This window comes from Marinoscillum sp. (assembly GCF_040222955.1).
Taxonomy (GTDB): Bacteria; Bacteroidota; Bacteroidia; order Cytophagales; family Cyclobacteriaceae; genus Marinoscillum.
The window spans coordinates 1-57,153 of record NZ_JAVKCA010000013.1 but is presented as its reverse complement, the minus strand read 5'-3'; the positions used below and the strand labels follow the sequence as shown (position 1 = coordinate 57,153).

Annotated in this window: 61 protein-coding genes (1 of these 61 only partly in view); 29 read left to right on the top strand and 32 right to left on the bottom strand. The window is 45.5% G+C overall.

Translation table 11 applies throughout. The features are described 5' to 3' along the window. From RIH33_RS12630 to RIH33_RS12575, 12 genes are all read right to left on the bottom strand, one after another. Positions 1–806 carry the 5' end (the start) of an SLBB domain-containing protein gene (locus RIH33_RS12630; protein WP_406651152.1) on the bottom strand. 1,678 nt of this gene lie to the left of the window's left edge, so the window shows 806 of its 2,484 coding nt (coding positions 1–806); its start codon is at positions 804–806; the stop codon falls past the left edge of the window. A 71-nt stretch (positions 807–877) separates the two neighbouring features. Further along, a complete protein-coding gene (cysQ, locus tag RIH33_RS12625; RefSeq protein ID WP_406651151.1) occupies positions 878–1,651 on the bottom strand; it encodes a 3'(2'),5'-bisphosphate nucleotidase CysQ in 774 nt (257 codons plus the stop codon). 394 nt (positions 1,652–2,045) lie between these two features. After that, positions 2,046–3,335, bottom strand: a complete 1,290-nt coding sequence (gene cysN / locus RIH33_RS12620; RefSeq protein ID WP_406651150.1) for a sulfate adenylyltransferase subunit CysN — start codon at positions 3,333–3,335, stop codon at positions 2,046–2,048. A 1-nt stretch (position 3,336) separates the two neighbouring features. Next, positions 3,337–3,693, bottom strand: a complete 357-nt coding sequence (locus RIH33_RS12615; protein WP_406651149.1) for a four helix bundle protein — start codon at positions 3,691–3,693, stop codon at positions 3,337–3,339. A 55-nt stretch (positions 3,694–3,748) separates the two neighbouring features. Continuing rightward, the gene (gene cysD / locus RIH33_RS12610; protein WP_406651148.1) at positions 3,749–4,654 is read right to left on the bottom strand and encodes a sulfate adenylyltransferase subunit CysD; all 906 of its coding nucleotides are present in this window, start codon (positions 4,652–4,654) and stop codon (positions 3,749–3,751) included. Between the two features lie 3 nt (positions 4,655–4,657). Continuing rightward, positions 4,658–5,248, bottom strand: coding sequence for an adenylyl-sulfate kinase (gene cysC, locus RIH33_RS12605; RefSeq protein WP_406651294.1), 591 nt, complete (start codon positions 5,246–5,248; stop codon positions 4,658–4,660). A gap of 71 nt (positions 5,249–5,319) precedes the next feature. Continuing rightward, positions 5,320–6,573 carry a nucleotide sugar dehydrogenase gene (locus RIH33_RS12600; protein ID WP_406651147.1) on the bottom strand — a complete coding sequence of 418 codons (1,254 nt, stop codon included), beginning with the start codon at positions 6,571–6,573 and terminating at the stop codon, positions 5,320–5,322. 9 nt (positions 6,574–6,582) lie between these two features. Then, entirely contained in the window at positions 6,583–7,527 is a 945-nt protein-coding gene (locus tag RIH33_RS12595) for a UDP-glucuronic acid decarboxylase family protein (protein ID WP_406651146.1), read from the bottom strand. Between the two features lies 1 nt (position 7,528). Beyond that, the gene (gene rfbC / locus RIH33_RS12590) at positions 7,529–8,071 is read right to left on the bottom strand and encodes a dTDP-4-dehydrorhamnose 3,5-epimerase (protein ID WP_406651145.1); all 543 of its coding nucleotides are present in this window, start codon (positions 8,069–8,071) and stop codon (positions 7,529–7,531) included. Next, positions 8,062–8,928, bottom strand: coding sequence for a glucose-1-phosphate thymidylyltransferase RfbA (gene rfbA / locus RIH33_RS12585; RefSeq protein WP_406651144.1), 867 nt, complete (start codon positions 8,926–8,928; stop codon positions 8,062–8,064). The genes rfbC and rfbA overlap by 10 nt, the downstream gene beginning before the upstream one ends. Next, positions 8,925–9,971, bottom strand: a complete 1,047-nt coding sequence (gene rfbB, locus RIH33_RS12580) for a dTDP-glucose 4,6-dehydratase (protein WP_406651143.1) — start codon at positions 9,969–9,971, stop codon at positions 8,925–8,927. Before rfbB ends, rfbA begins: the two co-directional genes overlap by 4 nt. 9 nt (positions 9,972–9,980) lie before the next feature. Then, the gene (locus RIH33_RS12575) at positions 9,981–11,000 is read right to left on the bottom strand and encodes an NAD-dependent epimerase (RefSeq protein WP_406651142.1); all 1,020 of its coding nucleotides are present in this window, start codon (positions 10,998–11,000) and stop codon (positions 9,981–9,983) included. A gap of 88 nt (positions 11,001–11,088) precedes the next feature. Here RIH33_RS12575 and RIH33_RS12570 point away from each other — a divergent pair, with 88 nt between their 5' ends. The 14 genes from RIH33_RS12570 (at position 11,089) to rodA (ending at position 24,885) form a co-directional block, all read left to right on the top strand. Beyond that, the gene (locus RIH33_RS12570) at positions 11,089–11,742 is read left to right on the top strand and encodes a heme exporter protein CcmB (RefSeq protein ID WP_406651141.1); all 654 of its coding nucleotides are present in this window, start codon (positions 11,089–11,091) and stop codon (positions 11,740–11,742) included. Positions 11,743–11,756: 14 nt separating this feature from the next. Further along, positions 11,757–12,416, top strand: coding sequence for a cytochrome c biogenesis protein CcsA (ccsA, locus tag RIH33_RS12565; protein WP_406651292.1), 660 nt, complete (start codon positions 11,757–11,759; stop codon positions 12,414–12,416). Continuing rightward, positions 12,409–12,636, top strand: a complete 228-nt coding sequence (locus tag RIH33_RS12560; RefSeq protein WP_406651140.1) for a CcmD family protein — start codon at positions 12,409–12,411, stop codon at positions 12,634–12,636. Before ccsA ends, RIH33_RS12560 begins: the two co-directional genes overlap by 8 nt. Further along, positions 12,633–13,037 carry a cytochrome c maturation protein CcmE gene (locus RIH33_RS12555; RefSeq protein WP_406651139.1) on the top strand — a complete coding sequence of 135 codons (405 nt, stop codon included), beginning with the start codon at positions 12,633–12,635 and terminating at the stop codon, positions 13,035–13,037. The genes RIH33_RS12560 and RIH33_RS12555 overlap by 4 nt, the downstream gene beginning before the upstream one ends. Before the next feature lie 3 nt (positions 13,038–13,040). Beyond that, positions 13,041–15,560 (top strand): heme lyase CcmF/NrfE family subunit, encoded by a 2,520-nt coding sequence (locus tag RIH33_RS12550; protein ID WP_406651138.1) that lies wholly within the window; start codon positions 13,041–13,043, stop codon positions 15,558–15,560. Positions 15,561–15,571: 11 nt separating this feature from the next. Continuing rightward, complete coding sequence (locus RIH33_RS12545) at positions 15,572–16,351, top strand: Rossmann-like and DUF2520 domain-containing protein (protein ID WP_406651137.1); 780 nt, start codon at positions 15,572–15,574, stop codon at positions 16,349–16,351. Continuing rightward, positions 16,348–17,223 carry a geranylgeranylglycerol-phosphate geranylgeranyltransferase gene (locus tag RIH33_RS12540; protein WP_406651136.1) on the top strand — a complete coding sequence of 292 codons (876 nt, stop codon included), beginning with the start codon at positions 16,348–16,350 and terminating at the stop codon, positions 17,221–17,223. The genes RIH33_RS12545 and RIH33_RS12540 overlap by 4 nt, the downstream gene beginning before the upstream one ends. Continuing rightward, positions 17,214–17,795, top strand: a complete 582-nt coding sequence (locus tag RIH33_RS12535; protein WP_406651135.1) for a phosphoribosylglycinamide formyltransferase — start codon at positions 17,214–17,216, stop codon at positions 17,793–17,795. Before RIH33_RS12540 ends, RIH33_RS12535 begins: the two co-directional genes overlap by 10 nt. Before the next feature lie 34 nt (positions 17,796–17,829). Beyond that, positions 17,830–19,356: a bifunctional phosphoribosylaminoimidazolecarboxamide formyltransferase/IMP cyclohydrolase gene (purH, locus tag RIH33_RS12530; RefSeq protein ID WP_406651134.1), complete on the top strand. Its 1,527-nt coding sequence runs from the start codon at positions 17,830–17,832 to the stop codon at positions 19,354–19,356. 62 nt (positions 19,357–19,418) lie between these two features. Next, a complete protein-coding gene (locus RIH33_RS12525; RefSeq protein WP_159582744.1) occupies positions 19,419–20,447 on the top strand; it encodes a rod shape-determining protein in 1,029 nt (342 codons plus the stop codon). A gap of 7 nt (positions 20,448–20,454) precedes the next feature. Next, the gene (mreC, locus tag RIH33_RS12520; RefSeq protein ID WP_406651133.1) at positions 20,455–21,270 is read left to right on the top strand and encodes a rod shape-determining protein MreC; all 816 of its coding nucleotides are present in this window, start codon (positions 20,455–20,457) and stop codon (positions 21,268–21,270) included. Then, complete coding sequence (locus RIH33_RS12515) at positions 21,267–21,782, top strand: hypothetical protein (RefSeq protein ID WP_406651132.1); 516 nt, start codon at positions 21,267–21,269, stop codon at positions 21,780–21,782. Before mreC ends, RIH33_RS12515 begins: the two co-directional genes overlap by 4 nt. Then, positions 21,779–23,620 (top strand): penicillin-binding protein 2, encoded by a 1,842-nt coding sequence (gene mrdA / locus RIH33_RS12510; RefSeq protein WP_406651131.1) that lies wholly within the window; start codon positions 21,779–21,781, stop codon positions 23,618–23,620. The genes RIH33_RS12515 and mrdA overlap by 4 nt, the downstream gene beginning before the upstream one ends. Next, complete coding sequence (rodA, locus tag RIH33_RS12505) at positions 23,617–24,885, top strand: rod shape-determining protein RodA (protein ID WP_406651130.1); 1,269 nt, start codon at positions 23,617–23,619, stop codon at positions 24,883–24,885. Before mrdA ends, rodA begins: the two co-directional genes overlap by 4 nt. A 4-nt stretch (positions 24,886–24,889) precedes the next feature. Here rodA and RIH33_RS12500 read toward each other — a convergent pair whose 3' ends face one another. After that, positions 24,890–26,224 carry a hypothetical protein gene (locus RIH33_RS12500; RefSeq protein WP_406651129.1) on the bottom strand — a complete coding sequence of 445 codons (1,335 nt, stop codon included), beginning with the start codon at positions 26,222–26,224 and terminating at the stop codon, positions 24,890–24,892. A gap of 17 nt (positions 26,225–26,241) precedes the next feature. On the opposite strand from RIH33_RS12500, the gene RIH33_RS12495 reads away from it, so the two are divergent. From RIH33_RS12495 to chrA, 6 genes are read left to right on the top strand one after another with little or no spacing between them, the layout of a single operon-like run. Further along, positions 26,242–26,562: a 2Fe-2S iron-sulfur cluster-binding protein gene (locus RIH33_RS12495; RefSeq protein ID WP_406651128.1), complete on the top strand. Its 321-nt coding sequence runs from the start codon at positions 26,242–26,244 to the stop codon at positions 26,560–26,562. Then, positions 26,563–27,156, top strand: a complete 594-nt coding sequence (locus tag RIH33_RS12490) for a thymidine kinase (protein WP_406651127.1) — start codon at positions 26,563–26,565, stop codon at positions 27,154–27,156. Further along, complete coding sequence (locus RIH33_RS12485; protein WP_406651126.1) at positions 27,128–29,290, top strand: hypothetical protein; 2,163 nt, start codon at positions 27,128–27,130, stop codon at positions 29,288–29,290. The genes RIH33_RS12490 and RIH33_RS12485 overlap by 29 nt, the downstream gene beginning before the upstream one ends. Then, the gene (gene recO / locus RIH33_RS12480) at positions 29,290–29,979 is read left to right on the top strand and encodes a DNA repair protein RecO (RefSeq protein ID WP_406651125.1); all 690 of its coding nucleotides are present in this window, start codon (positions 29,290–29,292) and stop codon (positions 29,977–29,979) included. Before RIH33_RS12485 ends, recO begins: the two co-directional genes overlap by 1 nt. 41 nt (positions 29,980–30,020) lie before the next feature. Further along, positions 30,021–30,983, top strand: coding sequence for an isopenicillin N synthase family dioxygenase (locus RIH33_RS12475; RefSeq protein WP_406651124.1), 963 nt, complete (start codon positions 30,021–30,023; stop codon positions 30,981–30,983). Then, positions 30,983–32,164 carry a chromate efflux transporter gene (chrA, locus tag RIH33_RS12470; protein ID WP_406651123.1) on the top strand — a complete coding sequence of 394 codons (1,182 nt, stop codon included), beginning with the start codon at positions 30,983–30,985 and terminating at the stop codon, positions 32,162–32,164. Before RIH33_RS12475 ends, chrA begins: the two co-directional genes overlap by 1 nt. A 143-nt stretch (positions 32,165–32,307) precedes the next feature. Here the strand turns inward: chrA and RIH33_RS12465 are convergent, their stop codons facing one another. From RIH33_RS12465 to RIH33_RS12415, 11 genes are all read right to left on the bottom strand, one after another. Beyond that, positions 32,308–32,850: an OmpH family outer membrane protein gene (locus RIH33_RS12465; protein ID WP_406651122.1), complete on the bottom strand. Its 543-nt coding sequence runs from the start codon at positions 32,848–32,850 to the stop codon at positions 32,308–32,310. Positions 32,851–32,867: 17 nt separating this feature from the next. Further along, a complete protein-coding gene (locus tag RIH33_RS12460) occupies positions 32,868–33,404 on the bottom strand; it encodes an OmpH family outer membrane protein (RefSeq protein WP_406651121.1) in 537 nt (178 codons plus the stop codon). 4 nt (positions 33,405–33,408) lie between these two features. Continuing rightward, positions 33,409–36,051 carry an outer membrane protein assembly factor gene (locus tag RIH33_RS12455; protein WP_406651120.1) on the bottom strand — a complete coding sequence of 881 codons (2,643 nt, stop codon included), beginning with the start codon at positions 36,049–36,051 and terminating at the stop codon, positions 33,409–33,411. Then, a complete protein-coding gene (locus tag RIH33_RS12450; protein ID WP_406651119.1) occupies positions 36,051–36,791 on the bottom strand; it encodes an isoprenyl transferase in 741 nt (246 codons plus the stop codon). Before RIH33_RS12450 ends, RIH33_RS12455 begins: the two co-directional genes overlap by 1 nt. Positions 36,792–36,873: 82 nt before the next feature. Continuing rightward, entirely contained in the window at positions 36,874–37,581 is a 708-nt protein-coding gene (locus tag RIH33_RS12445; RefSeq protein WP_406651118.1) for a DUF6089 family protein, read from the bottom strand. A gap of 3 nt (positions 37,582–37,584) precedes the next feature. Then, positions 37,585–38,670, bottom strand: a complete 1,086-nt coding sequence (locus RIH33_RS12440; RefSeq protein ID WP_406651117.1) for a DUF6089 family protein — start codon at positions 38,668–38,670, stop codon at positions 37,585–37,587. 69 nt (positions 38,671–38,739) lie between these two features. Beyond that, positions 38,740–39,615 (bottom strand): NAD kinase, encoded by an 876-nt coding sequence (locus RIH33_RS12435; RefSeq protein ID WP_406651116.1) that lies wholly within the window; start codon positions 39,613–39,615, stop codon positions 38,740–38,742. 5 nt (positions 39,616–39,620) lie between these two features. Then, the gene (locus RIH33_RS12430; RefSeq protein ID WP_406651115.1) at positions 39,621–40,286 is read right to left on the bottom strand and encodes a cbs domain containing protein; all 666 of its coding nucleotides are present in this window, start codon (positions 40,284–40,286) and stop codon (positions 39,621–39,623) included. Further along, positions 40,283–41,041: an alpha/beta fold hydrolase gene (locus RIH33_RS12425; RefSeq protein ID WP_406651114.1), complete on the bottom strand. Its 759-nt coding sequence runs from the start codon at positions 41,039–41,041 to the stop codon at positions 40,283–40,285. Before RIH33_RS12425 ends, RIH33_RS12430 begins: the two co-directional genes overlap by 4 nt. A 23-nt stretch (positions 41,042–41,064) precedes the next feature. Next, positions 41,065–41,601: a CvpA family protein gene (locus RIH33_RS12420; RefSeq protein WP_406651113.1), complete on the bottom strand. Its 537-nt coding sequence runs from the start codon at positions 41,599–41,601 to the stop codon at positions 41,065–41,067. A 12-nt stretch (positions 41,602–41,613) separates the two neighbouring features. Further along, a complete protein-coding gene (locus tag RIH33_RS12415; RefSeq protein WP_406651112.1) occupies positions 41,614–42,063 on the bottom strand; it encodes a GatB/YqeY domain-containing protein in 450 nt (149 codons plus the stop codon). A gap of 47 nt (positions 42,064–42,110) precedes the next feature. On the opposite strand from RIH33_RS12415, the gene RIH33_RS12410 reads away from it, so the two are divergent. From RIH33_RS12410 to RIH33_RS12375, 8 genes are all read left to right on the top strand, one after another. Beyond that, a complete protein-coding gene (locus RIH33_RS12410; RefSeq protein WP_406651111.1) occupies positions 42,111–42,824 on the top strand; it encodes a pyridoxine 5'-phosphate synthase in 714 nt (237 codons plus the stop codon). Positions 42,825–42,840: 16 nt separating this feature from the next. Then, on the top strand, positions 42,841–43,605 hold the full coding sequence (locus tag RIH33_RS12405; protein ID WP_406651110.1) for an alpha/beta fold hydrolase: 765 nt from the start codon (positions 42,841–42,843) through the stop codon (positions 43,603–43,605). 7 nt (positions 43,606–43,612) lie between these two features. Then, the gene (locus RIH33_RS12400) at positions 43,613–44,326 is read left to right on the top strand and encodes an SAM-dependent methyltransferase (protein WP_406651109.1); all 714 of its coding nucleotides are present in this window, start codon (positions 43,613–43,615) and stop codon (positions 44,324–44,326) included. Between the two features lie 58 nt (positions 44,327–44,384). After that, on the top strand, positions 44,385–45,638 hold the full coding sequence (gene metK, locus RIH33_RS12395; protein WP_406651108.1) for a methionine adenosyltransferase: 1,254 nt from the start codon (positions 44,385–44,387) through the stop codon (positions 45,636–45,638). Between the two features lie 128 nt (positions 45,639–45,766). Further along, complete coding sequence (locus RIH33_RS12390; protein WP_406651107.1) at positions 45,767–46,276, top strand: hypothetical protein; 510 nt, start codon at positions 45,767–45,769, stop codon at positions 46,274–46,276. A 9-nt stretch (positions 46,277–46,285) separates the two neighbouring features. Continuing rightward, positions 46,286–46,822: an RNA polymerase sigma factor gene (locus RIH33_RS12385; protein WP_406651106.1), complete on the top strand. Its 537-nt coding sequence runs from the start codon at positions 46,286–46,288 to the stop codon at positions 46,820–46,822. Continuing rightward, entirely contained in the window at positions 46,819–47,559 is a 741-nt protein-coding gene (locus tag RIH33_RS12380) for a hypothetical protein (protein ID WP_406651105.1), read from the top strand. The genes RIH33_RS12385 and RIH33_RS12380 overlap by 4 nt, the downstream gene beginning before the upstream one ends. A gap of 44 nt (positions 47,560–47,603) precedes the next feature. Then, positions 47,604–48,350 carry a TerC family protein gene (locus tag RIH33_RS12375; RefSeq protein WP_406651104.1) on the top strand — a complete coding sequence of 249 codons (747 nt, stop codon included), beginning with the start codon at positions 47,604–47,606 and terminating at the stop codon, positions 48,348–48,350. On the opposite strand, the gene RIH33_RS12370 is transcribed toward RIH33_RS12375, so the two are convergent. The 7 genes from RIH33_RS12370 to RIH33_RS12340 all read right to left on the bottom strand — a co-directional run bounded on the left by RIH33_RS12370 (position 48,340) and on the right by RIH33_RS12340 (position 54,333). Then, positions 48,340–48,801: a heme-binding domain-containing protein gene (locus RIH33_RS12370; protein ID WP_406651103.1), complete on the bottom strand. Its 462-nt coding sequence runs from the start codon at positions 48,799–48,801 to the stop codon at positions 48,340–48,342. The two genes, RIH33_RS12375 and RIH33_RS12370, sit on opposite strands and share 11 nt — an antisense overlap. 79 nt (positions 48,802–48,880) lie before the next feature. Then, positions 48,881–49,531 (bottom strand): NADPH-dependent F420 reductase, encoded by a 651-nt coding sequence (locus RIH33_RS12365; RefSeq protein WP_406651102.1) that lies wholly within the window; start codon positions 49,529–49,531, stop codon positions 48,881–48,883. 45 nt (positions 49,532–49,576) lie between these two features. Next, positions 49,577–50,005 (bottom strand): MarR family winged helix-turn-helix transcriptional regulator, encoded by a 429-nt coding sequence (locus tag RIH33_RS12360; RefSeq protein WP_406651100.1) that lies wholly within the window; start codon positions 50,003–50,005, stop codon positions 49,577–49,579. A gap of 52 nt (positions 50,006–50,057) precedes the next feature. Continuing rightward, on the bottom strand, positions 50,058–51,248 hold the full coding sequence (locus tag RIH33_RS12355) for a sodium ion-translocating decarboxylase subunit beta (RefSeq protein WP_406651099.1): 1,191 nt from the start codon (positions 51,246–51,248) through the stop codon (positions 50,058–50,060). A gap of 2 nt (positions 51,249–51,250) precedes the next feature. Further along, entirely contained in the window at positions 51,251–53,104 is a 1,854-nt protein-coding gene (locus tag RIH33_RS12350; RefSeq protein ID WP_406651098.1) for a biotin/lipoyl-containing protein, read from the bottom strand. Positions 53,105–53,110: 6 nt separating this feature from the next. After that, the gene (locus RIH33_RS12345; RefSeq protein WP_406651097.1) at positions 53,111–53,347 is read right to left on the bottom strand and encodes a hypothetical protein; all 237 of its coding nucleotides are present in this window, start codon (positions 53,345–53,347) and stop codon (positions 53,111–53,113) included. Positions 53,348–53,889: 542 nt separating this feature from the next. After that, entirely contained in the window at positions 53,890–54,333 is a 444-nt protein-coding gene (locus RIH33_RS12340; protein WP_406651096.1) for a hypothetical protein, read from the bottom strand. Between the two features lie 211 nt (positions 54,334–54,544). Here RIH33_RS12340 and RIH33_RS12335 point away from each other — a divergent pair, with 211 nt between their 5' ends. After that, positions 54,545–54,916, top strand: coding sequence for a hypothetical protein (locus RIH33_RS12335; RefSeq protein ID WP_406651095.1), 372 nt, complete (start codon positions 54,545–54,547; stop codon positions 54,914–54,916). Position 54,917: 1 nt separating this feature from the next. Here RIH33_RS12335 and RIH33_RS12330 read toward each other — a convergent pair. After that, positions 54,918–57,153, bottom strand: a 2,236-nt coding sequence (locus RIH33_RS12330) for a hypothetical protein (protein ID WP_406658711.1), incomplete at its 5' end; no start/stop codon positions are given.

Here is a 57,153-nt window from a genome sequence, read left to right as displayed (position 1 = left end):
AAGGCTGTTCCGAAAGAGGACATTTGATAAGTTCCCGGCCTATCCACCTCACCAATCACATTGACGTTAATGGTCCTTGTCTGACCCAGGCTCACCTGGGCATGGGTATTATCACCCAGGGTACTATAAATAGCTTTCAACTTGGACAAGATCCTTGATTCGGCCCGCTCCATAGAAAGCCCATTCAGAAAAATAGGACCCAGACTTGGGATAATGATAGATCCCTCGGGAGATACCTCGAGCTGATAGGTCTGCTCCGAAGCGCCCCATACATCAATGATGATTTCATCCCCTGGACCAATCTGATACCCTTTTGGAGTGGCAATGCTCAAACTAGGCTCGAAGGTAAGGTCCTGATTCCTAAAGAATGAAAGTCCAAAAATCTTCAACTCTGAATCCTCTTTCAAAGTATCAAGTGGGAAAATAGAGGCGAATGGGTCAAATGTTGACGACCGGTTTTCATCGTTGGCCTGCCGGTTGTAATCAATCGTGGAAGTTCTTCCCCTGGATATTTCCTTGCTCCCACCTCCGGCACTTCCGGATTGAAGCTCTGCCATTCTTTGTCTAAGCTTGGCAAGCTGGGAAGATGACATTCCTCTTGCCCGGGCCAGTACCTCCAACTGCTGCTCAGAATAGCCACTGGCCTCCATCTGATCCATGAATTTATGAACCTGCTCATCGGTCAGATCATCCACATTGACATTTTGCAGATTCTGAATGCTTGAAGCATCTTGTGCCCGTGTATTCACAACTTGTGTAAGGGTAATGATGCAAATCAGAAGAACCCTGGTAATGACTTTACTCATTCTGTTTTCAAATTTCGGATGCAAAGGTAGTAAAACGATCGATGAATCTGATTGGTATGAAAAAAACCTGCTCACCTAGCTTTTTGACGTCCAGACACTAGAAAATACGGGTTCAACAAGTTTTCCTTATTATATAAAACAGGATCCCTGGTATCCTTGATGGTAACCATCCCCCCAGCCTCTTCCACGATAATCTGAGCAGCGGCAGTATCCCATTCCATGGTAGGTGCATATCGCGGATAAAGATCTGCCTCACCCTCAGCGATCATCAATAGCTTCAATGAACTGCCCCTGGAAACAATCTCAGGTTCATTCAGCTCGTCCAGATATGCCTGTGTCTCTTCATTCAGGTGCGACCTGGAAGCCACCACTTTGAGACCTCTGTCGGTTTGGCTGAACCGATTGGCGCCAATTCGCTCACCATTTTTAAAGGCGCCTTCCCCTGTAACCGCCCAAAAAAGATCATTCAACACTGGTGTGAAAACCACTCCCAGTATGGCCCGACGGTTATGAATCAGTGCAATGTTTACCGTGAACTCCCCATTCTTTTTGATAAACTCTTTCGTTCCATCCAATGGATCAATCATCCAAAAGTAATCCCACTTGCTCCTGACTTCATAGGGGATCGAATTCCCCTCTTCACTCAGAATGGGAATTCCAGTCTTTTCCAACTCCCTGACAATGGCCAGATGTGATGCCTTGTCTGCCAGGGTTAGCGGAGAATCATCCGATTTCGCTTCGATAGAAAAATCGCCCGAATCATAAATACGAAGGATTTCTATACTCGCTTTTTGAGCAGCCGTTTTGGCTATTTCTAAAAATTCCTGAAAATTCATATCATTCATTCCTATCGTTTAATCGTCAAACTCCATCTAAGGTGTTTGAAGCGTCCAGCCCCCTCCTTGGAGGGGTGGGGGTGGGTTTTGTATTATCCTTGATCCAGTATTTAATTGTCCTCAAAACGTTGTTTATGTTCTTCTTCACTTCTAAATCATCGAAACGCAAAAAATGAACACCCCGACTAAAATGAAGGCTGCTTCTGTCTCATGGCTATCCCCGTCTACCTCGATAGTAAGTTTTAAATCCTGACAATAAAATCTAAATTGATCTCTTTAGAATCTATCTACTCGTAAACCCACCCCTGGCCCCTCCCAAGAGGGAAATAGTCATATTCAATCTACCGGGAAGAAAACTCTACCAAGAAAGGGAAATCTAATCGCAGGCCCTGAGCGGTTAAAGCTAAATGATCATACCCGCTGCCACAGTCTCGTTGGTGGCATCGTCTACCAATATGATACTCCCGGTCTGTCTGTTTTTTCGGTATGAATCGGCCAGAACCGGCTTGGTGGTTCGCAACTGTACCCTACAAATATCATTCATCCCCACATTCAAATCCTCTTCATTCCGGTGAAGGGTATTGATATCCAGCTTATACCTCACCTCTTTGATCATGGCTTTCATGTCCGCAGTGGTATGACGAAGGGTATACTTGGTTCTTGGCATAGGACCTTTCTGATTCAACCAGCAAAGCATCACCTCCAAATCCTGTTTTGCCTCCGGCTGATTATTGCTTCTTACCAGCATGTCACCTCTACTCACATCCACATCATCCTCGAGTGTGATCGTCACCGACATAGGTGCATACGCCTCCTCTATCGGACCGTCATAGGTTTCGATCGTCTTAATTTTGGAGCTAAATCCGGATGGCAACACGGTTACCTCATCTCCTGGCTTGAAAATGCCGCCGGCTATGCGGCCAGCGTATCCTCTATAGTCATGATATTTGTCGGATTTTGGCCTGATCACGGTCTGCACCGGAAATCTGCAATCAATATGGTTATGGTCACTACCGATGTGCATGTGCTCCAAGGTATAAAGCAGCGTAGAGCCTTCAAACCACGGCATATTCTCGCTTCTATTGACCACATTGTCACCCTTCAGTGCGCTGATCGGTATAAACCTCACATCTTTCACATCCAGTTTAGATGCAAAATTCTCAAAGCTCTCCACAATGTTGTCATAAACTTCCTGGCTGTAATCCACCAGATCCATTTTATTGACACACACTACAAGGTGTGGAATCTGGAGTAATGATGCAATGATGGAGTGCCGGCAGGTTTGATCCACCACTCCATTTCTGGCATCTATAAGAATCAAAGCTACATTGGCCGTAGAAGCTCCGGTTACCATATTTCTGGTATACTGGATATGACCCGGTGTGTCCGCAATGATAAACTTCCGTTTCGGTGTAGCAAAATATCGATAAGCCACGTCGATGGTAATTCCCTGCTCACGCTCATCTTTTAGTCCATCGGTAAGTAAGGCTAAATCCGCTCCTTCGAGCCCCTTCCGCTCACTTGACTGACGTACCTGCTCCATCTGATCTTCAAAGATCGATTTGGAATCAAACAACAGTCTTCCAATAAGAGTGCTCTTTCCATCATCCACACTGCCAGCAGTAGTGAATCGAAGTAACTCCATGTCTAGATAGGCATTAGGTGTTTGGCTTTGGCCTTTTGCTTCTTTCATATTAAAATTTCTTAACTGATTTAATAAATGCGTTGATCTTCAGTTGTAACTGATTCAGCAGATCAATCAACTGCAGAGCATCCTCCTCTTTAATGTATTTTAAATCTAACGACAAAATAAGCTGCGTTTCTAATTCAAATGCCGACCCAATCGCAATTTCGAGAAATCGCACAAATTCCTTATTTGAGCTTCTACTACATCCTTCAGAAATATTCGAAGGGATAGAAACCGCAGCCCTTCTCATTTGTGAGGTAAACCCAAATTGTTCTTCAAGAGGCATCTGCTTTGTGACTTTATAAGTGTCCAAAGCAACTGACTTGGCTAAGATCCAAATCTCAAGATCTTTAAATTTCCTCATTACAAATTCCTTCTAACCAAAAGCCAAATACCTAAAGCCCCTTTCCCGGTACTCACTAAAAATACCCCTGACGTTTTCTGTCTTCCATGGCTGTCTCCGAGCGCTTGTCGTCTTCCCGATCTCCTCGTTCCGTATTTCGTGCTGCCGCTACTTCCTCCACAATCTTTTCCAGCGTATCTGCATCTGACTCCACTCCACCTGTAATGGTAATATCTCCTAATGTCCGGAACCTGATCACCTTTTCTACCACCTCTTCTTTAGGGTCAATCTGAATGAAATCCGATACCGGAAGCCAGGTATTGCTTCGTCTGATTACCTTTCGCTTATGAGCGAAATACAGTGAAGGAATGCCGATGTTCTCTGCCAAAATGTATTGCCAAACATCCATTTCCGTCCAGTTACTCAACGGAAACACCCTAAAGTGCTCACCATGGTGCTGCTTGCCATTGAAGATATTCCAAAGCTCAGGTCTCTGATTCTTAGGATCCCACTGGCCAAATTCATCTCTATGCGAAAAAAACCTTTCCTTGGCTCGTGCCTTCTCCTCGTCCCGTCTTGCCCCACCTATGGCCGCATCGAATTGATTTTCCTCAATGGTATCGAGCAAAGTCACCGTCTGAATAGCATTTCTAGTGGCATTTTTGCCCCGCTCCTCAGCTGCTCTGCCATCATTGATGGACTTTTGAACTGATCCTACCACGAGTTTTGCTCCGAGCGTCTCCACCAATTTGTCCCGAAAAGCTATGGTTTCCGGAAAATTGTGACCAGTATCGATGTGTACCAACGGAAATGGAATTTTTGCCGGATGAAAGGCCTTTCGGGCCAGGTGAGTGACCACAATGGAATCCTTACCTCCGGAAAACAAAATGGCCGGATTTTCGAATTGTGCAAAGACCTCTCTCAACACATAAATCGACTCTGCTTCTAATTCCTTAAGGTGCGTCAAATTATAGCTCTTCATTTGCTATTTTAATTTTGGTACTATTTGTTCGATCAATTCTTTTAGGGACTGCTCCACTGATTGTCCAGCCGTCTGAATGTGTACGTCTGGTTGCTCGGGAGTTTCAAATGGAGAGTCTATCCCCGTGAAATTAGGAATCTTACCTGCCCTGGCTTTGGCATACAGGCCTTTCACATCTCTTTGCTCACAAACCTCAAGAGGTGTATCCACAAACACCTCAATGAAATTTTCTGCACCTACCAGCTCCCTTGCCTGAGCACGATCTGTCCTAAATGGAGAGATGAAAGCCGTAAGTACTACAATTCCTGCTTCCACGAAAAGCTTCGATACCTCAGCAATCCTGCGAATGTTCTCAACTCTGCTAGAATCCGAAAAATCCAGGTCCTTATTCAATCCTGAGCGCACATTATCTCCATCCAAAATATAGGTGCCGTACCCCTGATTGAACAAATACACTTCAAATGCACTTGCCAGGGTGGACTTGCCTGAACCCGAAAGACCCGTAAACCAAATGAGTTTAGGTGCATAGCCGTTTTTCCGGACTCTGTCTTCCAGCTTGAGGGCGTGATCGTGTGGTATGATATTTTCCCGGATACTCAATGTCTTATCAAATGAAACTGATCATTTATTCAGTTTTTTACGGAATTGTTGCAAAAAACAAACCATTAAAGGCGCGAATCTACAAATTCCTTAGGTAAAAGCCCCTTTACATCAAAAATTACTGATACATTATTTCGTATCGATGACCAGTCCAATTCCAGAAACTGATCATGAGCGACTGCCAGTATAATCGCTTCATAGCTCGTGTAAGCTGGCTCACTCAGCATTTTTAAACCATATTCTGCTGACACTTCGGCATGATCCGCATTGGGATCAAATACATCCGTATCTACTCCAAAATCCACCAGCTCCCGATAGATATCAATAACACGAGAGTTTCGGATATCCGGGCAGTTTTCTTTAAACGTAATTCCCAAAATCAGAACCTTGGTCTGTTGGTTGAGCTTTTTCTTTTGGGAAAGCAATTTAATCGTTCGCTGCGCCACATAAGCTCCCATGTTGTCATTGATCTTTCTTCCAGCGAGAATTACCTGTGGATGATAACCTAGCTCCTCGGCTTTGTAGGTCAGGTAAAAGGGGTCTACTCCAATACAATGCCCTCCTACCAGTCCAGGTGCAAATTTCAAAAAATTCCACTTGGTGCCTGCAGCGTTCAAAACCTCCTGAGTGTCTATGCCTATTCGGTCAAAGATTAAACTCAACTCATTCACGAATGCTATGTTGATGTCGCGTTGTGAATTCTCTATCACCTTGGCAGCCTCAGCCACTTTAATAGATGAGGCTTTGTAAGTGCCAGCTGTGACGATGGATTTGTAAAAATCATCAACCCTTTCAGCCGTCTCGGAATCGCTCCCGCTGGTGACCTTAAGTATAGTGGTCAATCTGTGAACCTTATCTCCAGGATTGATCCGTTCTGGAGAGTAACCACAGAAAAAGTCCTGATTAAAGACCAGCCCACTCTTTTCCAACTCCGGCACACACACCTCCTCGGTGCAGCCGGGATATACGGTAGACTCATACACCACAATATCCCCCTTCTTCAACAAAGCGGAAATCATCCTTGAAGCACTTATTATGGGTCTCAGGTCTGGTTTCTTATGCTGATCTACCGGAGTAGGCACGGTGACGATGTAGAAATTGCAACCCGAAAGATCTGATGGATCTGATGAAAAAACGAGATGTTTTGAACCTAACAAATCCGCTTTGTCAACCTCCAGTGTCCTGTCAATACCTGCACCCAATTCTGATATTCTTGCGCCATTAATGTCGAATCCCAAGGTAGGGTACTTCTTCCCTGACTCCACTGCAAGTGGCAACCCAACGTATCCTAAACCTATGACCGCAACCTTGAATTCCATTCCTATAATTTAACCCAACACTTTCTTTTTAAAGTACTCTAATGTGGGTTTCAAGCCTTCCGACCTGGTGTACTTTGGTTCCCATCCTAATAGTTCTTTGGCCAGGGTAATATCAGGCTTACGCTGCTTCGGATCGTCCTTAGGAAGCGGGTTATAGCTAATCTTTGATTTACTTCCAGTGAGTCTGATAATCTCCTCACCAAACTCATTAATGGTGATCTCTTCAGGATTGCCAATGTTCACCGGACTGGCGTAATCGCTCTTTAACAGTCGATAAATGCCCTCCACTAAATCATCTACATAAGTAAATGACCTGGTTTGTGACCCATCCCCAAAAGCTGTCAGGTCTTCTCCTTTCAGAGCTTGTGAAATGAACGCCGGCAATACCCTGCCATCGTCCAGTCTCATTCTAGGACCGAAGGTGTTGAAGATTCTGACAATCCGCGTTTCCAATCCATGAAAGGTGTGGTAGGCCATGGTCAGAGCCTCCTGAAATCGTTTTGCTTCGTCGTAAACTCCTCTGGGGCCGACTGGATTCACGTTCCCCCAATAATCTTCGGTCTGAGGATGCACGAGCGGATCCCCATAAACTTCAGAGGTAGAAGCAATCAGCATCCGAGCTCCTTTGTCCTTAGCCAGACCCAAACAATTCAAAGTACCCAATGACCCCACTTTCATGGTCTGAATAGGCATTTTTAAATAATCAATAGGGCTGGCCGGAGAAGCAAAATGGAGGATGTACTCCAGGTCACCTGCCACATGTACAAACTTGGACACATCGTGATGATGAAACTCAAAATCCTTGTGTCCCATCAGGTGCTCAATATTAGAAATGTCGCCGGTAAGCAAATTATCCATGGCCACCACGGCGTAGCCTTCAGCGATAAAGCGGTCACACAAATGCGAACCCAAAAATCCTGCTCCTCCGGTAATTAATACTTTCTTTTTTGTCATCTTAATCAAATAGTTCAGCTTGTGACATCAGGGATTGATGTTGATCTTTTATGGAAATCTTTGGCGTTCCTTTTAGGCCCCAATCTATATTCAAAACAGGGTCATTATAGACGATGCCTCTTTCGTTCTCAGGTGAATAAAAATTATCCACCGCATAATAGAAAATGGTTTCATCCGCTAAGGTATAATAGCCATGGGCAAATCCTTTTGGGATGAGTAAAAAAGTATCCTGAGAATCAATCTCAATATTGAAATGCTTTCCAAATGTGGGTGAGGATTTTCTGATATCGACCACCACATCCCTTACAGCCCCGGAAATGACGCCCACCAGTTTGGTCTGCCCAAAAGGGGCTTTCTGGTAGTGCAGTCCACGCAAGACGTTCTTTTCAGATTTAGCAAAATTAATCTGTTTCACATCAAAATGAACACCTTTCTCTCCCAATGCCTTCTGGTTAAAGGATTCCAGAAAAAATCCTCGCTCATCCCCATAAACTCTGGTCTTGATGATGAAGCAATCCTTTAATGGTGTCTCTATTACTTCCATTTTGGCACCTGAAGTAAGTATTCCCCATATCCGCTTTTCAAGAGTGGCTCTGCCAGTGCTTCCAGCTGTTTCTGAGTGATAAATCCCATTTTATATGCTATTTCCTCTATACATCCTATTTTCAAACCCTGGCGCTCCTCTATCGCTCTCACAAATTCACCTGCCTGCATGAGCGATTTGAAGGTGCCTGTATCCAGCCATGCGGTCCCCCGATCCAGCTTCTCCACCCTTAATTTTCCAGCCTTTAGGTATTGATTGTTTACCTCAGTAATTTCAAGTTCACCCCTTGCGCTTGGTTTGATCCCTTTGGCTATCCTTACTACTTCATTGTCATAAAAATACAAGCCGGGTACCGCATAGTTTGATTTGGGGTCGGTTGGCTTTTCCTCAATGGAAAGCACATGCCCGTTCTTATCAAAGTCCACTACACCGTATCGCTGTGGGTCCATCACATGGTAGGCAAACACGATTCCTCCGGAAGGGTTGGCACATGCCTGTAATTTTTTAGAGAACCCTGAAGCATAAAATATATTATCTCCCAGGACGAGGGCCACAGTGTCATTACCTATAAATTCCTCACCAATGATAAATGCCTGGGCCAGTCCTTCAGGCTTCTCCTGAACAGCATAGGAAAAGGAGCAGCCAAGATTTTCTCCATCTCCGAGTAGCTCTTCAAAAACCGGTAAATCCCTGGGGGTAGAAATGATCAACACCTCCCTGATGCCGGCCAGCATGAGTACTGAAAGAGGGTAATATATCATTGGCTTATCATAAACAGGTAGTATCTGCTTACTAATGGCATGCGTCAAAGGATGCAGCCTCGTGCCTGAACCGCCCGCTAGTATAATTCCTTTCATGATTGGTAGTGTGCGTTATAATAATTTTGGTACTCTCCTGAAGTGACATCTGTCAGCCAATTCTGATTCTCCAAGTACCAGTCAATCGTTTTCTCCAATCCCTCTTCGAACTGGAGTGATGGCTCCCAGCCAAGTTCATTTTTCAGCTTGGAGGCATCGATGGCGTACCTCAAATCATGACCAGCCCTATCCGTCACAAAAGTGATGAGCTTCTCTGAAGTGCCAGGTGCATTTCCCAACTTCCTATCCATAATCTTACAGAGCAGTTTCACCAAATCAATATTGGTCCATTCATTGAAGCCTCCAATATTATAGGTTTCGCCCGTTTTCCCTTTGTGATAAATCACATCTATGGCACTGGCATGATCCTCCACGAATAACCAATCCCGGATATTTTCACCCTTTCCGTAGACCGGAATTGATTTTCCATGCTGAATATTATTGATGGTTAAAGGAATCAATTTCTCGGGAAAATGAAAGGACCCGTAATTATTGGAACAATTGGAGATGATAACAGGCAGCTGATAAGTATTGTGATATGCCCGCACGAAGTGATCCGACGCAGCCTTGGAGGCTGAATAAGGGGATTTGGGATCGTATGAAGTAGACTCTGTAAAATATCCCTCAGTCCCTAAAGACCCATAGACCTCATCAGTTGAAACGTGGTAAAAACGTCTGCCAGTCATGCCTTTCCAGCTGGCTTTTGCTGCGTTGAGCAGCGTTACGGTACCCATGACATTGGTTTCCACAAACGCCATGGGGTTGCTAATCGATCTGTCCACGTGAGATTCTGCTGCCAGATGAATGACTCCATAGAAATCATTACTTTCGAAAAGATTTTTCAGCAATACTGCATCACAAATATCTCCCTTAATAAAGGTGTAATTAGGTGCTGCTTCGATATCGCGAAGGTTTTCAAGATTCCCCGCGTATGTCAACTTATCCAGATTGAAAATATGGTACTCAGGGTACTTTTTCACGAATAACCGCACCACGTGAGATCCTATGAAGCCTGCTCCCCCTGTTATAAGCACTTTTTTCATTCCTACAATTTATAGATTATAGTACTCCCTGTACCAGTCCATGAAATTATTAATTCCTGTTTCGATGCTGGTGGCTGGCTTGTAATCCACGGCCTCTTCCAATGCAGAAACATCCGACACACTTGAAGGCACGTCGCCAGTCTGTAGGGGCAAAAAATTGATCTTAGCCTTCTTTCCAATTTTCTTTTCTATCGCCTCAATAAAATCCATCAACTTCACGGGTGAGTTATTTCCAATGTTGAAAATACGATAGGGCCCAAAACTCGTGCTTGGGTTCGGATCATTGGAATCCCAACCCGGGTCAGGAAGGCTTGGCTGTGGCAGCAATCGGCAAATGCCCTCCAGGATATCATCTACATAGGTAAAATCTCTCAGCATCTGCCCATGGTTATAGACGTCAATGGGCTCGTCTTTGAGCATTTTGGTGGCAAAAATAAACATCGCCATATCTGGTCGGCCCCAGGTACCATATGCTGAAAAAAAACGCAGACCGGTCGTTGGGATATTATAGTTGACCGAATAGGCATGGGCCATCAGCTCGTTGGTCTTTTTGGTGACGGCATATAAAGATACCGGGTGGTCAATATTCTGTTTCTCAGAGAAAGGCAGATTGGTGTTTGCTCCATACACTGAGCTGGAGGAAGCATAAATCAGGTGCTTAATCCCAAATTTCTTACAAGCCTCCAGTATATTCAAAAAGGCCGTGAGGTTATAATCGATGTAATCCTGTGGATGTGTCAACGAGTGCCTCACTCCTGCCTGAGCAGCCAGGTTCACGGCATATTGAAAGCCATGTGTCTCAAAGCACTCAAACACCCTGGCCTTATCCATCAGATTGAAGCGGTAAAAGGTAAAATTTTTAAATTCAGCCAGGATTTTTAGTCGGTCTTCCTTGAGTTGAAGGTCGTAATAGTCATTGACCATGTCTATACCTACTACCTCATAACCTTCGCTCAATAATCGTCGGGCTAAATGAAATCCTATAAAACCGGCGGTCCCGGTGACCAAAATGGGTGTATGCTTATCCAAAAGATTTTTTATGCAATGCTAAAATCATTGTGGGCTTTTTACAAGTAATCATGAGCATTGTAAGGTTTTTAACTCTTAATTTTGCCACATGCTCAAGCAACTGAGGTGGTTGATTTACAAAGATTTACAAATAGACTGGCGCTCAAAATACCCGCTGGCGGGTATTCTACTGTACATCACCTCCCTGATCATCACCAGCTACCTGTCCTTTACGGGCTTTATTGAGCCCAAAACCTGGAACGCGCTTTTCTGGCTGATTCTGCTTTTTATTTCTATCAATGCCGTGGCCAAAAGCTTCTCGCAGGAGGAAGACCGTACCCTTTACTATTTTCACCTCATCCGGCCAGAGCGCATCATTCTGGCCAAACTTATCTATTATAGCCTCTATCAATGGCTTCTCATCGGAGGCGCATTATTGGTCTACACCATTTTTCTGGGCTTTCCGGTGAAAGAAATGACGCCTTTTGTGGTCAACCTGCTCATTGGTTCTTTTGGTTTGTCCTCAGCATTTACCATGGTTTCCTCCATTGCCAGTAAAACCAACAACAATGCCGTGATGATGGCCATTTTGGGGTTCCCGGTCATCATACCCATCCTGATACTTGCCATTTCCAACTCCAAAACGATTGTTTTGGGCGGATCTTGGGCCGACATAAACGATAACTTGATTACACTCCTGAGTGTGAATGTTATTATCATTGCGCTCTCTTATATACTGTTTCCTTTTACCTGGAAATCCTAGCTATGAATTATCTTTTGAAGACGAACTGGTGGAAGTGGCTGGCAATAATTTTACTGGCCTATGTGGTGGTAGGTGGCTTCCTTTTCACGGTTCCAAGGCTCCCAATTCTCAACGAGACTATACGAGTACTACACTTCCACGTACCCATGTGGTTTGGCATGCTTTTTTTATTTCTCGCCTCCGTAATTCACTCCATCAGGTACTTATCCAATGGCAACCAGAAGCACGACATTATCAGTAGCCAACTGGCTACTGTCGGCATTCTCTTTGGGGTACTGGGAATGATCACAGGTATGTTCTGGGCTACATTCACCTGGGGCGAACCCTGGAGCAGTGACCCCAAACAAAATGCCTCGGCCATAGGGCTGCTGATCTATTTCGCTTATTTCATTTTGCGGGGATCTCTTCAGGATGAACAGCAAAAAGCACGTATTTCTGCCGTATATAACATTTTTGCTTTTGCGGCACTCATTCCGCTGCTATTTATCCTGCCAAGGATGACCGATAGCCTGCACCCAGGTAATGGAGGCAATCCAGGCTTCAATGCGTATGACCTGGACAGTAACCTCAGAATGGTATTTTATCCGGCAGTCATAGGCTGGACGCTGCTCGGTTTTTGGGTGGCAACTATCAAAATCCGATATGCGTTTTTAATCCAAAAAACAGATGATTAACCTCATGCACTTACTACCGAACTTATTGAACAGCCTGGGGGTTGTTTTGAGCACCATCCTTTTACAGATCCCTATGGCGGACACTTTCCGAAGTGAAGGAAAAATATATGTGGTACTGGCTGTGGTACTGATCATATTGGGTGGATTGTTTTATTACCTGCTGAGGATCGAGAGAAAGTTGAAAAAATTGGAAGACGAGATCAATAAAAATAACCCATGAAAAAGAGTCACATTTTCGGAATCATCATCATTGCCATTGCCATAGTGGTCATCATGACCACTGCGGGTGACGCCAGTGCCTATGTTACCTTCGAAGACGCAAAAGAATTGGCCGAGAAGGGAAACAACAACAAAATCCATGTAGTGGGCAAACTCAAAAAGACTCCTGATGGTGCTGTTGTAGGTGTTGAAAGCAGCCCGGATATGCTTTCGTTCAAATTTGAAATGCTGGACGAAAACAACGTCTCTCAGGTCGTGTACTATCCTAATCCTATGCCCACTGACTTTCTGCGGTCAGAGCAGGTAGTGGTGGTGGGAGCCTACCAAAACGGAAAATTTGTGGCGGACAAAATATTACTTAAATGCCCTTCTAAATATCAGGAAGAAGGCGTCAATGTATAACCTATGATTCATTACTTCCCGGGCAACTTGGGCCATCTTCTGGTGATATTGGCGTTCGTCTCTGCCATCGTTGCCACCTACGCTTTTGCCAAAAACATCAATGACAATGAGCAGAAATGGGCCCGGTTTGCCAAAGGTGCCTACTACCTGCATGCCGCTGCCATATTAAGCATCGTGATCACCCTTTTCGTGATGATCTCAGGCCATATGTTTGAGTATCACTATGTCTACAACTATACCTCGAAATTCCTGCCTCCGTACTATCAGGTTTCCAGCTTTTGGAATGGCCAGGAAGGTTCTTTTCTGCTGTGGATGTTTTGGAACGCCGTGCTGGGTCTCATCCTTATTCATACCAACAAGTCATGGAGACCGTCACTCATGGCAGTATTTACCTTCACCCAGGTATTTCTGGTTTCCATGATCATGGGCGTAGTGATCTTCGATGTGAAGATCGGGAGCTCACCATTCATCCTGCTCAGGGATGTGGTGAACGATGCTATATTTCAGCTTCAACCTGACTTTATCCCTGAAGATGGAAGAGGTTTGAACCCATTGCTTCAAAATTATTGGATGGTCATTCATCCACCTACCTTATTTCTTGGCTTTGCCACCACGGTTATCCCCTTTGCCTATGCCATCGCAGGGTTGATCACTGGCAAATACAAAGAATGGATCCGGCCTGCTCTCCCATGGGCGCAGTTCTCAGCGGCGGTACTTGGAGTTGGAATTTTGATGGGGGCCTACTGGGCATACGAGACCCTTAACTTTGGCGGCTACTGGAACTGGGATCCAGTGGAAAATGCCATCTATGTTCCCTGGCTGATCATGGTAGCAGGCATTCACACCATGATTGCTTTTAAGAAAAGCGATGCGGCTCTTAAAGCTTCCATTATCTTGATTTTGTCCACCTATGTGCTCATCGTTTATTCCACCTTTCTGACAAGGAGCGGAGTACTCGGAAACGCCTCGGTACACTCTTTTACAGACCTTGGACTTTCAGGACAGTTACTTATTTACCTCTTTGTCTTCACCGGGTTATCCATCTTTCTGGCCGCAAGAGCCTGGAAGAAAATTCCGGAAAGCAAAGAAGAAACTTCAGCTTACTCACGCGAGTTTTGGATATTCATGGGCGCTACAGTCCTGTCCCTAATGGCTTTTCAAGTCATCATTCCCACCTCCATCCCGGTCTGGAATGAAATCGTGGAGGCTTTCGGGGGCACGTCTAATATGGCTCCCCCGGCAGATCAGGTCGGCTTTTATACCCAATTTCAGCTTTACTTTGCCATCATCCTGGCCGTACTTTCTGGTACCGGTCAGTTTTTCTGGTGGAAAAAGGTCGATGGCAAAAAACTCAGGCAAGAACTCACTGTTCCGGTGATGCTTTCTCTGATAGTGACTGCTTTGATTTTTATTCTGGCCAAAGTACAGAACATCTGGTATCTGCTGCTGCTCACTGCCTCTGTCTATTCCATTTTCGCCAATGGAAAGATTTTAATCTCCGTGGCCAGATCCAACATTAAACTTTCGGGCGGATCCATTGCCCACATCGGGGTGGCTATGATGCTGATAGGCATTCTGTTTAGCTCTGGTTATTCCAAAATACTTTCGAAAAACAATACCGGTCTGCTTTGGAGTAAAGAGTTTCCAGATGAGGTGAACCAGAACAACCTTCTTTTATTCCTCAACGAACCACGACAAATGGCAGGCTACTCCCTCAATTATAAGGGATTAAGAAAACTGACCAAAAATGCTGGCTACGTGGACATCAATGACATAGAGGGGGCCATCAGCCCACTGCAGCTGGTGATGGGCAATGAGAGCAGAACCAGCACCGATGTGCTCCTCAAAAAAGGAGATACCATCGCCATTATCAATCCTGAAAACAGCTACTTCGAAATTGAATACAGCAAATTGGATGGCAGCAGGTTCACGCTTTTCCCACGGGTGCAGATCAATGAAACCATGGACATGATCGTATATTCCCCGGACATCAGCCGTACGCTAAAAGCCGATCTTTATACCCATGTGAGAACCTTCCCCGACCCTGAGCAAACAGTAGAGTGGAGTGAAATTGAGGAGATCACTGTTACCCCCGGGGATCAGTTTTTCATCAATGACTATGTGGCCCGATTCATCGACATGGTGCCGGTATCACGCGTAGAAGGGGTTGAAATGGGCCCCTCAGATGTCGCTGTAAAAGCCATCATCGAAATAGAAGGAGAGCAAAAAACGTATACCGCCGAGCCTGTTTACATCATTAAAGACAAGATGGCAGGACGTATACCCGATGTGATTAGCGATCTCGCATCCAGAATCACCATACAGTCCATCAAGCCTGAAGAAAACAGTTTTGTTTTTGGCCTCAGTACCACTCAAAAAGACTGGATCATCATAGAGGCAGTGGAAAAGCCCTGGATCAATATCCTTTGGTCGGGTACATTGTTACTCGTCATCGGTTTTGGGATCGCCATCAACAGGCGCTACACCGAGTTTAAAAAGATGCGTGACAAAGGAATGGAGTAATTTGCAGTGTCATGCCGTTTAAAATTGCAATTCTAGGGACCGGAAATGTAGGTTATCATTTGGCCAGAAGGCTAAAAGAAGTTGATCATATGCCAGCTATGATCATAGGCCGGGATGCTGAGAAGGTCCGCTTGATGGTGAATGATTTAGCCCTCAGCTCAGAACATTCCTCACAGACCAGCTTCATTGAAATTCCATTTGACTTTGTGCTCCTGGCAGTACCGGATAGGGCCATTGAACAGGTAGTCAGACAATACCAGTTTCACAAAAAGAGCATCATTGTCCACACATCAGGGGCGCAGCCCCTGAACCTACTGACGGAGGTGGATCATTGCGGAGTCCTCTACCCTTTTCAAACATTTACCAAAAACAAACCGGTGGATTTTGAGCAAATTCCGCTACTCGTTGAAGGTAATAGCAAGTTTTCCCTTGCAAAAATTCTTGAACTGGCCACCTTGTTCGGGCACGATATTCACCAGGTCAATTCGGAAAAAAGGCTTAAAATTCACCTGGCTGCCGTTTTTGCCAGTAATTTCACCAATTACCTTTACTCAATCGCGGATGATATTTTGAAAGACACCGGTCTTCAGCTCAGTGATCTCAACCATCTGATGCAGGAAACCGCAGAAAAAGCTATCGAATTAAATCCAAGAATGGCACAAACCGGACCAGCCATACGACACGATGAAGCCGTTATTCAAAAACATTTGAATCTGCTGGAAAGCCATCCAGACTTCAAATCCATCTACACAATAATCAGTGAGCAGATTGGTTTACTAAACAAAAAATGAAAAGACTGATTCGATACGATTTTGTAGGGTTTCTTATTGCGAGTCGCATCCCTAACCTGATCGTGATCGGCGCCACTCAGTACCTCACTGCTTTCTTTCTGGTAAGTGACTATCCCAATAAATTACAGCAGATCACTGGACTTGGTTTTTTTGGCATGGTCGTCAGCACCGTGATGATAGCCGCCGGTGGTTATATCATCAACGACTACTATGACCAGAAAATAGACATGATCAATCGGCCACAAAAGGTGGTCGTCGGAACCATGTTTAGAAGACGCCTGGCTATGCTGGCCCATTTTCTTCTAACCATTGGGGGCATAGGTCTGGGCTTTTATCTGGATATAAAAATCGGCGTTCTCCATATCGTTTCTTCCTTTTTCCTGTGGTATTACTCCAATTACCTGCGCCGAATTACTCTGATTGGTAACGTGATTATCGCCATGCTCACAGGGCTTACGCTCCTTATAGTGACCGTGTATCTGGAGCGCAACGAAGTGCTGGTTTACATCTATTCACTTTTCGCCATGGCAATTATTCTGATACGGGAGGTGCTCAAAGACATAGAAGATGTAAAAGGAGATGCCACCTTTGGTTGCCAAAGTATTCCGGTCATCTTTGGTATTCGCGGCGCAAAACTCTTCATCTACCTGGTCTGCCTGGGCAGCGCTGGGCTCCTTGTCTCCTTTCTCATCACTACAGACATCTGGTTGGTCAGGTATTACTTTTTAGGACTGGTTCCTATTTTTCTGTGGTTCATCTACCGACTGGTGATGGCAGATCGTCAGAAAGAATTCAATTCACTGGTTAGATTTACCAATCTCATTATCTTATCTGGACTGGTAAGCATGATACTCATAAAAACATGGATTTGAACATTGCCATTTTTGCGTCTGGTAGCGGAACCAACGCCGAACAGTTGGTCAAACACTTTAGTCAGGTGGAAGGAATCAGCACCTCCATTATACTGTCCAACAAGCCGGATGCCTTCGTATTGGAACGGGCCAGAAAACTGGGAATTCCGACTTCAACATTCTCCAAATCAGAATTTACAGCGCCCACATTCCTGAGCGTATTGGAAAGCCATAGGATTGATTATATCATACTGGCAGGCTTCCTTTGGAAAATTCCAGCCTACCTGATCCAGGCTTTTGAAAATAGGATCATCAACATTCACCCTTCCCTCTTACCGAAATATGGCGGAAAGGGAATGTATGGGAGCTACGTCCATGAAGCAGTCATTGCTCAGGGTGAGAAAACTTCAGGAATTACCATCCACCTGGTCAACGAGAAATATGATGATGGCCGCATCCTTTTTCAGGCCAGTTGTGACCTCTCGCCTGAGGATACTCCCGATACACTTGCTTCCAAGATTCACACTTTGGAGCATCAGTATTTTCCGCAAATAGTGGAGGATTACATCAGGGATTACACCTTAAAAACATGATAAATCTTTAGCTTTGCAGCTTATTTTCAGATAGATGAGCGAAGTAAAGATCAAATCAGCACTAATTTCAGTTTTTTATAAGGATGGATTGGCTCCAATTGTTGAAAAACTCAACGAATTGGGGGTAAAACTCTACTCCACAGGAGGCACTCAAAAATTCATTGAGGACATGAATGTGGCAGTTACTCCGGTGGAAGACATCACCGAATACCCATCGATCTTTGGTGGCAGGGTGAAAACTTTACATCCGAAAATATTCGGAGGGATTCTGCACCGCAGAGACCATGAGGGTGATCAGAAAGAAAAAGAGCAATTTGAAATACCCGCCATCGATCTGGTGATTGTGGACCTTTATCCTTTTGAGGAAACCGTGGCCAGCGGGGCCAGTGAAGCAGATATTATTGAAAAAATAGATATTGGCGGGATTGCACTCATCAGAGGAGCAGCCAAAAACTTCCAGGATGTGCTGATCGTCAGCTCCCGCAACTACTATAGTGACCTCCTGGGTCTGCTGAATAACAAAAATGGAAATACTGACCTGGCGGACAGAAAACTGTTTGCTACAAGGGCATTTGATACCTCCTCGCATTACGATTCAGCTATTTTCACCTACATGAACCGAGACCATTCGGTTCCTTCATTCAAGGTGAGTGGCGCCAATGGCAAAGTCCTGAGGTACGGTGAAAACCCTCACCAGCAGGGGGTGTTTTATGCAGAGTCTGAATCCTATTTTGATCAGATTCATGGCAAGGAGATCTCTTATAACAACCTCGTAGATATAGAAGCCGCCATACAGCTCATTGGCGAATTTGGAGATGAGACGGCATTCGCGATACTGAAACATAACAACGCTTGTGGGGTGGCTACGGGCAGTGATGTAAAGACTGCTTATCTGAAAGCATTCGCCGCAGATACCATTTCTGCGTTTGGTGGTGTGCTTATTTGCAATCAGGAAATCACCAAAGAGGCCGCCGAAGAAATGCACAGCCTTTTCTTTGAAATCCTTATCGCCCCGGCGTTCAGTGATGAGGCACTCACCGTATTACAACAAAAGAAAAACAGAATCCTTTTGGTCCAGAAGAAAAGCTGGAACAGGGAAAAGATCCATAAGAGCATGCTCAACGGCACCTTGGTTCAGGACTATGACAACATTACTGACAGTGAAGAGCATTTGAAAGTGGTGACCAAAGTGGCTCCATCTGCTGAGGATGTGAAGAGTCTGTTATTTGCTTCAAAAATCTGTAAACAGTCCAAATCCAACACCATCATACTGGCCAAAGACGGACAACTTTACGCGAGTGGAGTGGGTCAGACTTCCCGTGTAGATGCACTGGAGCAGGCTATTGCCAAGGCCCAAAAGTTCGGTTTTGACCTCCAGGGGGCTGTCATGGCCTCAGATGCTTTCTTCCCATTTCCAGATTGCGTGGAAATTGCCGATAAGGCAGGGATAAAGGCGGTGATCCAGCCTGGAGGCTCAGTGAAAGATCAGCTTTCTATCGACTATTGCGATCAAAATGGCATGTCTATGGTCTTTACAGGAACCCGTCATTTTAAACATTAGTAAAACAGTACAATACATATTAAATTCGTAGCTTTCCCTACCAATAATACAGCGAGCAGAACATGGGTTTTTTTGATTTCTTCAACAGTGACATAGCGATAGACTTAGGCACAGCCAATACCTTAATCATTAGCAAGGACAAAATTGTGGTGGATGAGCCTTCTATCATTGCCATCGACAAAAACAGCAATAAAGTTTTAGCTATAGGTCGTGAGGCGATGCAGATGCATGAGAAAACCCACGAAAACATTAAGACCATTCGCCCTCTCAAGGATGGTGTGATCGCCGACTTCCATGCCGCCGAGCACATGATCAGAGGCATGATCAAAATGATCGACAATGGGAACAAAAAGTGGTTGCCCTCTTCTCACAGGATGGTCATCTGTATCCCCTCAGGAATCACCGAGGTGGAAAAGCGAGCGGTACGTGACTCTGCGGAGCATGCTGGTGCCAAAGAAGTCTACATGATCCATGAGCCTATAGCAGCAGCCATTGGTATCGGCATCAACATAGAGCAGCCCATCGGCTCCATGATTGTAGATATCGGGGGTGGTACCACAGAGATTGCCGTTATCGCGTTGAGCGGCATTGTTTGTGACCAGTCCATTCGTGTGGCGGGTGACTCGTTCAACAAAGATATTTTGGACTACATGAGACGTCAGCACAACCTGCTCATCGGGGAACGTACTGCTGAGCGTGTGAAAATAGAAGTAGGGTCAGCCCTTACTGAGCTGGACGACGGACCAGAGGATTATGAAATCAGAGGTCGGGATTTGATGACTGGTATTCCAAAAGTGATCAAGATTTCCTATTCGGAAATTGCCTTCGCTATTGACAAGTCGGTCTCTAAAATTGAAGAAGCCGTACTCAAAGCGCTGGAGATTTCTCCGCCTGAACTGTCTGCGGACATCTACGACAATGGCATCTACCTGACCGGAGGTGGCGCATTGCTCAGAGGCCTTGACAAGCGGCTCTCCATGAAAACCAAACTACCAATTCATATCGCTGAAGATCCATTGAGAGCAGTGGTAAGGGGCACCGGACTGGCGCTGAAAAACCTGAACCAGTTCAAGCCTGTTTTAATGACGTAATTTCTGAATGCAAAATTTACTCTACTTCCTCTATCGGTTTAGAACCTTTGGGTTATTTCTGCTATTGGAAGGTATATGTGCCTGGCTGATTATCGCTTATAATAATCAGCCAAATGCAGCATTCCTTAACTCATCTAACAGGCTCGTGGCCGGGATCAACACCCTCACCAGCAACACAGGGGACTACTTTCAGCTGAAAAAGATCAATGATCAGCTTATAGCGGAAAATTTGCTTTTGCGTGAGCAACTCGCCAATGTGAGTCTTGGTCTGGTTCAAATCGATTCCTCCGCCCGCAAGTATAATTTGTTCAAAGCCAAAGTCATCAACAACACCTTCCAACGGTCCATGAATTACCTTACACTGGATGTGGGATCGAAAGATCAGGTGCTCCCTGGTATGGGCGTCGTGGGTGGCGAAGGGATCGTAGGTCAGGTAAAATCCGTCTCCGCTAACTTCGCTACGGTAACCTCATTGCTCCATAGAAATCTGATGGTTTCCAGTTCTGTCAAGCGCACTCATACCCTGTGCACAGTTCAGTGGGATGGCGTAAGCCCTCTGGAAGCCTCTCTGAAATATATCCCCAGGCACATTCCGATCAACGTTGGGGATACGATTGTCTCCTCGGGCTACAATGCCGTATTCCCGGAAAACATACCCATTGGAACGATCAGCGAGTATCAGCTGGAGGAAAATGATGTGTTCTATGAGGCCAAAATCAAACTGGCTGTAGATTTCAGCTCGCTGGAATATGTGTACCTGATCCAAAATGTGCACAAGACCGAGCAGGATAGTCTGGAAACTGAAACCCAAGTGATCCAATGATTCGAGTCAACATACAACAGCAGGTTTTGCACTTTATCGTATTTCTACTGATACAAATCCCCTTTTTGTATAAGCTCATTCTGTTCAACAGCGCTTTTGGATTTTTCTACATTGGGTTTATTCTCTTTCTGCCCTATGCACTGAACCGGAGCCTCACTATGGTGATCGCCTTTCTGACAGGGCTCATCATTGATGTCTTTTCCAACACCCCGGGCATACATGCCTCTGCATGTATTCTGGTAGCTTTCATGAAAGATAGCTGGTTTAACATGATGATGGGTACCTCCGATGATGATGTATACCTGGACTGGAATGAATTAAAAATCTGGGGATCGATCAAATACCTCCTCCCGCTTATTTTCATCCATCACACCATCATTTTTGCCGTAGAAAATGGTGGATTTAATTCTTTTGGATTTTTGTTCAGTAAAATAATATACAGCTCCCTGTATAGTTTCATCATTGTATTTGGGCTCAGCTTTTTGATGGCCCCGAAAGCAAGAAGAATATGAATACCAGAGCAATCGTCATACAAGGCTTTATTTTGTTGGTAGCGCTCATCTTTTCTATCCGTTTGTTTTCCATACAGGTGATAGATGATGAATACAAACTAGCGGCTGAAAACAATATTGTTCAGAAAATAGTGGACTATCCTTTCCGGGGATTGATGTATGATCGGTTCGGGGAATTGATGGTTTATAATACGCCCGTGTATGACCTCATGATAGTGCCAAAGGAAGTAAACCTGAGCGATTCCTCTGCTTTGATAAAGCTTTTAGAAATCGACCACCAGACCTTCCTGACCAGATATCAAAAGGCTCGAAAATACTCACCAATCCTCGCTTCCAAATTTATGGAGCAGATACCCAATGACTTCTTTGCCAAAATACAGGATCGGCTGGTTGCATTTGATGGCTTCTATGTCCTGCCCCGTACGGTGCGTGGGTATCAGCACGATATGCTTTCCAATACGCTGGGCTATGTGGGTGAGATCAACAGGAGTCAGATTATCAGAGATACCAGCAACTACTACAAGTCGGGGGATTACATTGGTATTTCCGGGGTAGAAAAGCAGTATGAAGAAAAACTTCGTGGCAAGCGCGGCCTGAGATACAAAATCGTCAACGTGCAGGGCGTAGAAAAGGGAAAGTTTAGAGACGGAGCCTTCGATACGGTATCTATCCCGGGCAAGAGCATACATCTCACCATCAATACCGAACTGCAGGAGTATGCCGAAAAATTGCTGAAAGGTAAGGTGGCAGGCCTGGTCGCGATAGATCCCAGAACCGGCGAAATACTGGCGATGGTTTCCACACCGTCTTATGACCCTGCCCTGCTCAGCGGCAGGGATTTGGGCAAAAATTTCCAGAAGATCAGGGAGGATTCTCTCACTCCCCTATTCAATCGGCCATTGCAGGCCATGTATCCTCCCGGGTCGATGTTCAAAACCCTCCAGGCACTCATCGCTATGGAAGAAGGAGTGGTCCGGCCGAGAGAGCAGATTTACTGTGAAGGAAATCTGATAGGAGACCTTGCCCCTATTGGAAGTTATGATGTGGTCAAGGCCATCACCTATTCGTCCAACAACTACTTCTACAAGGTCTTCAAAAGAGTGATCGAGCAAGGCGAACATGAAAGCCGGTACATCGATTCACGCATAGGGCTGGAAAAATGGAATGGTTATGTGGATCAATTTGGCCTGGGGCGGAAACTGGGTGTGGACATCCCCAATGAGCAAGCCGGACTGGTCCCCAATATTCAATACTACGATCGATACATAGGCACCAACCGCTGGGCCTTTAGCAATATCTATTCACTCAGCATTGGGCAGGGGGAGCTGCTGGTAACCCCACTTCAAATGGCCAATCTGGGGGCCATTTTAGCCAACAAAGGATTCTATTATACCCCGCACATCGTAAAGTCAGTGGAAGGAGAACCTGCAGTGGAGATCAGGAAAAACAGCATTGACATTAAGCCGGAATATTTTGGCGTGGTACTGGATGGAATGGAAAAAGTCATAGAGGAAGGCTCAGGAAGGCGAGCCTATATTCCGGACCTACCCATCTGTGGAAAAACCAGCACCGTAGAAAACCCACACGGGATGGACCACTCAGGTTTTATGGGATTCGCTCCAAAGGATGATCCACAGATAGCCATAGCTGTCTACGTGGAAAATGCCGGCTGGGGGGGCAGAGCTGCAGGCAGCACTGCCAGTCTGGTCATAGAAAAGTACATCAAAGGAGAAATCTCCAGACCCTGGGTAGAGGAGTTTGTTCTGAAAGGAGACTTTCTGGACGAAAAGCAGAAGAAGACATTAAAGGAAATGAATATGGCCAGGCTGAACCAATGAGAAACGATCAACTCATCAATAAGCTCGACTGGCAGGTCATTCTGATTTACCTGATTCTGGTATTCAGTGGCTGGCTAAACATCTATGCGGCAGACTATGATCCGGATGTGAACAATGGCATTCTGAATTTTAGCATGAGCTCCGGGAAGCAGCTCATCTGGATAGGCTCCTCTTTCCTGCTGATCGCTTTGATCATGCTTCTGGATTTTCGGTTCTACGATTCCTTCGCCTACATCATTTACGGAATTCTGATTTTTCTTCTCATAGTGGTCTTAATCTTCGGTCAGGAAGTGGCCGGATCCAAATCCTGGTTTGAGTTGGGGGCATTCAAGTTTCAGCCCGCAGAATTCACCAAGTTTGCCGCTGCCCTCGGACTGGCCAAGTACCTGAGCAAATCCACTCGCAAATCCTCTGACCTGAAAGTGCAGAGCACCGGGTTTCTTTTCATTGGGCTACCCATGATCCTTATCATCTTACAAGGTGACCTGGGAAGTGCCATGGTTTTCGGGAGCCTCATTTTGGTGATGTTCAGAGAAGGAATGCATCCGCTGATTCTTATTCTTGGATTGGGGGTAATTATCCTTTTCCTACTCACCCTGTTGGTCAGTCAGACTGTACTGCTCATCGGCATAGTGGTGCTCACGCTGCTAGCCCTGGGGCTCGTGGCCAAGTCCCCTCCTAAAATTGCCATTGTCCTGATTGCCGGGCTTCTCACTGCCGGATTTATCAGAAGTGTGGATTTTATACTCACTGATGTACTCAAACCTCACCAGCAAAAACGAGTGATGTCCCTGATCAACCCTAATGCTGACCCTTTGGGAGTGGGTTGGAATGTGACACAATCTAAAATTGCCATAGGATCCGGGGGGCTAACCGGAAAAGGTTATTTAGAGGGGACTCAGACCAAATTTGACTTTGTGCCAGAGCAAACCACAGATTTCATTTTCTGTACCATAGGTGAAGAGCAAGGCTGGATTGGCAGCTTTTTGCTGGTCGCTCTGTTCAGCACACTCTTTGTCCGTCTGATATACCTGGCCGAACGACAAAAATCCTCCTTTGCACGGATCTATGGCTATGGTGTGGCCTCCATACTTTTCTTTCACTTTGCGGTGAACATTGCCATGACCATAGGGCTGTTCCCGGTGATAGGGATTCCACTACCCTTTTTCAGCTATGGGGGTTCGTCCCTTTGGGGATTTTCAATGCTGCTTTTCTCCTTTCTGAAATTGGATGCTCACAGGATGCAAGTCCTTCAGCGATGGTGATGAATTATCTGAATTTCCTAAAGACCACTTTGAGAAGCTCCTTGACCTCTTCACTATTCATGTCCCAGGCACGCTCCTTGGCGTAAGTTTGCACCAGCAACTCCACTGCGTCATCAAATGATTCGCAGGCTTCTATAGCGGCAATGGCCTCGGTAAAAGCCTCACGACTACCATCAAACAGCTCCTTGGTAAACATGTATCGATGATTTACGGAGATGCCTTCCATGATGGTTTGCACCTTCTTTTGCTCCAGCTGATCGGCCAGGGTATTGCTCTTCTTGCTAAAAGTGTCATTAATGGTTTCACCAGCCTCCGAAAACTGCTCATTCACAGATTCATCTGGAGCAATTTCCTCACCTGGTGTTTCCTCCGGCCAATCTTCTGCTCCCGATGAGTGTTCAGCCGTTTCCTCGGTATATTCCGCCTCGTCAGATTCTTCTTCATCCACGTTCAACGGCTCCTCGTCCGCTTCCGCCTCTTCTTCCATTTCATCAGGTACTGACTCCTCCTCTGCCTGTGCAGGTTCAAAACTCAGCTCTTCATCATCATCATCGGCTTCCTGTTCTTCAAGCGTTTCAGGCTCCGGTTCCCCATCTTCATATGCCTCTTCGTCAGAGTAAAATTCCACATCCTCTTCTTCATCCGGTTCTTCCTCCATCAGGTCCTCCTCCACTCTCGGAATGTCCTCCTCTTCACTGTCTTCCACATTGGCGAAAGAGTCTTCATCCATGAACAACTCCTCCTCCGATATGGGCACCACTCCGGAAAGCAGGGTCAACTCGTGGTTCACTACCTCTGCTGTATCCAACTCATCAAAATATGTTTCGGCGTTATCCAGAAACTCATCCAGTGATACTTCATTGTTCTCCTCGAAGAAGGACTGAACGTCCTCCTTGTGCAGTCTGAGGTACTTGAGAATGGGCTTGGTAAGCTTCTCATTCACCTGAGGCACATCCAGTGCATCGAACTCCATGATGAGATAACTACCCGGATCCGCAGCAATCAGGAGCGTGTCAGCCACCGCCTCCTCCAACATGCCCACCAGGTGGTCTTGTCCCATCTCAATGTGCTGAGAAAGCGTGTTCATAAACTGAACCATCGCCTTTCTTACCTCCGTGTTTTTATAGTTAAAAAACGGGCTTTCCAGACGCTTCATTTCCTCTTGCCACTTGCGAAAGAGGATTTTTAGAACGAAAAAATTAACCTGCTTGGAAGGGGTTAGACTAAGTATTTGCTTACCGGAAATTTTCTCATTTTGCTGAAAAAAATCAGAGGTGATTTTTTCGGAAAACTCTTCACTATATTCCTTTATAAACTCATCGTTTAGTTTCCTTTGCATAAGAATGGAAGATTGAAATGCCTGAAGTCACAATAAAAAACCTCAATAGTAAAACTATTCATTGCAAGTCTAAAACGGAAAAACTTCTGGATATTTTACTGACCGAAACGGACTGGATGCATGCCTGTGGCAAAAAAGGGAAATGCACCACCTGCACCACCGAAATTCTGGCCGGACAAGAAGCGCTGAGTGGGTATACCGAAGCTGAAAGGAGATTTATTAACTTAGGGAGATTAAAAGAAGGTGACCGCCTGGCGTGCCAGGCGGAAGTACATGGAAATGTAACCGTAAAGGCACCTGGCGCATATAAACTTCCACACATTGATTATTCTGAATAGATGTTTGTAGAACCCAATATTGGAGGCAGATCCATTGGCAAAGCTGGCTGGGTAGAAGTGATCTGTGGATCCATGTTCTCGGGAAAAACCGAAGAACTCATCCGCAGGCTCAACAGGGTCCTGATCGCTCAGCAAAATGTGGAGATTTTTAAGCCCACCATTGACAAGAGGTATTCCAAAAAAAAGGTAGTCTCTCACAATGAAAATGCGATCCACTCCACCCCGGTGAATTTTGCTCATGACATACTCCTGCGTGCGGGACATTGTGACGTAGTGGGCATTGATGAAGCCCAGTTTTTTGATCATGAGATCATTTCGGTCTCCAACGAGCTGGCCAATCAGGGCAAAAGGGTCATCATAGCAGGGCTGGACATGGACTTTATGGGGAAGCCTTTCTCCCCAATGGATCAGTTGATGGCCACAGCCGAGTACATTACCAAAGTACATGCCATCTGTATGGAATGTGGAAATATCGCTTCTTACTCCTACCGACGGACTAAATCAAAGCAAACTGTCGTTCTAGGTGAAAAAGATGTCTATGAGGCTTTATGCAGAAAGTGTTTTTATGAAAAAATGGATAACAAGCCTCGTTAGTATCTGGTCTATTACACTGACCACCTGTTTCGCTCAGAATGTCCCGATCGATACCTGGCGTACGCACTTCAGCTATAACAACGCTCAGATATTGGAGGCCGGCAACGGAAAAATCTTTTGTGCCGTGGAGAACGGGCTTTTTTACATTGATCTCACTACCGGAGCCATCAATACCCTCTCTAAGACCGATGGGCTATCCGATGCGGGGATCACCTCACTGCGCTACAGTGAAGACTTCAAGACACTGGTGATTGGCTATGAGTCGGGGCTGGTAGATCTGCATCACAACGGGAAAGTCACAACCATTCGTGAAATTAAGAATGCCACATTGGTGGGTAGCAAAAGGATCAACCATATCATTACACATGGAAAGCTCGCCTATGTGGGTACGAGCTTCGGGATCATTGTGATCTCATTAGAAAGACAGGAAATAGTAGACAATCATCGTTCTATTGGGCCCAATGCCACGGATGTCATAGTCACAGAAATGATGGTATTTAATGAACGACTATTCGCTATAACCAACGCGGGAGTTCTGAGCGCGTCCCTACAGACCAATCTTTCCACTTACATCAGCTGGATACTGGAAGCAGACAGCGCGGACTACAGACACCTGGCTGCGACTGGGGAAGGCCTGTTTGTGATTAAAAACGACACGCTTATTGCCCAACGAACGGGTAATCAATGGACAGATGCCAGCTGGGCAAGTGCAGAAACGATCGTAGACCTGAAGGGGGATAACGAAATGCTTTATCTGCTGACCTCCGGGGCCATTCAACAATACGAAAGCACTGGCCCAGCCCTTCTACAGTCTATTCCGGACCTTCAGGCCAATACCTTCCTGCCGTTGAATGGCTTTTGGATTGGGGACCAACAGTTTGGGCTTATTGATCCTGCCGGACAGTCCATTGTGCCCAATGGCCCTTTAAGTGATCACATCACGCATATCCGGTATTCAGATCAACATTGTTATGCCTTTTACGGCCCTCACCCCGAAGGTTATGATGGACAAACCGACTCATTGGGCTACAGTTCCTTTGACAACACTTCCTGGAGCACCGAAACCATCAATGGATTTTATAACATCACGGATGTAGCATTCTTTGGAAATACCCATTATTTCTCCTCCTCAGGATACGGTCTATACAATCGAACCACTGGTTTTCCCGTGGCTGGCCTTTCGAAGAATCTGGAAGGATACGACCCGCTGATTCCTCAACTCACCATTTCATCAGATTTACTTTATGTCCCCTCATACGAAAGCGAGCATCCACTTTACACCCTGGATGAAGATGGCGAACTCAATTCTTATACCCTCTCCTTTATCGGCACCTCTTTCCCGCTCGCCATCAATCTCTCCCAGCGGGGCATTCTCTGGATCACCAGAAGTATCAATGATGGCGGAGGCATCATCGCCTTAAACCTCAATAATCAAGATTTTCGGGAGATAACTACCTCAGATAAAATTCCCTCCAATCAGATCAACGGTGTGGCCATGGACCTAAGTGATGAGGCCTGGATAGCCACAGTCAGTGGTCCGGCCATTTTCACCGAGGCGTCCTTCATTTTTGATGACCTCAATGCCCTGATTCCTATTTACGATAATGCAGAGGTGTTTGAAGATGAAAGTGTGACGGCCGTTGCGGTAGATGGGGGTAACAGAATCTGGATGAGCACCCGGGAAGGCCTTTGGGTCTTTGATAACAGTATGAGCCGACTCGAGGCTCATTTCACCATTGACAATTCACCCCTCCCTTCCAACACGGTTTTAAAGATGGCCTACAATTCAAAAAACGGGGAGATGTTTATCCTTACGGAAAAAGGGCTCGTTTCCTATCGAAGCGGGTCATCTGCGGGTGGAAACACGAACCAATCCGTTGCTGTCTTCCCCAATCCCGTGAGGCCGGGATATGAAGGAAAAGTAGGCATTACAGGCCTCGTACGCGACGCCTCGGTGAAAATCACAGATGTCAACGGCAAACTCATTCGTGAGGTAGAAGCAAAGGGAGGTACCGCCTCCTGGGACCTGCTGGACTACAATGGTCAAAGGGTCAGATCAGGAGTATACATCCTATTGAACGCTTCACAGGATGGTTCTGAAACACACATTGGCAAAATAGCAGTGGTAAACTGATGGTCACAAAAACCAGGGGTATAGTCATCAAATACCTGAAGTATCAGGAATCCAGCATCATCGTTCAGATTTTTACTGAGCACTACGGACTCATGTCCTTCATGGTCAATGGTATCAGAAGCCCCAGGTCCAAGCGGAGTATTGGCTATTTTCAAGCCTTTTCCCTCCTGGAGTTAGTCGCATACATCAAACCCAACCGATCCATTCAGAGACTCTCAGAATATAAGTATTACGCCACGGCACACCATATTCAGCAGGACATCCGTAAAGGAACAATTGTGCTTTTCCTCTCAGAAATCCTGAGCAAACTACTCACCCATGAGCAGGGTGAATCCCATGAAAGACTATTCGCCTTCCTATCCAATGCCATTATCACTTTCGACAGCCTTCAATCCGAAATAGAAAATTTTCACCTTCACTTTTTACTGAAAATGCTACCCTTTGTGGGTCTCGACGTGGAGGATGGTACTGCCCTTGTCCATAGTATGGAGCTGGAGATGATCGAGGAAGACCATAATCTTATTACCTTTATATCAAGCATCATCAGTTCGGATTACACCGAGCCGGTGCAGGGATCAGGCGCATTACGGTTCAAGGCCCTGGAACTCATTTTGAATTATTACGAGCATCATACCACACAGCTTGGCGAGATCAAATCTTTAAAAGTGTTGCACCAAGTGTTCAGATAATTGTACAAATGATTTTATTTTTGAGCTAACCCAATACCTCTATGAATAACACTCTCTACAGTGAAGTCCCTTCACTAGACCTTGCAGATTTTACCTCTGGGGATGCTGCTGCCAAAAGCAAATTTGTGAACGATCTGGGGCATGCCTATCAAAACATAGGGTTTGTAGCCATCAAGAACCACGGACTATCAGATGAACTCACCCAGCAGCTCTATGCTTCGGTACAGAAGTTCTTCATGCTGCCAGATGAGGTGAAGCTGAGGTATGAAAAGAAAGAACTGGCTGGTCAGCGGGGCTATATCAGCAAAGGCCGGGAAAAAGCCAAAGGCCGAAACACCGGAGATTTGAAAGAGTTTTACCATGTAGGCCAGCCTACACAGAACAAGTTGGATGAATACCCCGAAAACATCTGGCCAGAAGAAGTTCCGGAATTTGAAGCACTAACACTCCAGGCTTTCAACACCTTGCAGGAAGCCGGCATACAAATGCTTAGAGCCATCGCCCTCCATTTGGGGTTGGATGAAATGTACTTTGACGACAAAGTCCGCCAGGGAAACAGCATTCTCCGTCAGATACATTACTTCCCGATAGAGAACCCTGATGAAATCCCCGCAGATGCGGTACGAGCTGCCGAACATGGAGATATCAACCTGATCACGCTACTCATGGGTGCCAGCGCTGATGGCCTTCAGGTACTTAGGAGAGATGGCACTTGGATTCCAATTACGGCCTTGCCGGATCAGATCGTGGTGAATGTAGGGGATATGCTGGATAGGCTTACCAATCACAAACTGAAATCAACCATACACAGGGTAGTGAACCCACCAAGAGAAAAAATGGGTACGTCCCGTTTCTCCATTCCCTTTTTCATGCATCCTATTTCTTCCATGGACCTCACCAGTCTCGAAAGCTGCATAGACGCTGATCACCCGAAACAATATGAAGATGTTACCGCCGGCGAATTTCTGGATGAAAGATTGAGAGAAATCGGATTGAAATCCTAATGTCAGTCAGACGGGTCAGATACCTCATATTTTTAAGGGATGTCCTGATCCTTAGTGTTACCTCATTTGGTGGCCCCACGGCGCACCTGGCCTTGATTATGGACATGATGGTCACCAAACGTGGCTACCTCTCAGAAACGGATCTGATGGAGCTCTATGCCCTGTGCCAGATTCTTCCGGGGCCCACCTCCACCCAAACCATTACGGCCATTGGATTTAAGATTGGCGGGCCAAGTTTGGCCTACCTCACCTTGCTCATTTGGGCGCTACCGGCGCTCACCATCATGATTTCTATGGGTATTATGGTGAATGTCTTTCAGGAAATGGACATCTCACTATCGTTCCTTAAGTTCATACAACCCATAGCTGTGGGTATAGTGGCCTACTCTGCTTATCGCATATCCAGCAGCGTAGTGAGCACACGCACGGGCTTTTTCCTGATGATCATTTCCACCATGGCTTCCTATATTTTCAGAACGCCCTGGGCCTTTCCTATCATGCTGCTGATTGGTGGCTCCATCACGGCCTTCAAGTTCAAGCAGCAGCCACTGGAAGAGAAATCCACCATCAAAATCAACTGGTCTAACTTTATTCTTTGGATCTCTGTTCTGGTTTTTGCCGCTGTACTCGGTGGAGTTACACAGTATTTGCCCATCAGGCTATTTGAGAACTTCTATAGGAATGGCAGCCTTATTTTTGGTGGTGGCCAGGTACTGGTGCCCCTGCTTTACACGGAGTTTGTCGAATTCAAAGGCTGGCTCACCTCAGAGGAGTTTCTCTCTGGCTATGGGTTTGTACAAGCGCTCCCGGGGCCTGTATTTTCCTTTAGTGCCTATGTGGGTGCGGTGAGTATGAACAATACAGACATTCCGCAGCAGATACTGGGCGGAGTGATGGCCGCGGCAGGTGTATTCTTACCCGGCACATTTTTCATCTTTTTTGTGAGTCGGTTTTGGGAGGATTTGAAAAAATACCGAATGGTCAAAGCCTCTTTGGAGGGCATCAATGCAGTGAGCTCCGGAATGGTCATTGCAGCAGCCTTTTTCCTGTTTGAACCCATTGCCCCCACCACGCTCAACTACTCCCTGATGCTGGGCACCATGTGCCTGATGTTTTTCACTAAAATACCAACACCACTAATCATTCTGGTAGGCCTGATCACCGGGATTATTCTGAAATAGCGTACAATAACCATTTTGACGTGCTTGAAGGGTACCGGATCGCTCGAGGACCAATAAGGAAATCCAGTCTTTCAGAAGTTCCCAAACAAGAAAGGCCCGGCAAAACCCGGGCCTTTCCAGCTCAATTAATCTTCACAGAAAAATTACTTTCCTTCTACTGCCGGAGGCGTAATTCCCAACTTCTTCAAAATAAGATTTGATACATCATCCTGCTCTCTGGCATACAGCAACACATCAAATCCCGGAGATCCGGCACTGAAAATGTGCGTATAGCCATTCTCAACAGCTATTTGCTCGATCGCATTCCCAATTTTTTCATAAACCGGCTTCAGCAATTGATTACGTTTGTTGCCCATAGAGGTCTCAGCATCCTGAGAGAATTTCTGAATACTCTGCTGCAGACTCTGGATTTCCTCTTCCTTATCCGTACGGATAAGATCGTCCCAGGTAGCTGCATTGGCCTGATAGTCGCTCATCTTGGTTTGCAGGTTGTTGTACTTGGCTTGTATCTGATTCTGCAATTGCTTCTCATAGGCTTTCAGCTCAGCATCTATTTGCTTAGCTTCAGGCAACAGGCTGAGAACATAGTCTGCATTGGTGTAGCCAATCTTGAGATTTTCCTGCGCCGACACCTGTGCCGCACATGCCATCAACACCACAATTACACTTAAAATTTTTGCTTTCATAATAAAATTGTTATTTCCTAATTACTACTTTCCTGGTTTTCACCCAGACCCAGTTCCTCCAATACATAATCAGTATAGTCATGAATAGGGTCAGTATAAATCATGACTAAGTCACCCGACTTGTCAAAAACGATCTGCAATCTATTGTTTTTTGCAACACGTTCCACTGCTTCAAACACCTGATCTTGCACAGGCTTTACTAATTCCTTCTTTTTCAAAAAATAAAGACCATCAAAACCAAAAATCTGCTTCTGATATTCTTTCACTTCTTTCCACTCCCTGTCTATTTCCTGGCGGCGTTCTGCACTCATCTCAGCAGTTAAAAGGACCTCCTCTGCCTGCAAAGCCGCCTCCATTTCCTCCACCTTTTTGTACATCTCCTGAATCTCCGTCTCCCAGCCCCTGGCCAACTTCTCGATCTCCGCCTGGGCCTCCTTGTACTCCGGCATTCTGCTGAGCACATACTCAGTATCCACGTACCCAAATTTCTGTGCAAAAGTATCACTTATTGCGAACAAAAACAGGCAGAACACAAACAGGGCGCTTTTCTTCATAGTTTTATCTGATTTGTTGGCCGATAGAGAAGTGGAACTGTGGACCACTCACCTCCAGCGAACCTGGTGCCGGATCCAATCCATATCCCCAATCCAGACCCAATAAACCAAACGCCGGCATGAATATCCTCACACCAAGACCGGCAGACCTGTAAAGGTTATAAGGATTGAAATCATCAAGATTATTCCAGTTATTACCACCTTCAAAGAACGTGAGCACATAGATGGTAGCCGATGGGTTAAGCGATATGGGATATCGAAGCTCCATGACAAACTTGGTAAACATCGTACCTCCTTTAATTCCGCTAGCATCCGTAGGCGTGATTACATTGTTTTCGTAACCTCTCAGACCGATCACGTCTGTTCCCAAAAGGAAATTCTGACCGGTCAAACCATCTCCTCCTAACTGGAACCTCTCAAAAGGACCCACACCTACTTTATCCGTATAAGAACCCAGCATACCAAAGTGTGCACGGGGAGCTAGAACCAAATTCCCTGCCAACTTTAAATAATACTTGAAATCCATGTTCCATTTGTGATATTCCAAAAAGCTATAAAGGTCTTCAGAAGTGGCATTTTCATAGTCCAGCTTGCTCCATAGCGAGTATGGCGGAGTAAAGGAAGCACTCAGCGAAAGGGACGATCCTGTCCTTGGATACATGGGGTTATCCACTGAGTTTCTTGCCAGAGTGTTGTTGAATGTCAAACTATGTGAATCTCCGGAAAAGCCGTAAAAAGAAGTCAACGAACCTTCCAAGGTATATTTCTGATAAGAAAACGAATTGCTCACCGTGAAATAATCATCCGGCCAGGTGACTCTTCGCCCAAGGGATACTGTAGCACCGGACACCTGAAGTTTTCCAATAGTCTCATTCTCAAAATTCAGTGATCGCTGAGCAGAGTGGCTAAAATTCACTCCAAAGTTATTAGGCTTACGTCCACCCAGCCATGGCTCATTAAAACTCATCGAATAGCTCTGGTACCTTCTACCATTGGCCTGCATTCTTACCGAAAGCTTCTGTCCATCCCCCATTGGGAGCGGACGCCACTTTTCCAGGTGAGGGATGTTCTTCACCGAGAAGTTATTGAATGATAAGCCAAGGGTACCTACAAACCCAAAGGTTCCACCCCATCCACCTGATAGTTCCACCTGATCATTGGGTCGCTCCACAAGTTGCCATTCTATATCCACTGTTTCATCGGCAGGATTAGGCTTCGGCACAGGATTCACCTGCTCGGGATCGAAGTACCCAAGCTGAGACAGTTCCCGCTGGGTACGGATCAGCTCAGAGCGGCTAAATTTCTCACCCGGAAGGGTTCTGATCTCCCGTAGCACCACGTGATCATTGGTTTTATCATTTCCGCTGATGGTCACTTCATTGATAGTGGCCTGAGGTCCTTCATACAGTCTCATCTCCAGATCAATGGAGTCCTGACTCACACTTACCTCCACCGGATTTACCCTAAAAAAGAGATAACCATCATCCATATACAGGGAGCTAATATCAGCTCCTGTTGGATTATAATTAAGTTTTTTATTAACCAGCTCCAGGTCATAAACGTCTCCCTTTTCTATGCCCAAAACCCTATCCAAAAAGGCATCGTCGTAGATGTAATTACCCGACCAGATGATCTCTCTGAACCGGTACTTATTCCCCGGATTAATGTTGATGTCAACATTCAAATACTTGCGGTCAATGCTGTAGACCGAGTCGGTCACAATTTCCGCATCACGATATCCTTTGGAGTTATAAAAAGTGATCAGGCCCTTCTTGTCCTCTTCAAATTCGCTTCTGACAAATTTGGCGGACTTAAACACATTGACATTTACCTGCTCCCCTAAATATTCCTTGAGTTCGCGAGTGCTTGTTTCCTTTTTGTGGGTTAAAAAATAGAAGAGGTTTTTGGGATTCAAAACCATCAGGGTTTTCTCCAGGAGATCTACAGGAAGGCCAATTCTCGGCTTCTCTCCTGTATTTTTCAGCTTACTTCGGAGCTTTGCTGCGGTGAAATTATCATCCCCATAGAAATTAATGTTCTTAACCTTGACCTTTTGGTTCTTCTCAACAAGGATCACAATATTCACGCTATTCGCCAACAGCGTATCCTTTTGTTGCTTGATCTTCACTTCTGCGTTCAGGTAGCCCTTGCCTTCGAAGTACCTCTTCACCGAAAGCTCAGTGTTTTTGATCACCACATCTGTGAGGATTTTTCCCCTCACCAAATCTACTTTATCCTTGAGTTCAGCAATCTGACTCTTGTTCGCACCCTTAAATTCATACTTAGTCAGCCTTGGTCTTTCATTCAGCGTAATAATCAGCCAAATTTTGTCGCCCTCTATCTTTTCTGCTTCAATAGACACATTTCCAATGATCCCTTGCTTCCATAATTTCTTGATAGCTGCGGATATTTCGTCCCCCGGGATCTTGATTTTATCGCCTACACGTAGTCCGGACAGTGAGATCAGCGCATTGTTGTCCAAAAACTGAACACCCTGAACCCGGATATCAGCAATTTCGTATTCCCTCGGGCTGGAGTAATTGATGGTCACACCATCATTTGTAGGGGTGTTTTTCTGACCAAATCGAATCTGGCCATCGACACCAAACGATATTAAAACTGCTAGTATTAGTAAATATTTTTGCATTATCCGAGGTTGACCTGTTCACTTATCTTTCCAAAACGCCTTTCTCTTTTCTGATAGGACACTATTGCCTCATGAAGATGCTCTTTTCTGAAATCCGGCCAGAGGACGGGAGTAAAAAATAATTCTGTATAGGCCATTTGCCAAAGTAAGAAATTGCTAATTCTCATTTCACCACTTGTACGTATCAACAATTCCGGATCCGGAAAACCGTACGTAGAAAGGTGTCTTTCTATCTGTTCCTGATCTATTGCATTCGCTTCCAACACTCCTTTTTCCACCTCCAAAGCCAATCCCTTCATAGCATTCGTCAAGTCCCACTTACCACTATAGTTAAGCGCTAAAATCAGCTTCAATCCATCATTTTGGGAGGTTTTGTCAATTGCCTCCTGAAGCTTTTTCTGTGCCTTATCAGGTAATTGAGAAATGTCTCCAATCGAGTGAAGGCTCACATTATTCTTCATCAATGTTGGAACCTCATCATTAATGGTAGCCACCAGTAGTGTCATTAGCCCTTGCACCTCCTGCTTGGGTCGAGACCAGTTCTCAGTACTGAAAGCGTAAAGGGTGAGGCACCTCACTCCTAGCTCGGCGCAGCCTTCCGTAGCCTCCCGGACCGCTTTGATGGCATTTTTGTGGCCGAAAATTCTGGCCGCACCTTGTTGTTTTGCCCATCGCCCATTTCCATCCATGATAACGGCAATATGCTGAGGTAAATTGCCCTGATTAATTTGCTCCTTCATCCCCTGATTAGGCTAAAATGCGAAAGACCACAAAGTTGTGGTTTTTTTTACTAACGATGAATGATTAAACATTTTTTAACGCTTAATAGGCCCTTATACGGTTGAGGATAGATTTGTTTGGGATATAGGGGAAAGGGCAGGGAATCTTATAGAGCACATAGGTAAGACTGATCCCTGAATAAAAGTACCAATCCTTGTCATTGGGATTACCATACTGATAGTTTTTGATACTTTGATCCCCATCTGATATCCCATCGAGGTAGTCGAAAAAAGTCTTGCGTGCACCAAGTTCACCCGCCAGGGTAAGCCGCTTGCTTAGCATGTACTTGACCCCTCCACCCATTGGGAGTACAGGTTGTACACGCTGATAGTCTTCATATGCTGTAGAAGTATTGTTAAGCTTAACAAACCCCAGTCCGAAGAAAGCATAGGGCGACCATTTGTTTTTATACTTTTCGGATCGGTAGCTCATGAAATGGTATTCAAACACCCCACTTAACTCCAGAAAATTGTGCTTAAACTCATATTGGCGATTTTCTCCAAGCGCATCAACAGGTCGACGATCATTCCCGGAAATACTCCCGGCAGTAAAGGCAAATTTGAAGCTTACTATATCCGAAAAGTTGAGTCGATAGATTCCTGTTCCTGCCAGCTTGCTCTGATCCAGCCTCGGCACTCCATTCAGATCACCAGTATAGTGACTGACCCCCAAACCTCCTCCAAACTCTACAAACTGGGCAGAAAGAGAGAGGGGCAGTAAAAAAAGGAAAATGAGTTTGTATTTACCCAAGGGCTATCTGAATTTTGCTGATGAGCCTGTTTTGCCAACGATCCAGATAATTTTAAGAGTAGTCATAAACATCATGTCGTTATCCTTGGCGTTTCCTCTAATGGCATCTCCGGATGAAACCAGCCCACCACCAACATCTCCGGCGGCATAGTAGGTATTACCATCGGACATCGTGCCGCTGGCTATTTGAACTCCACTCCTATCAACACCACTCCATGCGGCTACAGGTTCTGCACTTCTATCGGACATGATCCTGGCAAGTGGATCGTCAAATTGATCAAAGGGAACGTAGTTGGTACTCACGTCATCTATATAGTCTGTAAACAAATATCTGTATCCCAATTCCAACCCAACATCAAATGGACCTGGCAACCTGAAAGTAGCCCCAAGAGCCAACGGAATCGAGAGTTGAAACGGACTGTATTGCTTAACGTCACTCCCATCCAATAATTGCCCTTCGGTACCCAATTTCCTTAGTTTCACCCACTCACCTGCATTAGGTGCGACTTCTGTGCCACCGGTCGTATAGTCCATATCAGGCACAAGGCCCTTCGGCTCATGATGAAATACCGCACCCCCTACGAAAAGGTATACATTGAAAGGCGGCCTTACGTTCGGGCCTCCATAGTTTGGAAGAAGGAAAATCTCGAAGCCCATTTGAAATTCCTTGATATCATTACGGAAGCTCAGATTTCTCAAATATCGAGGATACGACTGACCTTCAGCGGGATCCGATGTGATATCGTCTCCTTTAAGTCTTCCGTAGTTAAAACCAGCTCTCACTGCAGCATAAGGTGAAAACTTATGCCCCACATTTACTCCGAAACCCGGCTGAGTAAAGGAAACATCGGTACTGGCCGCCTTGTTCACGGGAGCCAGGTCACCATAATAGTTGAGTGCATTAATGTTGCCTGAAAGGAAACTATAGGGCCTGAATTTTCCCCCAACTGAACCTCCATGGTACTTAGAGATGGATTTATTCTTGTTTTTTCTCTTGCGGTATTTGTTCCTCCTTTGCGCCTCAGCGTCTATTGTCGCGAATAAAAACAGGAGAACCAAGCCGAGAGATAGTAAAATTTTGCCTTTCATTAGTCTTTTAGTAAGAGAACCCAAATTTAAAGATAATATTCCAAGTGGATTACTTCTAGAAATATTAAGTTAATTTCTCTTATCCAAGCCCCAGGTTAACTTATTTCTTAAAGTATCCAAAAAAGAACTCCCCTCCACCTTAATTAGTCGTGTGGTAAATGGCGCCTTTTTAATTCTGAATTCTATTTGATCATCGATGGATTCCGACCTGGAATCCAAAGAAACCTGATAGGACTGGTTGCTGGACTCCACCCGAAAGGCCAACTCGCTATCCTCTGAAATGATCAAAGGCCGCACATTCAAGTTGTGTGGGCTGACGGGTGTAATGATAAAATTGTGGGTATTGGGCATAATGACCGGACCCCCGCAACTCAGGGAATAACCTGTAGAACCTGTAGGGGTGGCAATCATCAATCCATCCGCCCAGTAGGTATTGAGAAATTCTCCATCCAAATAGCATTTCACCACAATCATGGAGGAAGTGTCTTTTCTTAAAATCGCAAATTCATTCAGCGCATAATTTTTACCGTCAAATAACGGCACATCTGTTTCCAAAGCCAGGAGGGAACGATCCTCATAAATAAACTGCCCTGCGAAGTAAGCTGTGAGCGCATCCCGAATATTTTCCCTTGAAATAACAGCAAGAAAACCCAGCCTCCCCAGATTGATTCCGAGTATGGGAAGCTGCGAAGATCCTACATGAGTGAGTGTATCGAGCAAGGTTCCGTCACCTCCCAAACTGAAAACAGCCTCAAACGTGTCCATATCTTTGCCCGGGATATAATGAGGGTAGTTCTTGAATATCTCCTTAGACTCAGGAATGGCGGACATTTCCGGGCTCACAAATATTTCCCGCCCGTTTGACTCGATGATCTTAACTATATCGCGAACGTAACTGGCAGAATCCGGGGATATTCTGCGCCCATGGATGGCAATTTTCCTCATGCCATCTATATTTTTAGGTACTTCATCAAAATATCGATCCGCTCCTTCTCTTCGTAGCTGGAGTCTCGCATGTTATAGGAATTTTCCACATAAAAGCCATGCTGCTCCAGTGAAGCCACAATATGGGTGATTTCTTCCTTATTGATTTTCAATGTGAGATTGAGTTCTCCAGGCTCTATGGAATGTGGACTAAGGTAACTACTCAAAATCTTCGCTTCGTTAGATTCTATGATCCGACTGATTTCCGCAAGGGAATAATCGTGCAACTTGAGCCGCAGACCCAGTATGGCACCGGGGGTGTTCACAGATGAGTTTTGGGCAAAGGCCTCTACCACATCTTCAATAGAAACCACTCCCAAATACTGATTGAGCTCGTCGATCACAGCTACTATCCTGAAGCCCTCCAATCCAGAGGTTTTGAGCACATCATAGTAGTGATTTCCGGCATGAACCACGCACTGCTGGCCTACGAGTGGATAATCTCCCACAGCCGGATACCTCAATTCGTCATTGAGTAACAGCTCTTCGTCAATCAAACCCAGAAAAAGGCCACTTTCCACCACCGGCAACTCTGATAAGCGCAACTCATCCATCCACTGTTTGGCCTTGGATATCTCATCCTGAGGCTTCAGTGGAGGAATCATATAGTTTATCAGGTCTTTGGCGATCATACGGCCACTTCTTTCATCAAAAATGTTTCTAAAATCTCATTAAACTCCTCCGGACGCTCCATCATCGGTGCATGACAGCACTTATCAATGAACCTGAGCGTTGTGTTTGGAATCAAGCGATCAAACTCATGACCCACATAAGGGGGTGTAATCGTGTCGTTCAGTCCCCATATCAACAAGGTGGGTACTTTTATGTTTGGAATATCATCGGCCATGTTATGGCGCTGAGCAGATTTGGCTATGGCCACAATGCGCAATGCCTTGGGAATACTCTTAGTCGTTTCAAACACCTCATCCACCAGCTCCTTAGTGGCGGTCTTTGGGTCATAAAAAGTATAGGCCACCCGCTCCTGAATGTATTCATAAGACCCTCTTTTCGGATAAGATCCTCCCATGGAATTCTCAAACAAACCGGAACTCCCGGTGAGGATCAGTGAATTTACCTTCTCCTGATTTTTCAGAGTGAAAATTAAACCGATGTGGCCTCCAAGCGAATTTCCTATAATATTGAGACCGCTTAAATTTTGCTTCTCCACAAAATCCTCCACAAACTTATTGAGGGTATCCAACCCTGCTTCTCGTACGGGCATGGTATATATAGGTAGCAGGGGGATGATCACTCTGTAGTTGGCAGAAAATCGCTGAACAACTCCATCCCAATTGCTCAAAGCCCCGAAAAGCCCATGCAGCAACAGCAAGACTTCACCTTCTCCCTCATCTATAAATCTAAAACCGTCTTGTTCTTTAATATGCATCTTGTATAAATAAACAAAAGAATTTACAAAAAGGTATAAACTGCCTTCCCTTTCTCGCCAATATTTTTCAAGGAATCAATCATGTCCTCCAAAAATGGAAGCACTTTCGAAATCCATTCGAAGGTTCTCGGGCCGATGCTCTCTATATACGGGAAAATCAGTGATCCGTCTGACTGTTCGGAAGGTAGATGTACACCTATGGAATCAAACACCCAAAAGAAAACACTCACGATAAATGCCCACTTGAAAATTCCGGCCAGGGCTCCAAGTATGTTATCAAAGAAACCCATGAAAGTAAGGTCCACAGCCTTCTTGATAATTTTTGCAGCCAGATTGATCAATAGCACAGCGATCAGAAAAAGAACGACAAAAACCCCCACCGTGAGCAGCTGATAATAGTCACTGGAATCAAAAAAACGATTGGCAACGGGTATGGTGAGTTCAATGGCCACAAACAATCCCACAAAAAAGGCGAAAAACGAGAAGATTTCAATGATAAAGCCCTTCATGTAGCCTTTGATGCCCCCAATAACGAACACCACCAGAAAAAAAATGTCCAAATAATTCACAGTTTAGCTCAATAACTTCTTGGTCAATATTGACACGGTCTTTCCGTCAGCCACACCGGCAAATTTTTTGGTGGCCACCCCCATCACCTTGCCCATATCCTGTGGCCCGGCTGCACCCACCTGAGCGATGATCTCCTTCAGACTCTGTTCAAGCTCCTCTTCGGTCATTTGCTTCGGCAAAAATTCTTCTATGACAGCCAGCTCACTTTCTTCTTTTGCAGCCAGATCCTCCCTGTTTTGTTCACGGTAAATGGCCAATGAGTCCTTTCGTTGTTTAGCGGCCTTCGTCAGCAGTTTCAACTCCACATCCTCCGAGATTCCATCACCACCACCTTTTTCTGATTCAGCCAAAAGGATAAGCGCTTTGATGGCTCGGAGAGGGGTCAGTCTTTCCTTGTCTTTATTCAACATGGCCTGCTTTATTTCGGCTTCTATTTTCGTTTTTAAACTCATAATCTATTTTTTATAAACAAATTTGCTTCGGATTCAGTGTAACAACTATGACCAAACTTAGCGTAAACATCAACAAAATTGCAACCCTTCGCAACGCTCGGGGGGGGAATAATCCTGACGTAATCCAGGTAGCTCTTGACTGTGAGCGCTTTGGCGCTCAGGGCATCACGGTACACCCTCGCCCGGATGAACGACACATCCGATATGATGACGTCATGCAACTCGCACGGGTTGTGAAAACGGAATTTAACATAGAAGGATATCCGGATGACAGGTATATGGAAATCATCAAAAAAGTTCGGCCCGCGCAAGCCACTCTGGTGCCAGACGGTCCGGATGTGCTCACTTCCAATGCCGGGTGGGATACGGTTCAGCATCAAAAGCAGCTTACTGAAATCATCCGTACCATACAAAGCTGGGGGGTGCGCACATCCGTATTTGTGGATCCTGATATAAAAATGGTGGCAGGTGCCAAAACAATAGGCGCTGACAGAATCGAACTATATACAGAACCTTATGCCGCAGAGTTTGCCCGCGACAAAGCCGGGGCAGTGGCTGGTTATGTAGTAGCAGCCCAGGAAGCCCAAAAGCTAGGGCTGGGATTGAATGCCGGACATGACCTGGATTTGGACAACCTGAAATATTTAAAAACAAACATTCCATACCTGGATGAAGTCTCCATAGGGCATGCACTGGTTTGTGATGCTTTATACTACGGGCTAGAAAACACCATTCAGATGTATCTGCGTCAGCTACAATGAGTTTATTGAATAACACATGAAACTAAACTACAGAAAATTAGGGTCTGGCTCCCCGCTCTTTGTCTTGCATGGAGTATTCGGTTCCTCAGATAACTGGCAAACCCTTGGGAAGGAGTTTGCCGAACACTTCACAGTCTATCTGATCGATCAAAGAAACCACGGCAACTCTTCACACAGCGGCGAAATGAATTATGAAGTGATGGCCTCAGATCTGCAGGAGCTGATGGACGGCGAAGGGCTTCAGACCATTTCCATTTTAGGACATTCGATGGGGGGTAAAACCGCCATGAATTTTGCGGTAACTTATCCCGATCGGGTGGAAAAATTGATTGTGGTGGACATTGCACCCATCTATTACCCTCCGCATCACCAGCAAATATTTGAAGGGTTTCACTCAATTGACCTTCAGCGTATTGAAAGTCGCAAGGAAGCTGATCAGCAAATGGCCGAAAAGGTAAAAGAGTTCGGAGTAAGGCAGTTTATCTTAAAGAACCTTACCCGCAATGATGATAACCAATTTGCCTGGAAAATTAACCTGGAGGCGATCGAACAAAACATCGAAACGTTGGGTAGGGGCCTTACTGATGGGCAAACTTTCAATAAAAAAACCCTCTTCATCGGAGGATCCAAAAGTGATTACATTCAGCAAAAAGATCATCAGACGATCCTGAAACATTTCCCTCAGGCAACTATAGAGATGGTCGGGGATGCCGGACATTGGGTGCACGCCGAAAAGCCCGAGGAATTAAAGGCATTGGTAGTAGAATTTCTTCAACAATAAAACATTCATGCAAAAAGGCTCCGTTTTTCTTATCCCCACCTACCTCTCCGATCATCATGAGGCTTCATTTCTGGCACCCCTGGTGCTGGACGTCATCAAAAACACCGACTATTTCCTGGTAGAGAACGTACGGACAGCACGCAGGTTTATCAGTAGCCTCAAGCTTGGTCTGGACATCAGCACCCTGGCATTTGAGGTATTGGATAAGAAATCAACCCCATCCGAAATCAGCCAATACATGGCTCCGGTAATCGCAGGAAAAGATGTTGGAGTCATCTCAGAAGCTGGTCTTCCGGGACTGGCCGATCCTGGCCAACTGGCTGTGACTTTTGCGCATCGAAACGGTCTGCGGGTCATTCCTCTTCCCGGGGCGTCATCTATTCAAACAGCAGTTACCAGTTCAGGATTCAGCGGTCAGCAGTTTACATTTCATGGTTATTTGCCCATCCAAAAAGCTGAGCGCCTGAAAGCCATAAAGGATCTGGAGCAGCAACTCAACTCCACCGGGTACACGCAGGTATTTATGGAAACACCTTTCCGCAACATGAGCCTGATATCCGATCTTGTAGACACCCTTTCACATCATGTCTATTTGAACATTGCAGCAGATATATTCGGACAACATGAATTTATCAAAACGCAAACCATCGCGGCGTGGAGAAAACAGAAAAAGGATTTGCATAAAATACCGTCTGTGTTCAGCATTGGTCATTTCTCATAAAACCTTCTGATAATTCGCTGAAAATCCTAAATTTGCTCCCTTTTAAGAAAATAGATTTATGTCATACCTATTTACCTCTGAGTCCGTGTCTGAAGGGCACCCGGACAAAATTGCCGATCAGATTTCTGATGCACTAGTTGATCACTTTTTGGCTTTTGACCCGCAATCCAAAGTAGCCTGCGAAACCCTGGTAACTACCGGACAGGTGGTACTGGCCGGAGAAGTAAAATCCAAAACTTATCTGGACGTACAGCAGCTCGCACGGGATGTGATTAGGAAAATAGGCTACACCAAGTCGGAATACATGTTTGAGGCCAACTCATGCGGCATTCTATCTTCTATTCACGAACAGTCACCAGATATCAATCAGGGCGTAGACAGGCAAGATCCTAAGCTACAGGGTGCTGGTGATCAGGGCATGATGTTCGGCTATGCCACTGATGAGACTGAAAATTACATGCCTTTGGCTCTGGACATCTCTCACCGCATTCTCAGAGAACTTGCCGCACTCAGGAGGTCCAATGATGAAATCACTTATCTGAGACCTGACGCCAAGTCGCAGGTGACTATAGAATATTCTGACGACAATCAGCCGGTAAAAATAGTGGCCATTGTAGTGTCCACACAGCATGATGATTTTGATGAAGAGGCCAAAATGCTGGAGAAAATCAAAAAAGATATTATCAGTATCCTCATCCCAAAGGTGAAGGCGCAGCTAAGCCCGGAACTTCAGAAGTTATTTACTGATGACATCAAATACCACATCAACCCTACCGGAAAATTTGTAATAGGCGGACCTCACGGTGACGCTGGACTCACTGGCCGCAAAATCATTGTAGATACTTATGGTGGTAAGGGTGCCCATGGAGGCGGAGCCTTCTCTGGCAAAGACCCTTCTAAAGTGGACAGATCGGCTGCCTACGCCACACGACACATTGCCAAAAATCTGGTAGCCGCTGGTGTTTGTAAAGAAGTATTGGTACAGGTTTCTTATGCTATTGGGGTGGTGGAGCCTATGGGAATTTTCATTGATACCTATGGTACTTCCAATGTAGACCTTACGGACGGAGAGATTGCCAGAAAAGTAGAGGAGATCTTTGACATGACGCCTTATGGAATAGAGACCCGACTGAAACTGAGAACTCCAATGTACCTGGATGCCGCTGCCTACGGCCACATGGGCAGAAAGTCGGAAACCGTAACCCGCAGTTTCACCAACGGCGAAGGAGAAACCAAGTCTATGACTTTCGAGACTTTTACCTGGGAAAAACTGGATTACATCAACCAGGTAAAAGGCGCATTTAACTTATAAAAAGCGTACACAGTGTGCCGCAAGGAATTTGAAAGGGTGACTGACTATCGGTCACCTTTTTTTATTTCAGAATGTCCCTTTTCTATGGCCGTGGCATTGTAGGGTTAAACAATTTAAAATTGAACCCTATGAGAACGATCTTATTCATTACCACCTTTGTTCTACTGTATGCCTGCACAGATAGTGACACCCCTGTCCCGGACGCTACACCCTCCGAACAGGAAGTGGACACCACTACTCAAAATGGCACTGAGGACCCTGAAGCTTCCACCTACTCCATTCAGGGTGATTGGACTACCCAAATGGAGAAACACACATTTTGTCAGATGCCTGCCAATGAGTGTAGCACAGAAGACTATTTTTCCAGCCAGCAATTCTTCATCGGAAGCATGAAGTGCACCCCGGACTCGGTCTTTTTCTACAATGAAAATGCCCCTGATAACCTCTACGGTAAATATTCCTACGAAATGCTGGATACAGCCACCTTCGCCATCGACTTGGGAGCCAACACTTTAATTTACGGCATATTTCAGGTCAATTGGTCTGATCCTGATCAGCTCTCCCTTACCAATGAGTTTTACAACGAGGACTCCACCTATTTTTTCTCCGATATTTACTTTTTCAACAGGGATCACTAACCTCCTGACATGACCAGGGAAGAAGAATTAGCGTTGATAGAAGCCAGTAAAAAGGAGCCGGGTGCTTTCCGGCCCCTTTACCAAAAATACTATGGCCAAATCCTTGGGTACGTGGCCAAAAAAATCGGCAACACTGCCCTGGCTGAAGAAATCACTTCAGACGTTTTCTTCAAAGCACTTACCAAAATTAACCTTTTCCGGCCCTCAGGACATTCCATCTCTCCATGGCTCTATAAAATAGCCCTGAATGAAATCAGGATGCATTTTAGGAAAACTAAAAAAGAGAATTTCCTATTTGACAGGAACACCTTAGTAGAACCTCTTCATCTTTTTGAAGTGCCAGGAGATCATGAAGTGCTTGAGCGGCTGGAAAAAATACTCCTCAAACAAAAGGAAAAAGACCTCACCCTGCTGGAACTCCGGTTTTATCAGGGGCTCAAATTTGAAGAAGTAGGGCAGGTATTGGGCATGACTCATGAAAATGCAAAAAAGAAGACGTACAGGTTGCTGGAAAAACTTAGAACAGAACTAATGGAGAAGGTATGAGCAATGACAGGAAAATAATATGGAACCCTGAAGAACCGGTATTTCTCTCCGATTCCTCCAGAGATTTTGACCGGCTGGTTCGTCGGGCGCAGCAGCGAAAGTTCACCGTAAAAGTCTGGCGCCAGGCCACCACCGCATCCATTATGGGAATAGGGGTGCTCACCGTGATCTTCTTTAATCAACCCGCAACGGAGCCCCCAATTCCGAATAATCATACAACACCTTTTTCGTCAGAGACTGGCCCTTTCGTGGCACCCATGAGCATAGTGAAAATCCCCGATAATGCCCCTCGAGCTTCTCATCCCGAAGTGGTGATGCCGGTCGCAAACGACAAGCCTGAAGGTGAACCGGTTCAGGAGAAAGAAAATGCTGCCTTCACACCCACGGAGTATACCCAAGCATACCCTGCCGTGGGAATAGACAGCTTATATGCTTTCTTCAATGCGGGTATTCATGAAATACTGAAAACAGGTAAGTATCCTGTAACAAGCGCCAAAACAACCGTTAATTTTATGATTGATCAGACCGGCAGGCCGGTTGAAATAAGTGTGAAAGCACTTGAACAACCGGCATTGGAACATAAAATCATTGAACTGGTAACAAGTATGCCACACTGGAAACCAGCCACCGCTAATGGAGAGCCGGTAGCTACATGGTTTGCCATCCCACTTGGTCTGGAGTATCAGACAGTTCAGGACTCAGCTGAAGCTGCATCCACCATCCGACCGGAAAATTAAAGCTTATTGTAGGTGGCCTTTTCCTGATTAATTATATTTCCCCCATGGAAATATTTCTTCAACCAGAAGCATGGATTGCCCTACTTACCCTTACCTTTTTGGAAGTGGTTCTGGGCATTGATAACATCATATTCATCTCCATCGTCACCAATAAGTTGCCCCAGGAAAAGCAAGGGAAAGCAAGATCACTAGGTTTGACCCTGGCTCTGGTGTTTCGTGTCGGGCTACTTTTAGGAATCACCTGGATCATTACCTTTACAGAGCCCTTGTTTACTGTATTCGATATAGAGATCTCGGGCAGAGATTTGATTTTGCTGGCTGGAGGGCTCTTTCTCCTCTTCAAGAGTACCCTGGAAATCCATCACAAAATGGAGGGTGAAGAAGGTCACGAAAGCGATAAAGCGGTACGGTCTTTTACGGGCACGATCGTTCAGATTATTCTGCTGGACATCATCTTTTCGTTTGATTCCATTCTCACCGCCATTGGGCTCACCGAAGAAATACTCCTCATGATCATCGCGGTGGTCATTTCTATAGGCATTATGATGATTTTTTCTAAGAAGATCAGTGACTTCATTGGCCAGCATCCCACATTGGAGATATTGGCACTATCGTTTCTGATCCTTATTGGCTTTATGCTGATGGTAGAAGCGCTCCACTATCACGTACCCAAAGGATATATTTACTTTGCGGTATTCTTTTCCCTGGTAGTGGAAATGCTCAACATGAAAATGCGCAAGAAAAGAAACCCGGTCAAACTGAGAAAGCGTATAACCGCGCCTAAAGAGTAATTTCTCCCATGCGCTCTTTAGCCCAACTTATCAATGCTTCTATTTGAGCATCCGTAAGGCGACCTTCCGGGTGAGTGACGTTGTAAATGGGCAGCGGCATTTCTCCCTCTTCCACCATTTCTATCACTTCTTCCAGTTTGTGGTGCTTCCTCTTCGCAGAGTATGTTGCCCACTCTGAAAAGTTCAGCTCATCTCTACCCTCGTTGGTGTCATGTATGACCAGCCATGAGACTGGTGCCACACTGGCATACCAGGGATATTTGGTTTCATTAGAATGGCAATCGTAACACGCCGCCTTCAGAATACCACTTACTTCCGCATTCACCAGCACTTCGTTGTGAATATCTCCTGGGTTATCAGCGCTGACAGCCGGCTTCTCTCCGGGGAAAAACTGAATGATTACCAATCCAATAATTAAAAAATAAGCGATACGTTTAATCCATTTTTTCATGGAATTAAAATTACAACATACCACTTATTTTTCGTTCATCCCATCCAATAATCTTCCCCGTTCAGAAAGGGACTCTGATTTACTGCTTTAATAATTTAAAGGCATGTGACCACCTGTTCTCCAAAAACCCAGGAATACACCACAGAATACACAGCGGCTCTATCACCCTGGCTGCAGCCGCTTTACCCATGTCCTCCACTTCCCAGCCAAACTTCACCAATACATCAGAGACCTCCGCCTTGGCTTCCGGGTTATTACCCGCTATGAACATAGAGGGCTTCTGGTCTCCAAAATCAGGATTGACCATTAAGTGAGCCCCCACACTATTAAATGCCTTCACAAAATGAGCACTTGGGAATGCCTCCTGGAGATGCTCCATTAAAGATTTTCTCAGGTCTGTGAAAAATGCGAGCACACCGTCCTCCGGGGCTGCTTTATCATCAATGGGGTTGGTAGCATCTATAATAACCTTCCCTGACAAAATTGCCTCGCCAATCTCCCGGAGGATTCCTTCGGCAGCAACACCCTTCACTGCCAGCACAAGGATCTCTCCAAACTTAGCCACCTCATCGAAGGAGCCGACCGAAGCAAGAGGTCCGGCAGCCGCTTTCCAATCATCCAGCTTAGCGGCGTCTCTCGTCCCAATTTTCACTTCGTGACCTAAGGCCACAAATCCGTCAGCAAGTGTCGTCCCGACGCTTCCTGATCCAAAAATTCCAATCTTCTTCATTTACTATTTATTATTGCTTGTACAACTAATTTAAATTATAAAAAATTACTCCTTGAGCAGTTCACTTGCATCATAAACCACTCCGGACAAACCTGCGGCGGCCTTCTCACCCAAAACAGCATTGTACTCACTCAGTAAATGGCGCCAGGCGTTCTCCAAATCATCATTCAGTTCAGCACCCTTTTGTGTAGGATGCAGTCTGCTCGATTTTCCCTCGGATATTCGCTGAATGAGTCCCTTTTTTTCCAGCTTATCCAAAAACCTGGTAATGGTTGAGGGGGTCATGTGCATTTCCTTTGCTACTTCTGATGGAGAAACACCGGGCACCCTGTTGATGGCCATCAATGCAAAGGCATGAGAAGGCGCCAACCCCGTGGGAGCAAATGATTCTTCAGCCAGCCTGGTCAGGTTTCTGGCCAGAGAATTTGCCGAAAAATACAGGCAGTCACAAAATATGGATTTTCCTTCAGTCATAATTGTATGTACAAGCAATATACGGTAAGCGAAACAAAGGGTTACAAATAAATTACCCTAAAAATGAAATCAGCACACCCGCCGCCACTGCGGAGCCTATGACTCCTGAAATATTACTGGCCATGGCATATTGCAGCAAATGATTATTGGGATCATGCTTCAGCGCAATCTCATTGGCCACACGTGAAGCCATGGGCACAGCACTCAAACCTGTAGCCCCTATCAGAGGGTTGATCTTCTTTTTGGCAAAGAGGTTATAGACTTTCACAGCATAGATGCCCCCGGCGATAGAGATGGCAAACGCGATGAATCCACCCACTATAATCAGGATGGTTTCCATATTCAAAAAAGCTTTGGCGGTCATGGTGGCTCCTACTGCCAGCCCCAAAAAGATGGTCGCGGCATTCAAAATGGTGTCTGATGCAGCCTTATGTAGACGACCTGTAGAAACGCCTATTTCCTTCACCAGATTTCCAAACATCAACAGGCCAATCAACGGCACGGAGGATGGCACAAGCAGCGCTACGATGGTGCCCACGCCAATGGGAAAAAGTATTTTCAACGTCTGAAGGTCCTTGATTGGGCGCTTGGATGGATATAGCTTATCCTGCTGTTTCATGTTGATCAGAAGTTCCTTATTATTGGTAGTGAGCCGAACCACAAATGGAATGATTACAGGTACCAGCGCCATGTAAGAATAGGCCGCAATGGCAATGGGACCCAACAGGTGGGGTGCGAGCTTGATCGTTGTGTAGATAGCTGTGGGGCCATCAGCTCCACCAATGATACCGAGTGCTGCGGATTCTTTCAGCGTAAATCCAATTGCCACTGCAGAAATCAAAACAGTGAAAATCCCAATTTGCGCCGCGGCACCGAAAAAGGCCAATCGCAGGTTGCGAAGCATCGGCCCGAAATCAGTCAATGCTCCTACTCCAAGGAAAATAATTGGTGGTAGAAACCCAGTCTTTATCAGCGAATAATAGACAAAGTTCATAATGCCATGATCCCTGGCTATCTGGTAGAGTGTCAGGTTTTCATCAATCTTCTCCACGCCCATCTGACCGCCCGGAAAATTGGCGATCAACATTCCAAAGGCAATAGGAACCAGCAGCAACGGCTCGTATTGCTTCTTGATGCCCAGGTAAAGCAAAAAGAAGGCGATGAATATCATGAGTAAAATCTGAGGCGCATCCACAATATCCTGGATGGCCGTCATCTGGTAAAGTTTCTCTAAAAGTTCCAATTCTAGTTCAGTTTAAACAAGACATCATCATCATACACATCGTCACCTTCCCGCACCAGGATCTCCTGCACCACTCCGTCGTTGTCTGATTTCACTGCGTTGGTTACTTTCATCGCCTCTATGTAGCAGACTACATCTCCTTTCTTCACCGCATCACCCACTTTCAGGGGCTTTTGTCCAGCATCTTTTGTCATAAAGATCTTACCCTCCAGTGGTGCAATGATTTCATGGGATACACCATTGGAAGCCGCCTGGCTCCCTGCGGCTGAGGGCTTTTCGGAGACTCCTCCATCACCACTGTAGCTAATGGACACCCTGAACTTTTGACCATCCACATCCACATCCAAAGTAGTGGGTTTAGTGGCTGGAGCGGAGGCTCCTGGTCCGGTCACACTTTCTGCCCTACGCTTAGCCAGGTCTGCCTCAAAGTCACTCTTGGCTTTGCCTGACTTATAAGCTTCATACTGCTGGGGATGCATGGCATACTCAAAAAGCTCTTCATCATCCTGCCCGGTATCCCAGCCAAGTTCCTCCATTTTCTTGCGGAAATCCTCCAAAGCGTCGGGTTGCAAGTCCTGCGGGTCTCCTTCGAAAAACGATCTCTCCTGCGCATTGGCCAGTTTCTTCAGTTCGGGGGCCAGCTCTCCAGGCACCCTTCCTGATTTCCCCAGGAGCATGTCCCAGGTATTGTCGTCGAGGAGCGACCAGCGATCCTTGCCTTTTTCCATTTGCATGACATTGACCAGTGCCGCATTTTTCACATACTGGCTATAGGGAGTTACCAGCGGAGGATAACCCATTTTGGGCCAAATCTCCTGCACTTCTTCAAACAACTTAATGAGTAAATCATCCTGAGTGAGTGGGGCCTGGTTGTTTTTCTCTTTCCATTTATTCAGGCCTTTGAGGTTGTTTTCCAGGTCCGACATCAAACTGCCCATCATACCTCCGGGCAAACCGGGGCCTATCAGCAAGGCATTCATCAGCCTGTTTTTGGGGTTGATATAATACCCCAAAAAATCATCTATAAACTCCTGAGTGAGTGATCGTGCCTGCATGTAGGCTTTCATGTTGATGTCCGGAAGGCTAAAGCCCGCATCTCGGAGCACCTCATGTACCGTGAGCAGGTCGGCATGACCGGTACCAAATGAAAGCGGTTCCATCCCCACGTCAATAAAGTCTGCGCCAGCTCTGGCAGCCTCCAGTGAAGATGCCACCGAGAAGCCGGGACCAGAGTGGCCGTGGTAAGTCACCGGAATGTCCTTATTAAGCGCTTTGATGCCTGCCACCAGCTTACCCATGGAGGCCGGACGACCTATTCCGGCCATGTCTTTGATGCAAATTTCTTCGGCTCCCATGGCCATCAGCTCTTCGGCCATTTGTAGGTAATAGTCTACCGTATGTAGCCTGGAGTGGGTAATGCACAGGGCTGTTTGTGCAATCATTCCCCCCTCTTTGGCATAATCGATGGAGAGCTTAAGGTTTCGCGTATCATTGAGGCCGTCAAATGACCTGGAGATATCCGTGCCTTGCAGTTTTTTTAATTTAAACATTAACCTGCGCACATCTCTCGGAACAGGATACATGCGAAGGCCATTCAGTCCGCGCTCCAGCATGTGCGTTTGTATGCCCGCTTCATTGAAAGGCTGGGTCCAGTCCCTTACCGATCTGTTGGGGTTTTCACCATACAGGAGGTTGATCTGCTCAAACCCGCCACCATTCGTTTCTACCCGGCGAAAGCAACCCATTTCTACAATGGGTTCTGCTACCCTGATCAGCTGATCTACCCGGGGAACATACTTACCGGAAGATTGCCACATGTCCCTATAGACAAGGCCAAGCCCTATTTCCTTTGCCATGATATATTAATTTAATTTTTCTACCCGAGTCACGTGTCCCTTGCCTTCTGTGAAGATGCTGACCGCCGCGGTGATGGCTGCCAGTCGTGTCTTTTCCAATTGATCATCTGCCGGCACAGGAGCCAGCCTGTTGACAACCCTGATCAGCAGGTTGCCCGTAATGACCACCAGCAGCAACACCACAAATACGGTGATCATGCCGATGCCTAAGAGTGAAAATGCTGTAGAGAGCGTTGAATCCATAATTGGGTCTAGATTGGTTCCTAATCAAACTTAGCGAATACTTACTGGACTTACCATCAATCAAAGTTCTATTGAACTTCATCATCTTAAAATAACCAGCCTCAGGTATGGGAATGACATTAGTCAGGGAGGGTTGTCTGCCAAGCCGGGAAAAACAGACCTAAAGTTTCCTCAACCCATGCGCATGAAAAAAAATTCTATGCTATAAAAAGCTCAACCGATGCTTATAAAAATAAATTCTATGGGCCTCGGTTTGTGGTGTTCGGGCTCAGGGTTGATGGGGCACACGCTCCGCAGTTTGTCACTTGCGCTGAAGAATACTCGTAGTCCAGAGCAAATGAAAATCATCCTGCCTTTACAGGATTTTGGAGTCGGCCAGTCTCTAATTGATGGGAATTTGTGGATTGCACCCGTATCTCGCTTGTTGGTCACAAGACCAACAAGGGCGGAGGGTTCCTAAACTTTGATCACAATAATCAAAGGAGTCGAAATAATCGTCAATAAACTTCACGGAAGCAGTGCTTACGAGAGGAGGTGAGATTTTAACGTGTTATTGATTTGCCGTATATTTCTCCTGATTCAGCATCTACTCGATACTGGAAATCACCAGCATATACAATCAACAATTCTTTGCCTTTGTACTTTCCTACATACTTTTGATAATGTTCAGGAGTCGCGAAATCAGCTTCCTTTTTTAGTTCAGGAACTTCGGACTCGAACCCAGTGACATTTTTTGAAGGAAACTTCCACATTAACCTACCTGAAAAATCATAAGCAAATAGTAATTGGGGGTTTTCTCTTACTCTTTCTCGCCATAAAAAATGACTGTCCATATCATTCCAATCTATTCCTTCTTCTGAAGGATAAATATTAAATATTACCCTATTTGCTGTTTCTATTATTTGATCGAGAACAGAATTTTTTGAACAAAAAATTTTTACTTCCCCTATTGTCAATGTCTTATTGGAAATCTTTTCGTAATGCATCAATTAAAAATGTTATCAAGTCTATCAACTGATTGGAACCAGCTCCTTGGAATGGCGAGTGTCAGGAGACACTCAACATTATTACATTCAAGTCTCCCGCTGGAAGATTTAAAAATTTTGTATTTATAGTTTTATGTAGCCTCTGCCGGTACACGTGAGGATGTGCTAATAGAGGATTTTTTTATAGACTTCTAACTAACTTACAGGCTCTATGCTCCAATACAACAAACTATATCAATCCCTCAAAAAAGTAACCGCAGAATGGCATGCAGGACATGTAGAATATTCTTTTTATTGGGATTTCATGAGGTTTTATGATGATGGCACTGTAATAAGTTGTAACAATAACTCTAATCAAAGCCTTAATAATTGGTTTTATAGAGAAAATAGAGATGCCTATTTTAACAGAGGTACTTTTGAAAAGAAGAACAATATAATCTCATTGAGAATACCTGTCGCTGCGGGTGTTTTAGAATATGAGGGGCAAATTCAACCTGACAAGCTGGTATTATTTGTGGAAAACAATGTAACCAAATACAGGTCGGTAGACTACTTTGAATTGATTGATTTGATTGATAAATAGATCAATCCCCTACATACTTGTAAACCCCATTCACACTATCCCATTCATAAGCTCCTTTATTTACTAAATCTTCCATATAGTCTATTTCTTTTCCAAAACCACTTTTAAGTCTTTGGCCATTGATTGTTTTGAATGAAAAATCTGGATTTAATTGATACTTTAACAAATCATTATTTGGGTCACTGAGTACCACTATATCCGCTTTATCACCAGTAAGCTTGTCTAGCCAGGGTTTGTTAAAGTCATCCCAGAATGCAGGCTCATCCATCCGGTAGTACCACTCATTGGTGTTGAGCATTTTGTAACCGTCCTTTGATGCAGTGGTAAAATCGGATGCATACGTTTCAGGAAAGTCCAGATCGGCCAAAGCCCTTTGGGTGTCATCCACAAGCGTGCCGTCTGGAAGACTCTTGCGGTAAACTCCAATCAAACCTTTTGGATTTTCCAAATCCCCAACGATGGTTCTATTCGGAATCCACGTAGGTTTGAAAGTCAACGTCTTACCTAGATTTGAAAAACTATTTGTCCTCCTCATCAAACTTTCCAGCCCATCAGCGGCATTGACCGTTAGCAATCCAATTTGGATGTAAAAGCTAACTTCTCTCCATTCATTACAAAGCTCTGAGTCGTCAGATTGACAAGCCAGGTCGGTAAACGATACCGCAAAATCCGAAACGGCCAACGTCAAGCGGAAAAGTGTTCGGACAGTTCTTGCAGTCTGATATGCCTTGATTGCTGCACTAACTTCACCCACCCCAACAGCAAGCAATGCAATATCAAGCCCTGTAGAAGCCAGATGTTTGTTAGTTTCTGAATTTTTCTTCTCAATGAAGAAAGCAGCTAATATGGCTGGAAGACTCTTAAGTTCAGTTCCTAGCTGTAATCCAAGGTTTTCATGATCATCATTGACAATGACCAATACTGGATCGAACAAACCAACCCGGGCATGAAGGGTGGAAGATTGTTGAATATTTTGAAGACCATAAGGTGTCCATGAAGCCGTACTGATTGCCCTTGTAAAGTCGAGCTGCCCTGCTTCATAGCTTACTTCTGCTACGGAAATGTAATCCAACGATGCAGAAGTATGATTGAGCATGTTAAAATCAAAAACTGCCTTGATCTCTTTCTGCTCTTCTTCGGTAGTTGAGGACTGATAGAGTTTCATGATCGATCGAAACAATCCCTGATGGGTAGAGATGTTATCAAAGCTTTCAAAAAGCCCTTCCCAGTCGCCGTAGCCTTCAAGACCCATGACCAGCTCGGCAACCTGATGGTACGGAACTTCTTCTAATAACCTGATGATCAACTCTTCCTGATGTTCGTTAGTCATCCATTCGCCATTAACCATCCAGTCGATGTATTGTACCCGGCTAGCTGCCGTTATCAGTTCATAGGCACACTGAGGTAATCTTGTGAGGGCACTGTAAGCTGCATTGCCTTCAGTAGATGACACGTTGTCCACCAATGCCTGGAACAAGCTTTGTGGTGGGGAGGTCAGCCACGTGGACAAAGAGGGTGAGCTGGTCTCATCCACTATAAAAGATAGTTTATTGCCTGTTTCTGATAACGTATATGAAAACAGGGTCTTACCACCTGAAGTGCTTGTCTGTTTCGAACCAATGTCTACTGTGTAACTTCCCTGAGAGGGAAGCTCATCTACCTTAATATCTATTTGGATATCATTTATTTCAAAGCGAACACCACCACGTTTGCCATAGGTTACTTCACTGGTGCTGACAGCATAATCAACTTTGATTTCAACCTCGTTTTGCCCCATGCTTTTGGCACACATCATACCTAGCAGGTTGGCTGCCCATATATCGCTGTAGGTAGGATCGTAGTAGGCCCCCTCCTCATCATCCTGCAGCCAGCTGGTCACACCCTCGGGGTTGTGTACATTGTCCCATTGGTGTTTGTACAGGTGGGTGGCTCCGGAAGAACCTGCCCCGGAAGATGAATAGTCCATCAGGTTGTCAGTGGAGCCCTGGGTAGCAATGAAGGCTTCGGGGCTGAAGGTATGCCGCAGCCTGAAGGCGCCATGGGCCAGCTCATGGGCAATCGTGCGGGGCAAGTCGCCGGTGGATCCTGTCCAGATGTAGCCATACTGCCGTTTGAAGGGCATGAAGCCTGCCCGGGCACCCGAACCAGGAATCAGGAAGAGGTAATAGGCGTCCTTGTCGGTGTCCCGGCTCTTCTTAAAGTCTTTCTGGAACTGCTTCATGTTCTTCGGAAAGCTG

What these genes read in the sequence shown, in the direction of transcription:
- RIH33_RS12385 (WP_406651106.1), top strand. Translation starts at nt 46,286, where the DNA reads ATGACCAGGGAAGAAGAATTAGCGTTGATAGAAGCCAGTAAAAAGGAG.
- RIH33_RS12475 (WP_406651124.1), top strand. Translation starts at nt 30,021, where the DNA reads ATGAATAACACTCTCTACAGTGAAGTCCCTTCACTAGACCTTGCAGAT.
- rodA (WP_406651130.1), top strand. Translation starts at nt 23,617, where the DNA reads ATGAGAAACGATCAACTCATCAATAAGCTCGACTGGCAGGTCATTCTG.
- RIH33_RS12340 (WP_406651096.1), bottom strand. Translation starts at nt 54,333, where the DNA reads ATGCATTACGAAAAGATTTCCAATAAGACATTGACAATAGGGGAAGTA.
- RIH33_RS12335 (WP_406651095.1), top strand. Translation starts at nt 54,545, where the DNA reads ATGCTCCAATACAACAAACTATATCAATCCCTCAAAAAAGTAACCGCA.
- metK (WP_406651108.1), top strand. Translation starts at nt 44,385, where the DNA reads ATGTCATACCTATTTACCTCTGAGTCCGTGTCTGAAGGGCACCCGGAC.
- RIH33_RS12550 (WP_406651138.1), top strand. Translation starts at nt 13,041, where the DNA reads ATGATTCATTACTTCCCGGGCAACTTGGGCCATCTTCTGGTGATATTG.
- RIH33_RS12440 (WP_406651117.1), bottom strand. Translation starts at nt 38,670, where the DNA reads ATGAAAGGCAAAATTTTACTATCTCTCGGCTTGGTTCTCCTGTTTTTA.
- RIH33_RS12405 (WP_406651110.1), top strand. Translation starts at nt 42,841, where the DNA reads ATGAAACTAAACTACAGAAAATTAGGGTCTGGCTCCCCGCTCTTTGTC.
- RIH33_RS12375 (WP_406651104.1), top strand. Translation starts at nt 47,604, where the DNA reads ATGGAAATATTTCTTCAACCAGAAGCATGGATTGCCCTACTTACCCTT.
- RIH33_RS12435 (WP_406651116.1), bottom strand. Translation starts at nt 39,615, where the DNA reads ATGAGGAAAATTGCCATCCATGGGCGCAGAATATCCCCGGATTCTGCC.
- RIH33_RS12540 (WP_406651136.1), top strand. Translation starts at nt 16,348, where the DNA reads ATGAAAAGACTGATTCGATACGATTTTGTAGGGTTTCTTATTGCGAGT.
- RIH33_RS12535 (WP_406651135.1), top strand. Translation starts at nt 17,214, where the DNA reads ATGGATTTGAACATTGCCATTTTTGCGTCTGGTAGCGGAACCAACGCC.
- rfbB (WP_406651143.1), bottom strand. Translation starts at nt 9,971, where the DNA reads ATGAAAAAAGTGCTTATAACAGGGGGAGCAGGCTTCATAGGATCTCAC.
- cysD (WP_406651148.1), bottom strand. Translation starts at nt 4,654, where the DNA reads ATGAAGAGCTATAATTTGACGCACCTTAAGGAATTAGAAGCAGAGTCG.
- RIH33_RS12455 (WP_406651120.1), bottom strand. Translation starts at nt 36,051, where the DNA reads ATGCAAAAATATTTACTAATACTAGCAGTTTTAATATCGTTTGGTGTC.
- rfbA (WP_406651144.1), bottom strand. Translation starts at nt 8,928, where the DNA reads ATGAAAGGAATTATACTAGCGGGCGGTTCAGGCACGAGGCTGCATCCT.
- purH (WP_406651134.1), top strand. Translation starts at nt 17,830, where the DNA reads ATGAGCGAAGTAAAGATCAAATCAGCACTAATTTCAGTTTTTTATAAG.
- RIH33_RS12410 (WP_406651111.1), top strand. Translation starts at nt 42,111, where the DNA reads ATGACCAAACTTAGCGTAAACATCAACAAAATTGCAACCCTTCGCAAC.
- RIH33_RS12370 (WP_406651103.1), bottom strand. Translation starts at nt 48,801, where the DNA reads ATGAAAAAATGGATTAAACGTATCGCTTATTTTTTAATTATTGGATTG.
- mrdA (WP_406651131.1), top strand. Translation starts at nt 21,779, where the DNA reads ATGAATACCAGAGCAATCGTCATACAAGGCTTTATTTTGTTGGTAGCG.
- RIH33_RS12555 (WP_406651139.1), top strand. Translation starts at nt 12,633, where the DNA reads ATGAAAAAGAGTCACATTTTCGGAATCATCATCATTGCCATTGCCATA.
- RIH33_RS12525 (WP_159582744.1), top strand. Translation starts at nt 19,419, where the DNA reads ATGGGTTTTTTTGATTTCTTCAACAGTGACATAGCGATAGACTTAGGC.
- RIH33_RS12595 (WP_406651146.1), bottom strand. Translation starts at nt 7,527, where the DNA reads ATGACAAAAAAGAAAGTATTAATTACCGGAGGAGCAGGATTTTTGGGT.
- RIH33_RS12515 (WP_406651132.1), top strand. Translation starts at nt 21,267, where the DNA reads ATGATTCGAGTCAACATACAACAGCAGGTTTTGCACTTTATCGTATTT.
- RIH33_RS12460 (WP_406651121.1), bottom strand. Translation starts at nt 33,404, where the DNA reads ATGAAGAAAAGCGCCCTGTTTGTGTTCTGCCTGTTTTTGTTCGCAATA.
- RIH33_RS12365 (WP_406651102.1), bottom strand. Translation starts at nt 49,531, where the DNA reads ATGAAGAAGATTGGAATTTTTGGATCAGGAAGCGTCGGGACGACACTT.
- RIH33_RS12600 (WP_406651147.1), bottom strand. Translation starts at nt 6,573, where the DNA reads ATGGAATTCAAGGTTGCGGTCATAGGTTTAGGATACGTTGGGTTGCCA.
- RIH33_RS12430 (WP_406651115.1), bottom strand. Translation starts at nt 40,286, where the DNA reads ATGATCGCCAAAGACCTGATAAACTATATGATTCCTCCACTGAAGCCT.
- RIH33_RS12560 (WP_406651140.1), top strand. Translation starts at nt 12,409, where the DNA reads ATGATTAACCTCATGCACTTACTACCGAACTTATTGAACAGCCTGGGG.
- RIH33_RS12360 (WP_406651100.1), bottom strand. Translation starts at nt 50,005, where the DNA reads ATGACTGAAGGAAAATCCATATTTTGTGACTGCCTGTATTTTTCGGCA.
- rfbC (WP_406651145.1), bottom strand. Translation starts at nt 8,071, where the DNA reads ATGGAAGTAATAGAGACACCATTAAAGGATTGCTTCATCATCAAGACC.
- RIH33_RS12615 (WP_406651149.1), bottom strand. Translation starts at nt 3,693, where the DNA reads ATGAGGAAATTTAAAGATCTTGAGATTTGGATCTTAGCCAAGTCAGTT.
- RIH33_RS12425 (WP_406651114.1), bottom strand. Translation starts at nt 41,041, where the DNA reads ATGCATATTAAAGAACAAGACGGTTTTAGATTTATAGATGAGGGAGAA.
- RIH33_RS12450 (WP_406651119.1), bottom strand. Translation starts at nt 36,791, where the DNA reads ATGAAGGAGCAAATTAATCAGGGCAATTTACCTCAGCATATTGCCGTT.
- RIH33_RS12465 (WP_406651122.1), bottom strand. Translation starts at nt 32,850, where the DNA reads ATGAAAGCAAAAATTTTAAGTGTAATTGTGGTGTTGATGGCATGTGCG.
- chrA (WP_406651123.1), top strand. Translation starts at nt 30,983, where the DNA reads ATGTCAGTCAGACGGGTCAGATACCTCATATTTTTAAGGGATGTCCTG.
- RIH33_RS12415 (WP_406651112.1), bottom strand. Translation starts at nt 42,063, where the DNA reads ATGAGTTTAAAAACGAAAATAGAAGCCGAAATAAAGCAGGCCATGTTG.
- RIH33_RS12545 (WP_406651137.1), top strand. Translation starts at nt 15,572, where the DNA reads ATGCCGTTTAAAATTGCAATTCTAGGGACCGGAAATGTAGGTTATCAT.
- recO (WP_406651125.1), top strand. Translation starts at nt 29,290, where the DNA reads ATGGTCACAAAAACCAGGGGTATAGTCATCAAATACCTGAAGTATCAG.
- mreC (WP_406651133.1), top strand. Translation starts at nt 20,455, where the DNA reads ATGCAAAATTTACTCTACTTCCTCTATCGGTTTAGAACCTTTGGGTTA.
- cysQ (WP_406651151.1), bottom strand. Translation starts at nt 1,651, where the DNA reads ATGAATGATATGAATTTTCAGGAATTTTTAGAAATAGCCAAAACGGCT.
- RIH33_RS12490 (WP_406651127.1), top strand. Translation starts at nt 26,563, where the DNA reads ATGTTTGTAGAACCCAATATTGGAGGCAGATCCATTGGCAAAGCTGGC.
- RIH33_RS12390 (WP_406651107.1), top strand. Translation starts at nt 45,767, where the DNA reads ATGAGAACGATCTTATTCATTACCACCTTTGTTCTACTGTATGCCTGC.
- cysN (WP_406651150.1), bottom strand. Translation starts at nt 3,335, where the DNA reads ATGAAAGAAGCAAAAGGCCAAAGCCAAACACCTAATGCCTATCTAGAC.
- RIH33_RS12570 (WP_406651141.1), top strand. Translation starts at nt 11,089, where the DNA reads ATGCTCAAGCAACTGAGGTGGTTGATTTACAAAGATTTACAAATAGAC.
- RIH33_RS12350 (WP_406651098.1), bottom strand. Translation starts at nt 53,104, where the DNA reads ATGGCAAAGGAAATAGGGCTTGGCCTTGTCTATAGGGACATGTGGCAA.
- RIH33_RS12500 (WP_406651129.1), bottom strand. Translation starts at nt 26,224, where the DNA reads ATGCAAAGGAAACTAAACGATGAGTTTATAAAGGAATATAGTGAAGAG.
- RIH33_RS12400 (WP_406651109.1), top strand. Translation starts at nt 43,613, where the DNA reads ATGCAAAAAGGCTCCGTTTTTCTTATCCCCACCTACCTCTCCGATCAT.
- RIH33_RS12485 (WP_406651126.1), top strand. Translation starts at nt 27,128, where the DNA reads ATGAAAAAATGGATAACAAGCCTCGTTAGTATCTGGTCTATTACACTG.
- RIH33_RS12380 (WP_406651105.1), top strand. Translation starts at nt 46,819, where the DNA reads ATGAGCAATGACAGGAAAATAATATGGAACCCTGAAGAACCGGTATTT.
- RIH33_RS12345 (WP_406651097.1), bottom strand. Translation starts at nt 53,347, where the DNA reads ATGGATTCAACGCTCTCTACAGCATTTTCACTCTTAGGCATCGGCATG.
- RIH33_RS12495 (WP_406651128.1), top strand. Translation starts at nt 26,242, where the DNA reads ATGCCTGAAGTCACAATAAAAAACCTCAATAGTAAAACTATTCATTGC.